This is a genomic window from Streptomyces sp. NPDC101219 (assembly GCF_044767675.1).
Classification (GTDB): domain Bacteria; phylum Actinomycetota; class Actinomycetes; order Streptomycetales; family Streptomycetaceae; genus Streptomyces.
Window position 1 is genome coordinate 272,683 of record NZ_JBIWOK010000008.1, and the last position, 54,484, is coordinate 327,166.

General features: G+C 72.4%; 54 protein-coding genes, 3 tRNA genes and 1 pseudogene (1 of these 58 cut by a window edge). 35 read left to right on the plus strand and 23 right to left on the minus strand.

From position 1 onward, the window contains the following. Positions 1-105 precede the first annotated feature (105 nt). Complete coding sequence (locus tag ACIRPP_RS18435; protein ID WP_403643641.1) at positions 106-852, minus strand: YcnI family protein; 747 nt, start codon at positions 850-852, stop codon at positions 106-108. A 270-nt stretch (positions 853-1,122) separates the two neighbouring features. Further along, a complete protein-coding gene (locus tag ACIRPP_RS18440; protein ID WP_403643644.1) occupies positions 1,123-1,953 on the minus strand; it encodes a hypothetical protein in 831 nt (276 codons plus the stop codon). Between the two features lie 220 nt (positions 1,954-2,173). Here ACIRPP_RS18440 and ACIRPP_RS18445 point away from each other — a divergent pair, with 220 nt between their 5' ends. After that, complete coding sequence (locus ACIRPP_RS18445; RefSeq protein WP_403643647.1) at positions 2,174-2,638, plus strand: ATP-binding protein; 465 nt, start codon at positions 2,174-2,176, stop codon at positions 2,636-2,638. Between the two features lie 145 nt (positions 2,639-2,783). Here ACIRPP_RS18445 and ACIRPP_RS18450 read toward each other — a convergent pair whose 3' ends face one another. Next, positions 2,784-4,256, minus strand: a complete 1,473-nt coding sequence (locus ACIRPP_RS18450) for an aminopeptidase P family protein (protein ID WP_403643649.1) — start codon at positions 4,254-4,256, stop codon at positions 2,784-2,786. Between the two features lie 124 nt (positions 4,257-4,380). Beyond that, positions 4,381-5,895 (minus strand): PP2C family protein-serine/threonine phosphatase, encoded by a 1,515-nt coding sequence (locus tag ACIRPP_RS18455; RefSeq protein ID WP_403643652.1) that lies wholly within the window; start codon positions 5,893-5,895, stop codon positions 4,381-4,383. 500 nt (positions 5,896-6,395) lie between these two features. On the opposite strand from ACIRPP_RS18455, the gene ACIRPP_RS18460 reads away from it, so the two are divergent. Both ACIRPP_RS18460 and ACIRPP_RS18465 read left to right on the plus strand, forming a co-directional pair. Next, positions 6,396-7,061 carry a bifunctional DNA primase/polymerase gene (locus tag ACIRPP_RS18460; RefSeq protein WP_403643654.1) on the plus strand — a complete coding sequence of 222 codons (666 nt, stop codon included), beginning with the start codon at positions 6,396-6,398 and terminating at the stop codon, positions 7,059-7,061. Positions 7,062-7,115: 54 nt separating this feature from the next. Beyond that, the gene (locus ACIRPP_RS18465; RefSeq protein ID WP_403643657.1) at positions 7,116-7,886 is read left to right on the plus strand and encodes a hypothetical protein; all 771 of its coding nucleotides are present in this window, start codon (positions 7,116-7,118) and stop codon (positions 7,884-7,886) included. 375 nt (positions 7,887-8,261) lie between these two features. Here ACIRPP_RS18465 and ACIRPP_RS18470 read toward each other — a convergent pair whose 3' ends face one another. The 3 genes from ACIRPP_RS18470 to ACIRPP_RS18480 all read right to left on the minus strand — a co-directional run bounded on the left by ACIRPP_RS18470 (position 8,262) and on the right by ACIRPP_RS18480 (position 11,125). Next, positions 8,262-9,230 (minus strand): DUF5926 family protein, encoded by a 969-nt coding sequence (locus ACIRPP_RS18470; protein ID WP_403643660.1) that lies wholly within the window; start codon positions 9,228-9,230, stop codon positions 8,262-8,264. Positions 9,231-9,449: 219 nt separating this feature from the next. Further along, positions 9,450-10,088: an ATP-binding protein gene (locus ACIRPP_RS18475; RefSeq protein WP_403643663.1), complete on the minus strand. Its 639-nt coding sequence runs from the start codon at positions 10,086-10,088 to the stop codon at positions 9,450-9,452. A gap of 209 nt (positions 10,089-10,297) precedes the next feature. Then, positions 10,298-11,125, minus strand: coding sequence for a glycerophosphodiester phosphodiesterase (locus ACIRPP_RS18480; RefSeq protein WP_403643666.1), 828 nt, complete (start codon positions 11,123-11,125; stop codon positions 10,298-10,300). 288 nt (positions 11,126-11,413) lie between these two features. Between ACIRPP_RS18480 and ACIRPP_RS18485 the strand changes: the two genes are divergently transcribed. The 3 genes from ACIRPP_RS18485 (at position 11,414) to ACIRPP_RS18495 (ending at position 13,656) form a co-directional block, all read left to right on the plus strand. Next, positions 11,414-12,952 carry a S1C family serine protease gene (locus tag ACIRPP_RS18485; RefSeq protein WP_403643669.1) on the plus strand — a complete coding sequence of 513 codons (1,539 nt, stop codon included), beginning with the start codon at positions 11,414-11,416 and terminating at the stop codon, positions 12,950-12,952. A 64-nt stretch (positions 12,953-13,016) separates the two neighbouring features. Next, positions 13,017-13,103 (plus strand) — tRNA-Ser (locus ACIRPP_RS18490). A 154-nt stretch (positions 13,104-13,257) separates the two neighbouring features. After that, positions 13,258-13,656, plus strand: coding sequence for a pyridoxamine 5'-phosphate oxidase family protein (locus ACIRPP_RS18495; RefSeq protein WP_403643672.1), 399 nt, complete (start codon positions 13,258-13,260; stop codon positions 13,654-13,656). Positions 13,657-13,693: 37 nt separating this feature from the next. On the opposite strand, the gene ACIRPP_RS18500 is transcribed toward ACIRPP_RS18495, so the two are convergent. The 3 genes from ACIRPP_RS18500 to ACIRPP_RS18510 all read right to left on the minus strand — a co-directional run bounded on the left by ACIRPP_RS18500 (position 13,694) and on the right by ACIRPP_RS18510 (position 15,674). Further along, positions 13,694-14,248, minus strand: coding sequence for a DinB family protein (locus ACIRPP_RS18500; RefSeq protein WP_403643676.1), 555 nt, complete (start codon positions 14,246-14,248; stop codon positions 13,694-13,696). 50 nt (positions 14,249-14,298) lie between these two features. Further along, positions 14,299-14,730 (minus strand): hypothetical protein, encoded by a 432-nt coding sequence (locus tag ACIRPP_RS18505; RefSeq protein WP_403643679.1) that lies wholly within the window; start codon positions 14,728-14,730, stop codon positions 14,299-14,301. Between the two features lie 74 nt (positions 14,731-14,804). Then, positions 14,805-15,674 (minus strand): bifunctional DNA primase/polymerase, encoded by an 870-nt coding sequence (locus ACIRPP_RS18510; protein ID WP_403643682.1) that lies wholly within the window; start codon positions 15,672-15,674, stop codon positions 14,805-14,807. A gap of 362 nt (positions 15,675-16,036) precedes the next feature. Here ACIRPP_RS18510 and ACIRPP_RS18515 point away from each other — a divergent pair, with 362 nt between their 5' ends. From ACIRPP_RS18515 to ACIRPP_RS18535, 5 genes are all read left to right on the plus strand, one after another. Next, positions 16,037-16,363, plus strand: a complete 327-nt coding sequence (locus ACIRPP_RS18515; protein ID WP_403643685.1) for a hypothetical protein — start codon at positions 16,037-16,039, stop codon at positions 16,361-16,363. 262 nt (positions 16,364-16,625) lie between these two features. After that, positions 16,626-18,476 carry an OB-fold domain-containing protein gene (locus tag ACIRPP_RS18520; RefSeq protein ID WP_403643687.1) on the plus strand — a complete coding sequence of 617 codons (1,851 nt, stop codon included), beginning with the start codon at positions 16,626-16,628 and terminating at the stop codon, positions 18,474-18,476. Positions 18,477-18,601: 125 nt separating this feature from the next. Then, a complete protein-coding gene (locus tag ACIRPP_RS18525) occupies positions 18,602-19,768 on the plus strand; it encodes a lipid-transfer protein (RefSeq protein ID WP_403643690.1) in 1,167 nt (388 codons plus the stop codon). 168 nt (positions 19,769-19,936) lie between these two features. Further along, a complete protein-coding gene (locus ACIRPP_RS18530) occupies positions 19,937-20,497 on the plus strand; it encodes a SigE family RNA polymerase sigma factor (RefSeq protein ID WP_403643693.1) in 561 nt (186 codons plus the stop codon). A gap of 135 nt (positions 20,498-20,632) precedes the next feature. Continuing rightward, positions 20,633-22,276 carry a long-chain fatty acid--CoA ligase gene (locus ACIRPP_RS18535; RefSeq protein ID WP_403643971.1) on the plus strand — a complete coding sequence of 548 codons (1,644 nt, stop codon included), beginning with the start codon at positions 20,633-20,635 and terminating at the stop codon, positions 22,274-22,276. 201 nt (positions 22,277-22,477) lie between these two features. Here the strand turns inward: ACIRPP_RS18535 and ACIRPP_RS18540 are convergent, their stop codons facing one another. Next, positions 22,478-27,181: a PAS domain-containing protein gene (locus ACIRPP_RS18540; protein WP_403643696.1), complete on the minus strand. Its 4,704-nt coding sequence runs from the start codon at positions 27,179-27,181 to the stop codon at positions 22,478-22,480. Positions 27,182-27,431: 250 nt separating this feature from the next. After that, the gene (locus tag ACIRPP_RS18545) at positions 27,432-28,010 is read right to left on the minus strand and encodes an SSI family serine proteinase inhibitor (protein WP_403643699.1); all 579 of its coding nucleotides are present in this window, start codon (positions 28,008-28,010) and stop codon (positions 27,432-27,434) included. Positions 28,011-28,187: 177 nt separating this feature from the next. Here ACIRPP_RS18545 and ACIRPP_RS18550 point away from each other — a divergent pair. Further along, a tRNA-Ser gene (locus ACIRPP_RS18550) sits at positions 28,188-28,278 on the plus strand. A 216-nt stretch (positions 28,279-28,494) separates the two neighbouring features. Beyond that, a tRNA-Arg gene (locus ACIRPP_RS18555) sits at positions 28,495-28,567 on the plus strand. A gap of 122 nt (positions 28,568-28,689) precedes the next feature. Here ACIRPP_RS18555 and ACIRPP_RS18560 read toward each other — a convergent pair. Together ACIRPP_RS18560 and ACIRPP_RS18565 are read right to left on the minus strand one after the other, a co-directional pair. Continuing rightward, positions 28,690-29,154 carry a potassium channel family protein gene (locus tag ACIRPP_RS18560; RefSeq protein ID WP_403643973.1) on the minus strand — a complete coding sequence of 155 codons (465 nt, stop codon included), beginning with the start codon at positions 29,152-29,154 and terminating at the stop codon, positions 28,690-28,692. A gap of 123 nt (positions 29,155-29,277) precedes the next feature. After that, a complete protein-coding gene (locus tag ACIRPP_RS18565; protein WP_403643701.1) occupies positions 29,278-29,709 on the minus strand; it encodes a hypothetical protein in 432 nt (143 codons plus the stop codon). A gap of 259 nt (positions 29,710-29,968) precedes the next feature. On the opposite strand from ACIRPP_RS18565, the gene ACIRPP_RS18570 reads away from it, so the two are divergent. The 4 genes and pseudogenes from ACIRPP_RS18570 to ACIRPP_RS18585 form a co-directional block, all read left to right on the plus strand. After that, positions 29,969-30,859 carry a DUF2797 domain-containing protein gene (locus ACIRPP_RS18570; RefSeq protein WP_403643704.1) on the plus strand — a complete coding sequence of 297 codons (891 nt, stop codon included), beginning with the start codon at positions 29,969-29,971 and terminating at the stop codon, positions 30,857-30,859. Positions 30,860-30,910: 51 nt separating this feature from the next. Continuing rightward, positions 30,911-31,828: an amidohydrolase family protein gene (locus ACIRPP_RS18575; RefSeq protein WP_403643707.1), complete on the plus strand. Its 918-nt coding sequence runs from the start codon at positions 30,911-30,913 to the stop codon at positions 31,826-31,828. Between the two features lie 172 nt (positions 31,829-32,000). Continuing rightward, positions 32,001-32,735 carry a response regulator transcription factor gene (locus ACIRPP_RS18580; RefSeq protein ID WP_403643710.1) on the plus strand — a complete coding sequence of 245 codons (735 nt, stop codon included), beginning with the start codon at positions 32,001-32,003 and terminating at the stop codon, positions 32,733-32,735. 87 nt (positions 32,736-32,822) lie between these two features. Next, a pseudogene (locus ACIRPP_RS18585) lies at positions 32,823-32,909 on the plus strand (TetR/AcrR family transcriptional regulator); the annotation flags it as partial. A 93-nt stretch (positions 32,910-33,002) separates the two neighbouring features. Here ACIRPP_RS18585 and ACIRPP_RS18590 read toward each other — a convergent pair. Continuing rightward, positions 33,003-33,365, minus strand: coding sequence for an STAS domain-containing protein (locus ACIRPP_RS18590; protein ID WP_403643713.1), 363 nt, complete (start codon positions 33,363-33,365; stop codon positions 33,003-33,005). Between the two features lie 304 nt (positions 33,366-33,669). Here ACIRPP_RS18590 and ACIRPP_RS18595 point away from each other — a divergent pair, with 304 nt between their 5' ends. Further along, complete coding sequence (locus tag ACIRPP_RS18595; RefSeq protein WP_403643715.1) at positions 33,670-34,515, plus strand: GAF and ANTAR domain-containing protein; 846 nt, start codon at positions 33,670-33,672, stop codon at positions 34,513-34,515. 45 nt (positions 34,516-34,560) lie between these two features. After that, positions 34,561-35,262, plus strand: a complete 702-nt coding sequence (locus ACIRPP_RS18600; protein ID WP_403643718.1) for a GAF and ANTAR domain-containing protein — start codon at positions 34,561-34,563, stop codon at positions 35,260-35,262. A gap of 175 nt (positions 35,263-35,437) precedes the next feature. On the opposite strand, the gene ACIRPP_RS18605 is transcribed toward ACIRPP_RS18600, so the two are convergent. Both ACIRPP_RS18605 and ACIRPP_RS18610 read right to left on the minus strand, forming a co-directional pair. Continuing rightward, a complete protein-coding gene (locus tag ACIRPP_RS18605) occupies positions 35,438-38,140 on the minus strand; it encodes an MFS transporter (RefSeq protein WP_403643721.1) in 2,703 nt (900 codons plus the stop codon). A gap of 15 nt (positions 38,141-38,155) precedes the next feature. Further along, the gene (locus ACIRPP_RS18610; protein ID WP_403643724.1) at positions 38,156-38,671 is read right to left on the minus strand and encodes a MarR family winged helix-turn-helix transcriptional regulator; all 516 of its coding nucleotides are present in this window, start codon (positions 38,669-38,671) and stop codon (positions 38,156-38,158) included. Between the two features lie 261 nt (positions 38,672-38,932). On the opposite strand from ACIRPP_RS18610, the gene ACIRPP_RS18615 reads away from it, so the two are divergent. Continuing rightward, positions 38,933-39,127: a hypothetical protein gene (locus ACIRPP_RS18615; protein WP_081241162.1), complete on the plus strand. Its 195-nt coding sequence runs from the start codon at positions 38,933-38,935 to the stop codon at positions 39,125-39,127. 106 nt (positions 39,128-39,233) lie between these two features. Here the strand turns inward: ACIRPP_RS18615 and ACIRPP_RS18620 are convergent, their stop codons facing one another. From ACIRPP_RS18620 to ACIRPP_RS18635, 4 genes are all read right to left on the minus strand, one after another. Beyond that, a complete protein-coding gene (locus ACIRPP_RS18620; RefSeq protein ID WP_164337699.1) occupies positions 39,234-40,136 on the minus strand; it encodes an RNA polymerase sigma factor SigF in 903 nt (300 codons plus the stop codon). Between the two features lie 247 nt (positions 40,137-40,383). Beyond that, the gene (locus ACIRPP_RS18625) at positions 40,384-41,361 is read right to left on the minus strand and encodes a SigB/SigF/SigG family RNA polymerase sigma factor (protein ID WP_403643727.1); all 978 of its coding nucleotides are present in this window, start codon (positions 41,359-41,361) and stop codon (positions 40,384-40,386) included. Positions 41,362-41,550: 189 nt separating this feature from the next. Continuing rightward, the gene (locus tag ACIRPP_RS18630; RefSeq protein WP_403643730.1) at positions 41,551-41,844 is read right to left on the minus strand and encodes a Dabb family protein; all 294 of its coding nucleotides are present in this window, start codon (positions 41,842-41,844) and stop codon (positions 41,551-41,553) included. Continuing rightward, the gene (locus ACIRPP_RS18635) at positions 41,844-42,020 is read right to left on the minus strand and encodes a hypothetical protein (protein ID WP_403643732.1); all 177 of its coding nucleotides are present in this window, start codon (positions 42,018-42,020) and stop codon (positions 41,844-41,846) included. Before ACIRPP_RS18635 ends, ACIRPP_RS18630 begins: the two co-directional genes overlap by 1 nt. Positions 42,021-42,529: 509 nt before the next feature. Between ACIRPP_RS18635 and ACIRPP_RS18640 the strand changes: the two genes are divergently transcribed. Beyond that, on the plus strand, positions 42,530-42,997 hold the full coding sequence (locus ACIRPP_RS18640; RefSeq protein ID WP_403643735.1) for a GntR family transcriptional regulator: 468 nt from the start codon (positions 42,530-42,532) through the stop codon (positions 42,995-42,997). Then, entirely contained in the window at positions 42,994-43,566 is a 573-nt protein-coding gene (locus ACIRPP_RS18645) for an HD domain-containing protein (RefSeq protein ID WP_403643738.1), read from the plus strand. Before ACIRPP_RS18640 ends, ACIRPP_RS18645 begins: the two co-directional genes overlap by 4 nt. Here the strand turns inward: ACIRPP_RS18645 and ACIRPP_RS18650 are convergent. Then, entirely contained in the window at positions 43,554-44,027 is a 474-nt protein-coding gene (locus tag ACIRPP_RS18650) for an NUDIX hydrolase (protein ID WP_403643741.1), read from the minus strand. The two genes, ACIRPP_RS18645 and ACIRPP_RS18650, sit on opposite strands and share 13 nt — an antisense overlap. A 2-nt stretch (positions 44,028-44,029) precedes the next feature. After that, a complete protein-coding gene (locus ACIRPP_RS18655) occupies positions 44,030-44,746 on the minus strand; it encodes an XRE family transcriptional regulator (protein WP_403643744.1) in 717 nt (238 codons plus the stop codon). Positions 44,747-45,328: 582 nt separating this feature from the next. Here ACIRPP_RS18655 and ACIRPP_RS18660 point away from each other — a divergent pair. The 13 genes from ACIRPP_RS18660 to ACIRPP_RS18720 all read left to right on the plus strand — a co-directional run. Beyond that, positions 45,329-45,598: a DUF6284 family protein gene (locus ACIRPP_RS18660; protein WP_403643747.1), complete on the plus strand. Its 270-nt coding sequence runs from the start codon at positions 45,329-45,331 to the stop codon at positions 45,596-45,598. A 59-nt stretch (positions 45,599-45,657) separates the two neighbouring features. Next, the gene (locus tag ACIRPP_RS18665) at positions 45,658-46,692 is read left to right on the plus strand and encodes a conjugal transfer protein (RefSeq protein ID WP_403643976.1); all 1,035 of its coding nucleotides are present in this window, start codon (positions 45,658-45,660) and stop codon (positions 46,690-46,692) included. Beyond that, a complete protein-coding gene (locus tag ACIRPP_RS18670; protein ID WP_403643750.1) occupies positions 46,692-47,042 on the plus strand; it encodes an RRQRL motif-containing zinc-binding protein in 351 nt (116 codons plus the stop codon). The genes ACIRPP_RS18665 and ACIRPP_RS18670 overlap by 1 nt, the downstream gene beginning before the upstream one ends. Then, the gene (locus tag ACIRPP_RS18675) at positions 47,039-47,356 is read left to right on the plus strand and encodes a hypothetical protein (RefSeq protein WP_403643753.1); all 318 of its coding nucleotides are present in this window, start codon (positions 47,039-47,041) and stop codon (positions 47,354-47,356) included. Before ACIRPP_RS18670 ends, ACIRPP_RS18675 begins: the two co-directional genes overlap by 4 nt. 2 nt (positions 47,357-47,358) lie before the next feature. Next, positions 47,359-47,754, plus strand: coding sequence for a hypothetical protein (locus ACIRPP_RS18680; protein ID WP_403643756.1), 396 nt, complete (start codon positions 47,359-47,361; stop codon positions 47,752-47,754). Then, the gene (locus ACIRPP_RS18685) at positions 47,751-49,868 is read left to right on the plus strand and encodes an FtsK/SpoIIIE domain-containing protein (protein WP_403643759.1); all 2,118 of its coding nucleotides are present in this window, start codon (positions 47,751-47,753) and stop codon (positions 49,866-49,868) included. Before ACIRPP_RS18680 ends, ACIRPP_RS18685 begins: the two co-directional genes overlap by 4 nt. 207 nt (positions 49,869-50,075) lie before the next feature. After that, positions 50,076-50,540 (plus strand): hypothetical protein, encoded by a 465-nt coding sequence (locus tag ACIRPP_RS18690; RefSeq protein WP_403643762.1) that lies wholly within the window; start codon positions 50,076-50,078, stop codon positions 50,538-50,540. A gap of 20 nt (positions 50,541-50,560) precedes the next feature. After that, positions 50,561-50,743: a hypothetical protein gene (locus ACIRPP_RS18695; protein WP_403638108.1), complete on the plus strand. Its 183-nt coding sequence runs from the start codon at positions 50,561-50,563 to the stop codon at positions 50,741-50,743. Positions 50,744-50,832: 89 nt separating this feature from the next. Continuing rightward, a complete protein-coding gene (locus tag ACIRPP_RS18700; protein WP_403643765.1) occupies positions 50,833-51,735 on the plus strand; it encodes a bifunctional DNA primase/polymerase in 903 nt (300 codons plus the stop codon). After that, a complete protein-coding gene (locus ACIRPP_RS18705) occupies positions 51,732-52,157 on the plus strand; it encodes a hypothetical protein (protein ID WP_403643768.1) in 426 nt (141 codons plus the stop codon). The genes ACIRPP_RS18700 and ACIRPP_RS18705 overlap by 4 nt, the downstream gene beginning before the upstream one ends. After that, positions 52,154-53,395 carry a DUF3631 domain-containing protein gene (locus ACIRPP_RS18710; protein ID WP_403643771.1) on the plus strand — a complete coding sequence of 414 codons (1,242 nt, stop codon included), beginning with the start codon at positions 52,154-52,156 and terminating at the stop codon, positions 53,393-53,395. Before ACIRPP_RS18705 ends, ACIRPP_RS18710 begins: the two co-directional genes overlap by 4 nt. 141 nt (positions 53,396-53,536) lie before the next feature. Then, positions 53,537-53,767, plus strand: coding sequence for an excisionase family DNA-binding protein (locus tag ACIRPP_RS18715; RefSeq protein WP_403643774.1), 231 nt, complete (start codon positions 53,537-53,539; stop codon positions 53,765-53,767). A 16-nt stretch (positions 53,768-53,783) separates the two neighbouring features. Next, positions 53,784-54,484, plus strand: the 5' portion of a protein-coding gene (locus ACIRPP_RS18720; protein ID WP_403643777.1) for a tyrosine-type recombinase/integrase. 574 nt of this gene lie beyond the right edge of the window; 701 of the gene's 1,275 nt are visible here — the first part of the coding sequence; its start codon is at positions 53,784-53,786; its stop codon lies beyond the right edge, outside the window.

Consider the following 54,484-nt stretch of genomic DNA (forward strand, 5'->3'; position numbering starts at 1 on the left):
GGGGGGGGGGGTGGGGGGGGGGGGGGGGGGGGGGGGGGGGGGGGGGGGGGGGGGGGGCGGGGGGGGGGGCGCGCCCCCCCCCCCCCCCGCCGCGGATGGGCGGGCTCAGGCGGTGCGCCTGCGCCCGGCGAGTACGCCGTAGGCGACGCCGACGGCGCCGACCACGATGCCGACGACACCCAGCACGCGGGCCGTGGTGTCCGAGCCTGCGGAGTCGTCGGAGCCGGAGGCGGCGGACGTCTCGGAGGACGCGTTCTTCGCCGAACCGGCGTCGTCGGCGGCCTTGTCGTCCGACGCGCCGTGGTGGCCGTCACCGGACGCCTCCGACAGGGTCAGGACGGGAGCCGGGTGGTCGGGCTCGTCCTGTCCCTTCTGCGGCACCTCGATCCAGCGGACGACCTCCTTGTTGGAGTACGTCTGCAGGGCCTTGAAGACGAGGTCGTCGGCGTTCTCGGGCAGGGTGCCGACGGACACCGGGAACTTCTGGAAGAAGCCCGGCTCGATGCCGTCGCCGTCGGCGGTCCAGGTGACCTTGGTGACGGCCTCGTCGATCTTCTTGCCGTGCATCTCCAGGGGCTTGTCCAGCTTGGACTTGGTGACCTTCACGTCCCAGCCGGCGACCGGCTGGGGCATCACCGAGGCCAGCGGGTGCTCGGTCGGGAAGGTCACCTCCACCTTGGTCGTGGAGGCGTTGTCACGCTCGTTGGGCACCTTGAAGTTGACGACCGCGTAGCCGCCCTTGGCGGCCTCGCCCTCGGGCTGCACGCTGACGTGCGCGACCGCGGGGGCGGCCAGGGCGAGGACGGCGATACCGGCGACGGCGCCGGCGGTGGTGAGTCGGGAAGCCTTCATGGCAGAAGCACTCCGCTTCGTTGAGTGTTCAGACGGTGAGGGATACGCGGGCAGGGCGCGTGCCGCTCCCAGGGGAGGACGGCCCGGCGCCGTACACGCGTGAAACGGACCGCACGCGCGTGTGCCGCACGCGGACGCCCGTCCCTCACCGCGGACCGGGCACCGCGGGCCCGGCGGCCCGACGACGGGTCCGGAGGAACCGGAACCGTGGAACGGGTGACGCCCGGGACCGTTGGCGGTCGCGGAGGGGTGGATTCGGGTCGTGGCGCGTCAGACGGCGAGCGCGTACGCGGTACCGGCGGCCGGCGGGCCGCGGCGGATCACCGTGTGCTGCAGTGCGGTGGTGTGGGGCACGGGCGGCGCGAGCAGCGCGGTCCGCGGCGGACGGGGGGCCGCCTCCGGCGCCCCCGGCAGCCCCGCGCGCAGGGCCCGCACCAGGGCGAGAGCCGCCCGGAGCCCGCGTACGAGCGCGCCCTCGGCGACCCCGTGGGCCGACAGCTCGGTCAGCCGCAGCAGGGACAGGTCCCCGCGGCGCAGCAGCCAGCCCGTGGCGACCGCCGCGAGGAGGTGCACGAGCAGCATCGGCAGGGACGGCAGCAGCGACACCGAGGAGCCCGCGGCCGAGGCCATGGCGTCCCCCGGGGCGTGACCCGCGTGCGTGCCTCCCGCGCCGGGCGGGATCCGCGCGTCCGTGAGGATCTGCTGGGCCTGCGCCGGGCTGATCGCGGCGGCCGTGGTCCCGCACACCAGGCGTGCGGCCTGGGCGATCAGGGAGGCGTCGGAGGCCGCGGAGGGCCCCGCCCCGGCCGGTGCGCCGGCCGCGCCGTGCTGTCCGAGCCCGAACAGCGTGTGCAGCACGGTCTGGCAGACCGCCAGCAGGACGGTGATGCCCGGCACGGAACGCACCCGCCCGGCGAGCGGCACCGCGAGCGCGGCCGTGGCGCAGAAGCCCGCGGCGAGCGTCCACAGCGGGACGGCCTCGTGGGCGGCGAGTGTGTGACCTGCCCCGGCCAGCACGACACAGACCGCGGCGAACACCGCGGCCCGCAGGACCCGGAGGCCTCGTCCGGTGCGCGCCGTGCGCGGGTGGGGGGCAGTCATGGCGGCCTCATCATCGCACTGGCCCCAGGGCCCCCGTACGGCAGGTCCGCAAGATGCGCTACGACCGGAAGATCACCTCTGCCACGGCGCGTCCCACATACACCGATCACATCCCCGGCACACCCGCCATATGGGCGGTATCACGCCGACTCCGCGCTTACGAGTGGGTACTCAGGGCAATACGTAACGGTATGTCGAGCCGCGGCCGGGAGGCTGGAGCATGAGCATCTGGTGGTCACTCCATCTGCGGCGCGACGCTGCGAGCGTGCCCCTCGCCCGGCGCCTGCTGCTCGGCGCCATGGAGACCGCGGGCGTCGACCCCGACATCTCCTACGACCTGTCCGTCGCCCTCAGCGAGGCCTGCGCGAACGCCGTCGAGCACGGCGGGGACGGCACCAGGGACGACAGGTCGCAGGCCTACCGGGTGACCGCCTACCTCGACGGTGAGAAGTGCCGGATCGAGGTGGCCGACACGGGGCCCGGCTTTCCCGCCGCTCACGGCGGCCGCTCCCGCACCCCGGCCCGTCCGGCCCCGTCGGACGCGGAGCACGGGCGTGGCCTGTGCCTCATCCGCGAACTCGCCGACCACGTCCACATCGGCAGCACACCGGGCCGCGGCGGTGCGGTGGTGAGCTTCGACAAGATCCTGAAGTGGCGGAAGGACGCCCCGCTCGTCGCCGTGTAGCGCACGCCGACGCGCCGGCCGCCTTACTGGCTTCAACGGCCCCGGTGCGGCCCCGGCGGCCCCGGACCGGGCGGAACGCCCGCAGGAACGCGGGAACGGCCGAACACGTGTGTGTCCGGCCGTTCCTCGTGGGCCCGCCGTGCGGTCAGCCCTTCAGGCCGGCCATCCAGCGCTCGACCTCGTCCGACCGGCGGGGCAGCGCGGCGGAGAGGTTCCGGTTGCCGTCCTGGGTGACGAGGATGTCGTCCTCGATACGGACGCCGATGCCGCGGTACTCCTCGGGCACCGTGAGGTCGTCGGCCTGGAAGTACAGGCCGGGTTCGACGGTGAGCACCATGCCCGGCTCGAGGGTGCCGTCCACGTAGGTCTCGGTGCGCGCGGCGGCACAGTCGTGGACGTCCATGCCGAGCATGTGACCGGTGCCGTGCAGGGTCCAGCGGCGCTGCAGGCCCAGCTCCAGCACCCGCTCCACCGGTCCCTCGACCAGGCCCCACTCGACGAGCCGCTCGGTGAGCACGCGCTGCGCGGCGTCGTGGAAGTCCCGGTACTTGGCGCCCGGCTTCACCGCCGCGATGCCGGCCTCCTGGGCGTCGTACACGGCGTCGTAGATCTTCTTCTGCAGCTCGCTGTAGCGGCCGTTGACCGGCAGGGTGCGGGTGACGTCGGCCGTGTAGTACGTGTGCGTCTCCACGCCCGCGTCGAGCAGCAGCAGGTCGCCGGAGCGGACGGGGCCGTCGTTGCGCACCCAGTGCAGGGTGGTGGCGTGCGGGCCGGCGGCGCAGATGGAGCCGTAGCCGATGTCGTTGCCCTCCACGCGGGCGCGCAGGAAGAACGTGCCCTCGATGTAGCGCTCGGAGGTGGCCTCCGCCTTGTCGAGGACCTTCACGACGTCCTCGAAGCCCCGCACCGTGGAGTCGACGGCCTTCTGCAGCTCGCCGATCTCGAAGTCGTCCTTGACCAGCCGCATCTCGGAGAGGAAGACCCGCAGCTCCTCGTCGCGCTCGGCGGTGACCTTGTCGGTCAGCGCCGCCTCGATCCCGGCGTCGTGTCCGCGCACGACCCGGACCGGGCCGGTGGCCTCGCGCAGCGCGCCGGCCAGTTCGCGGACGTCGGAGGCGGGGATGCCGTACAGCTGCTCGGCCTCGCCGAGCGAGTGGCGGCGGCCGACCCACAGCTCGCCCTGGCCGTCCAGCCAGAACTCGCCGTTCTCCCGGTTGGAGCGCGGCAGCAGGTAGAGCGTCGCCCGGTGGCCGTCGGCGGTGGGCTCCATGACGAGGACGCCGTCCTCGGTCTGGTTGCCGGTGAGGTAGGCGTACTCGACGGAGGCGCGGAAGGCGTAGTCGGTGTCGTTGGAGCGGGTCTTGAGGTTGCCCGCGGGGACGACCAGGCGCTCGCCGGGGAAGCGGGCGGACAGCGCGGCACGCCGGGCGGCGGTCTCGGAGGCCTGCGGGATCGGCTCCAGGTCGCGCAGTTCCGTGTCGGCCCAGCCGCTGCGCATGCTGTCGGCCAGCTCGTCGGACACACCCGGGTACAGGCCGTTCTTGCGCTGCTTGACGGGCTCCTCCTCGGCGGTCTCCGGGCCGGCGGTCTCCGGGGTCTCCGGGAGCTCTTCTGCCACGGCGGTCATCCTCCTCGATACGGCACTGGACCAGCCCCCATGGTACGGCCGGGTGAAACGGTCACGGGGCGCGAGGACCTGTTACCGGGGGCGCAGAGGAGGTGCCGGGGCCGCCGCCTCGGTGCTAGTCGAAGCGGGCGGCCAGCAGCACGACGTCCTCGGGGGTGTCCGCGGGGTCGGCGCCGTCCGGCAGCACGGTGCGCAGCACGTGGTCGGCGATCGCACCGGGGTCGTTCCGCAGCGAGGCCGGCACTCCGGCCGCCGCCGCGTGCAGCCGCGCGAAGGCCCGGTCGGTGGGGTCGCCGGTGCGGTGCAGCAGCCCGTCGGTGTAGAGCAGCACGGTCTCGCCCGGCTCCGCGTGGATCTCCACGCTCGGCGCCTCCCAGCAGGCGAGCATGCCCAGGGGGGCCGACACCGACGTCTCCACGTACTGCGTGCGGCGCTCGCCCAGCAGCAGGGGCGGGCTGTGCCCGGCACCGGCGAGCGTGATTTTACGCAGGGCGGGCTCGCAGTAGCCGAACAGCGCGGTGGCGGACCGGGCCGGTTCGGTGAGGCGCAGCAGCAGCTCCAGGTCGGACAGCACGGCGACGGGGTCCTCGCCCTCCATCACGGCGTACGCGCGCAGGGACGCCCGCAGCCGGCCCATGGCGGCGACGGCGCTGGGCCCGGACCCGGTGACGGAGCCCACGGCGAGGCCGAGCGCGGCGTCCGGGAGCGGCAGCGCGTCGTACCAGTCGCCGCCGCCGCGCGCGCAGGTGCGGTGGCGGGCGGCCAGTTGGACGCCGGGGACCCGGGGCAGGCGGGCGGGAAGCAGTTCGCCGGCGATGGTGGCCATGGACGCGCGCGTGCGTTCCAGCTCCAGCAGCCGGGCGAGGTGCTCCGCGGCGTACCGGGTGTACAGGCCGACGAGGTGGCGGCGGCGCTCCTCCGGCTCGGCGGGCTCGTCGTAGAGCCACACGGCGGCCCCCAGGCGCCGGCCGGACCCGGTGGTGAGGGGCAGGGCGTAGCTCGCGGCGTAGCCGAGGCGGGCGGCGACCTCGCGGTGCCGGGGGTCCAGGCCCTTCTCAGCGAACAGGTCGGCCTCGACGACGCCGTCGTCGGTGCCCGGCAAGCCGTCCAGGATTCTGCCGTAGGGCAGGGAGCTGCGCGGCACCGTCTCGATGTGGCCGAGGTCCGCACGGCCCAGGCCGAGGCCGATGGTGGTGTCCGGGCCGAGGCCGTCGGCGGGCTCCAGGACGACCAGCCCGCGCCGGGCGCCGACCAGGGCGGCTCCCGCGCGCAGCAGTTCCTGGAGCGCCTCGTCGAGCGTGGCCGTGCGCACCAGGCGCTCGGTGAGCTCGTGGAGGGTCGTGAGGTCCGAGACCCAGCCCGCGAGGCGGTCCTGCAGCAGTGCGCCCGGTGGGGACGGAGGGTTTTGCGGGACGCCCGGGGAGGTACTCGTCGAAACGGACGCGACAGTGTGTGCGGGCGCGGGAACCGTTGAATCGATTCCGGCCACTTTCGGAGGGTGCGGGGCGTTCATGGTGTCCGGCTTTCCGACCGGTACGTACTGCTCAAAAGCATCGCAAACCCCCATGTCATTCTGCGTCGCCGGCAGTGTCTCCACATGTACACGCACTCGTAAGGAGATGTCCAGCATTGTCCTGCTGGGATTCCTGGTGTCCGTGGGGCTGGAGAGGAAATCCCCACCCGCCCCTTGCCGAGAGAAGGAATTGGCTTGAAACTGCCTCAAGGGGAGGCTTATTGCGGTCGACTGGGCTTGCTCGACGGAGCGTCACAGCGGTCGTGTTGGGTACGTACTCGGTGAAGGCCAGGGGTGGTTGGGAATCACTCGGGAACCTGGGGACGGACCCGAGCGTCTTAACCACCGACGACCGTGCCCCATCCTCCCGTGGCGGAGGCGAAGAGAAATACGCGCGACGGAAAACGCCAGACTTCGCCACCCCCACGCCGTGCCCACGCCCTTGATGAACGCAGTATGGGTGGAACGGCCGCGGAGGCAGCCCATGCTCGGCCCGGAGGGGGATCCCCCTGCCCGGAGCAGGGGTGTGATGCGCCAACAGGTACGCACAGTGAAGTGATCGACACATGTTGTGACCACGGTGTTGCCAGGCGTGCAACGGAAAGGAACGAGCGCTCATGCGCGAGATCCTCGGAAGGCGTCGCAGGCTCCTGTCCCGGCGAGGCGACGGAGCGTCTGAGCTGATCGGCGCGGCCCTGACCTTCGCCACTCAATGGAAGTGGCCGGTGCTCCCGGGTGCGGCGGCGGACCCGGGCAGCAGGTCCCGCTGCGCCTGCCCGGACCCGGAATGCACGGTGCCGGGGGCCCATCCCTTCGACCCCGGTCTCCTCGCGGCCACCACCGACGCGCGCATGGTGCGCTGGTGGTGGGGCAACCGGCCGACCGCTCCGGTGGTCCTGGCCACCGGCGGCCACGCTCCCTGCGCGGTCTCCCTGCCCGCGGAACCGGCCGCCCGAGCCCTCGAGGCCCTGGACCGGCTCGGCATGCGCCTCGGCCCGGTCGTCGCCTCTCCCACCCGCTGGTCGATCCTGGTGAAGCCGTACTCCCTGGAGCAGCTCGGCGAACTGCTCTACGCGAAGGACCACGTCCCCGGCTCCCTCCGCTTCCACGGCGAGGGCGGATACCTCGCCCTCCCGCCGTCCGGCACCGGCCAGGGCGACATCACCTGGGAGCGCGCCCCACTGCCCGGCTCGGCCTCCCCGTGGCTGCCCGACGTCGAGGCCGTGGTGGACGCCGTGGTCGACACCCTCACTCGTACGGGTGTGAGCGCGCCCGAGCTGTAGGCGTCCCGGCGCGGCGCCCACCGCGGCGGCCCGGGAGCGTTATGTTGCGGAACCATGCCGCGTCATGCCGGGGGGCGTGCCAGGGACCCCCGAACAGCCCGTCTGCTCGCCCTCGTCGGCGCCGCGACGGCCTGCGTGGTCGCGCTGCCGCTGGCGGCGGAGTCCGGGGGATCACCGAGCCCGTTGGGCGCGGTGGGTGCGCTGGGTTCCGCGCGGGAGGCGGGACGTACGGGGCCCACGCCCCTCGGCGGCCCGCCGGGGGCGGAACGCGCCGAACAGCCCGGGGACACGCGGGGTGAGCGGTTCGGCACCGCGACCGGACCCGCGGCCGCCGGCGACCCGGCCGGGCGGAGCGGGGCGACGGACCGGAACGCCGAGGCGCCGGCCGGGGATCAGGTGGGGGACGGCCGGACCGGGGTTCCCGAAGGGGCACCCGGCGCGTCCGACGAACTGCCCGGCCCGCCCCCGTCAACCGGCCTGCTCCCGGCGCCGATTCTGCGCTGCGGGCCCGAACTCTCCTCCCCCGACGGCATCGAGGCCCAGACCTGCGTCGTCCTGGCGGGCGAGGAGGTCTGGGGGCGCACCTACTACCGCAACGCCACCGGTACGGCGCCGTCCGCCGTGCTCAGCCTCATGGCGCCCGGCGGCCGCAGCGTGCGCGTCCACTGCGCGGTGGAGTCCGGGGACGAACCGGCGGTCTGCGAGACGCCCCGCCGGCCGAGGCGGGGGCGCCTCGCCGACCACGAGGCGATCGTGGAATTCGCGGCCCGGTCCGGGCACGGACCGCTGCTGCTGCGTGCCGGAAGCAACCCGCCCGGCGCCTGAATCAGCCCTGGCCGGGGGCGGCACGACGCTGTCAGGAGCCCCGCGTCGGCCGAATTCACCCGACAACTCCGCTGCGGAAACAGCCGGTTGGCATATGAACGCGTTCCGTGAACGACTCACGACACGAAAGACCCGGTTGCTGGCGACGGGGGATGCACCAGCAACCGGGCTACTGGAACGGTAACAAGAGATCGGCGGTTCGCAAATTCGATCTCAGTCTTTTCAGGTCACCGACTTGCTTGTGCGAGCCGGGAGTTGCGCATGGAACCGGTGTTTCCACCGGGGCGGCTGTGCTGACCGGTCGGTCAGCACAGCCGTATCGGCCGACGTCTGCGCCCCGTATCGGCCGATGTCCGCGATCGGCCGACGTCCGCGTCAGCTGAGCGTGACCTGGCGGTTGGTCAGACCGCCACGCGCCCGTCGTTCGTCGGCGGTCAGCGGAGCCTCGGTGGCGAGCGCGGCGGCGAGCCGCTCGGCGAACTCGGCCGCCGGCTTCTCCACGTCGTCGGCGCCGACCTCGCTCGGCAGGTCCCAGACCGGCACGGTCAGGCCGTGGGCGCGGAAGGAACCGACCAGGCGGGTGCCTTCGCCCAGGGAGGAGCGGCCCGCCGCGTGCAGCCGCGCCAGAGCGTCCAGAAGCTGCTCCTCCGGGTGCGGCATGACCCACCGCAGGTGGTTCTTCTCCGGCGTCTCGCACCAGTAGGCCGCGTCCACGCCCGCCAGCTTCACGGTGGGGATGGCGGCGGCGTTGGCGCGTTCCAACGAGGCGGTCACCTCCGGGGTGGCGTTCTCCGAGTCGGGCACCCAGAACTCGAAACCGCTGTGCACGACCGGCTCGAACGCGGCCTCGGGGTCGAGGAGGTCCTGGAGCCGGGGACCGCCGGCCGGGGCACGCCGGCCCTGCACCGGCTGGCCCGGGGCCGCGTCGAGGGCCCGCTGGAGGGTGTCGGCGAGGTCGCGGCTGATGTCGCCGGAGGAGGTGTCGTTCTGCAGGCCGATCAGCACGGAGCCGTCGTCACGGCGCAGCGCCGGCCAGGCCATCGGCAGCACCGTGGCCAGGGTGACCGACGGGACGCCCTCGGGCAGTCCGTCCTTGAGCGTGAGCGCGGCGGTGGCCGCCGGCACCAGCTCCCGCAGCGCCACCCAGTCGCACTCACCCGCCAGGCCCTCGAAGGGACGGTGCACCAACTCGGTCACGGCGTGCGCGGCGGCCCGTCCGTGGCAGGCCTTGTAGCGGCGGCCACTGCCGCAGGGGCAGGGCTCCCGCGCACCGACGACCGGGATCTCCCCGTCCGTGAGCTGCGGGCGCTTGGCCGCCTTCGTCTGGGGGCGCTTCTTGGCCATCGTGGCTGTCTCCCGGTTACGGCTCGTCTCGTACGGCGCGAGCCTAGCCGTTCAGCCGGCGCGGGCCGGTATCCGTGGACGGGCGGCGGGAGTCCGGTGGACGGTCCCGGGAGGTCGCCGCCCGGGCGGGGGCGGTGGTGTCTGCCGGCGGTGGCGGTGCGGGCAGGGGCGGTGGTGTCCGTCGGCGTGGCGGTGCGGCCGGAGCCGTCGTCCCGCCGCTCAGTCGAGGTCGTCGAAGGCTTCCGCGAAGCCCAGCCCCGGCATCTCGGCCACGGAGGGGGCCGTCATCCGCGCGGCGAAGTCGGCCCGGCGGTGCCGGGCGGCCGGGTCGCGGACCGTGTCGTGCAGGACCACCCACACGGTGACCTCGCCGGGGACCTCGTTGCGTACGCCCCAGTCGTCGGCCAGCGCGGTGATGATGTTCAGCCCCCGGCCGCCGCGCGCGGTCACCGACGGGGTGGCCGGTGCCGGGCGGGTCGGGCCGCCGCCGTCCGTGACCTCGACGACCAGCCGGCCGCAGGGATCCATGCGCCAGGCGGCCCGTACGTCGCCGTCGCCCGCGAGGGCGTCGCCGAGGGGCCTGCCGTGCTTGCACGCGTTGCTCAACAGCTCGGAAAGGATCAGTACGGCGTCGTCGACGACCGAGTCAGCGACCCCGCCCGCGCGCAGCTGCGCACGCATGCGGTGCCTCGCTTCCCCCACGCCCGCAGGGCCGTGGGGAACGGCCATGCACGACGACGCGGGCACCTCCTGTGCCACCACCAACGCCACCCCCGAGACCTCCTTTGCCCCACGCCACGGTGTGGATGCCCCATTGGCCTGAACCGGAAACCGGCCGATCCCTGTGCGGTGACGCACTCGAAACGAGTGAACACGCACCGAACGCGCCGGAGCACTCCCCGTCATCATGTGGCTGGATTTCTTCGGTGTGGCCGAGACGTGAGGATGCTCCGGAGGCATGCGCGCGGTCAAGAGGTGCGCGTGATGTCGGTCCTTCTGTGACGTATCGGTTCGGACACCGCGCCGTGCGGTGGACGAGGTGCGCAGGTGGTGACGGTTGTGCGGGTTCAGCGCCCGAGCTGGTCGAGCACCGCGCGCGGGCGGTTGGTGATGATCGCGTCCACCCCGAGGCCGACGCACAGGTCCACGTCGTCGGGCTCGTTGACGGTCCACGTGTGCACCTGGTGACCGGACTGTTTCAGCCGTTCGATGTACGTGGGATGACTGCGCAGGATCCGGATCGAGGGGCCCGCGATGTCGACGCCCACCGGCAGCCGTCCGTCGCGCAGCCGGGGCGAGACGAACTGCATGAGGTACACCGTGGGCAGCGTCGGGGACGCGGCACGCACGCGGTGCAGCGACCGCGCGGAGAAGCTCATCACGCGGACCGGGGAGTCCGCCGGGTCGGCCGGGGCGTCCAGCCCGAACCGCTTCAGCAGGAACAGCAGCCGTTCCTCCACCTGGCCCGCCCACCGGGTGGGGTGCTTGGTCTCGATGGCGAGTTCCACGCGCCGTCCCGCGTCCGCGACCAGTTCCAGCAGCCGCTCGAGGGTGAGGACGGAGGTGGCCTCCCGGTCCTCGGGGCGGTGCTCCCAGTCCGGCTCCTCGGTGCGTCCGGCGAAGGAGTCGCGGTTCTTCCAGGAGCCGAAGTCCAGGGCGGCGAGATCGGAGAGCTCCAGGGCCGACACGGCACCGCGGCCATTGGACGTACGGTTGACTCGACGGTCGTGAACGCAGACCAAATGACCGTCGGCGGTCAGACGCACATCGCATTCGAGCGCGTCCGCACCATCCTCGATCGCTTTGCGATACGCGGCCAGGGTGTGTTCGGGGGCGTCCTCGGAGGCCCCGCGGTGTGCGACGACTTGGGTGAGGTGCTGGCGTGCGTGGGTCACCGCGTCATGGTGCCACCGCGCGCGGGTACACGTGTGGCCGGTGCGGAAGGAGCGGTGCGAAGGTCCGGTCGGATGCATCGGAATGGCGCGCCTTAAGTGAGTAATGCCCTATATAAAGAATGACCCCGGACCCACAGGAACGACTTACCGTGCCCTGACGGCCCGTGGGAAAAGCTGACGTCGTACAAAGAGACCCTGCCCGACCGCATTGCGCCGGGACGGTCGACGAGTGAACGAGCGTGTCCGAGTGCGACCGAGAAAAAGAGCCGTGGATCGAGGAGAGAAGCTGTGAGCACCGAGAACGAGGGCACCGCGGTCCCCCCGGCGCCGTCCGCACCGCCCACGCGGACGGATGCCCCCGCTGCTCCGGCACCTCAGGAGCGCCCGGCACCCGACCAGGGCAGCAACCCGACGACGCCCCTGCCCCCCGTCCCGCCGACCGCACCGGACCACGGCCCGTACGGGGCCTCCGCCCAGGACGCGACCGCCGCCCACGGTACGCCCGGTACGCCCGGCGCCGGCCACGGCGGCTCCCACGGCTCGCCGTCCGCCCCCGACCCCTCCTGGCCGCCGCCCCCGCCGCCCGGCACCCCGGCGCAGGGCCCCGGCGGACCCGGCGGCCCCTTCGGCCCGTACGGCGACGGCGGATCGGGCCACGGCCAGGGAGGCGGCGGCTGGGGCTCCTCGTACCAGCCCCCGGAGCCCAAGAAGAAGGGCGGCGGCGGCCGGCTGCTCGCCGCGATCGCGGCTGCGGCGCTGCTCGCGGGCGGCCTGGGTGGCGGGCTCGGCTACACGCTGGCCAAGAACAACGACGACAGCGGCTCCACCACCGTCTCCGCGTCGACCAGCGGGGGCAACGTCAAGCGCGACCCCGGCACGGTCGCGGCCGTCGCCTCCAAGGCGCTGCCGAGCACGGTCACCATCGAGGCCGAGAGCCGCAGCGGCGAGGGCGGCACCGGCACCGGCTTCGTCTTCGACACCCAGGGCCACATCGTCACCAACAACCACGTGGTGGCGGAAGCCGTCGACGGCGGAAAGGTCTCCGCGACCTTCCCGGACGGCAAGAAGTACGAGGCCGAGGTCGTCGGCCACGCGCAGGGCTACGACGTCGCCGTCATCAAGCTGGCGGACGCCCCGTCGAACCTCAAGCCGCTGCCCCTGGGCAACTCCGACGAGGTCGTCGTCGGCGACTCGACCATCGCGATCGGCGCCCCCTTCGGCCTGTCCAACACGGTGACGACGGGCATCATCAGCGCCAAGAACCGCCCGGTCGCCTCCAGCGACGGCACCGGCAGCCAGGCGTCGTACATGAGCGCCCTGCAGACCGACGCGTCCATCAACCCCGGCAACTCCGGCGGCCCGCTGCTCGATGCCCAGGGCAACGTCATCGGCATCAACTCCGCCATCCAGTCCACGAGCAACGGCGGCTTCGGCACCGGCCAGGCGGGCTCGATCGGACTGGGCTTCGCCATCCCGATCAACCAGGCCAAGTACGTCGCCCAGGAACTGATCAAGAACGGCAAGCCGGTGTACGCCAAGATCGGCGCCTCCGTCTCCCTCGAGGACACCTCGGGCGGCGCGAAGATCACCGACCAGGGCGCCGGCGGCTCCGAGGCGGTCGACCCGGGCGGCCCCGCCGACAAGGCCGGCCTCGAGCCCGGTGACGTCATCACCAAGCTGGACGACCGGGTCATCGACTCCGGCCCCACCCTGATCGGCGAGATCTGGACCCACAAGCCGGGCGACGAGGTCACCCTCACCTACAAGCGGGACGGCAAGGAGCGCACCACCGAACTCACCCTGGGCGCCCGCGTCGGCGACAGCTGACCCCACCCCGCCCGCACCGACCCGTTACCCTGGTCCCCGCGCCGCCGATCACCGGCAGGCGCGGGGAGGTGTGCCCGAGCGGCCGAAGGGAACGGTCTTGAAAACCGTCGTGGCAGCGATGTCACCGTGGGTTCAAATCCCACCGCCTCCGCGCGATGAGCAGTGAGACGGGCCCCTGTGCCGGAAGCCGGCCGGGGCCCGTTCTCGTGCCCGGACTCCATGACCGCCCGTGCCCCCGTGGTTTTCGGTCAGTCGGGCACGGAAGGGGCTGTGCCTCGCTGCTGCTGTGCAGCAGTGTTCGGAGCATGGACGTGAACGAGTTCTTGGCTCAGCCCTTGGTCGCGCGCGTGGCGACCAGCGGGCCTGACATCCGGCCGGTGTGGTTTCTCTGGGAGGACGGCGCGTTCTGGTGGCTCACCGGCTCGTACTCCCGGCTGGGGCAACTCCTCGCCGAGGACGCGCGTGTGGCGCTGGTGATCGATACGTGCGACGTGTCCGCGGGGGCGGTGTTCTCCGTGACGTGCCGAGGTGTGGCCGAGGTTGTGCCGCTCGACCGGGCCAAGGCCGTTCGAAAGCTGACCCGCTACCTCGGCCGCGAGGACGTGTGGCCCGTGCGTTTCTCCGCTCCGCTGGATGACCCTGCGACCCGGATGGTTCGGTTCGCGCCCGATCGTCCGCCTCGGCTCCGGGATCGTTCGTGGTGACAGCCGGACGGTCCCGGTTTCCCCTGGTCGTGCCCGGTTAGGACGCGGCTCGCAGCAGGCGCAGTTGGCCGATTTCCGCGACGTTCTTCATCAGCTCGGCGTTCGCCCAGGCGAGCATGTCGGCCACGGTGTGGGCCGGGTCGGACGGCCAGGGAAAGGGGGCCGTGGCGTCGAGGTCGGCGTCGGTGAGGTGGTCCAGGGCGGTCAGCCATGCGGTGCGCAGGGTGCGGAGCCGGTCCACGGTCGGGGCGCCCGCACCGGGCCAGACGACCGTGCTGCGTTCGCGGGGCTCGCGGCCCTGGAGGTGGTCGAGGGCGACGCTCCACCACCAGCCCAGGTGCCAGCTCACCCAGGCGATGGTGGGCACCGGGACGGGGTCGGGCTCGGTCTCCGCGAAGTCCGGCTCCCAGGTTCCGTCGGCCGTGGGACGCAGGGTCCAGCAGTGGGCGGCAGGTTCCCACAGGAAGTCCTCCGGTTCCAGCCGCTCCAGGTGGTACTCGAACAGGGACCAGGTGAGGTCGAACTGCCCTCGCAGCAGGTCGAGACGGGGTGTGGGGGACGGCTCGGACGGGGGTGTGGTGGTGACGTTCATGAACTGTGGTCCGGTCTTTCTGTGGGGCGGGTGGGCCTCGGCGGCGTCTGTCAGAGCTCGTCGTCCTCCGCCAGGTGCTCCCAGGGCAGCTCCCGCAGGTGGGGATCCGCGTCGCAGCCCGAGGGGAGCAGGGAGGTCGGCTGGAACCAGACGACGGTGAGGCGCGAGCGGTACAGGACGCGATCGTGGGCCGGGTCGAGGGCCGCGGAGCTGAAGGAGCCGACGCAGGTCACGGCGGGCAGGACCTCGACCGGCCCGAAGGCTCCCGGGTACTGGTCGGGATACTCGCGCGGGGGCGTGACCAGGTGGACCGGGGCGCCGGGGAAAGCTTGGCCGGCGGACCGCACCAGCCCCTTGATGCGCAGGTCGTTCAGAGGCTTGCAGGGGTAACCCTCGAGCAGCCCGCCGTACGTCGACGACAGGCGCAGTTCGGACAGGTCCACCTCGCGGCCGGACGTGAGGACTACGCGGGCGAGCGACATGGTCGGCACTCTAGAGCGGTGGTGCATCGGGGTCTTTCGATTTTCGGGCGGCCCGAGAGTGGGGCCGGGGCAGGTCAGGGGGTGTGACCGGTGAGGCGGGCCGCCGAGGCGATCGTCGCGCGGGCCTCGCGTTCGGACAGGCCGGTGCCGAGGGCCGCGCGGACGAGGGGGGCCACGAGGGCGGGTCCGATGCCGTCCTCGTATGCGCGGCAGGCGGCCCAGAACAGGCGGGTGTTCCGCTGGCCCGCGTGGGCGGCGAGGACGAACTGCACCAGGCCCTGGCCGTGCCCGCCGGCCGACGGGGGTGTGGGGTGGTGCGGCCGGGGCGGCGGCAGCAGGATCCGCAGCAGGGCGGGCGGGCAGGCGGCCGGGGGGAGGTGGGCCGTGCCGGGGGCGGCGGTGTAGGTGCCGTGGTCCGTACGGGAGCCGGGGCCCACGAGGTAGCCGCCGGCACCGCGGACGTCGATGCCCGGGGCGAGCCGGCTCGCGGAGTTGGGGACGACGACGTCGGGCGGGCCGCTCAGCCACAGGTGACGTCCGCCGCTCGGCGTCCGGACGACCACGGTGGCGGGGATGGTGAAGAGGTGTCGCAGGGCGATCTCGCGCAGCGCCGCCGAGGCGTCGGTGCCGGTCTTGGTGTCCAGGTCGATGCCGATGAGGTGGTGCGGGGGGAGGCCGCAGGCGATGCCGTAGCCGGTGGCGTGGGGCGCGGCGGCGAACATGCGGCGGATGCGGACGGGATCGGTGGAGGCGTCATGGACCCCGTGCCCGAAGCGTCCGCAGGCGCCGTGGCAACGGGTGGGGGTGGCGGGGTCGTCGCGGTGCGGGGAGCGCAGGGCCGGGAGCTTCGTCCGGGACAGGGGGATGACGGCCAGCCCGCGTTCGGCAGCTGACAGGGCGTGTGCGAGGGCCAGCGTCGTGGCCTGCCGGTCGGTGGTGGCCATGCCTCCATAGTCGTACGTACGTTCGAGAAAAGAAAGGGGGCAAAGGTGGCGACACGCCGTGGGTCCCTCGGTCGGCGGAATGCGTGCCGGAACGCTTCCCCTCATGGGGCACTTGGGGAGTCTCATACCGTTCGAGGTGAGCTGCCACTCAAGTGACGGAAAGGGGTTTATCGACATGTCATCACGCTTGCGTGCGAATGGCAGCGTACGGGGTGGTTCAGGGGGTTGCGGTGGGCAACGCTGATCATGCGACGTCGTGCACAGCAGGACCGGGGCGGTCGGCCAACCGCCCTGATCGCAGCCGTACTTCACGCACACAAGGCCGTCGGCCGGTGCGTTCCTGGTTCTGGAGGGAACTCAACATGGCAAGCATCCGTACTGCCCGCGTCATCGCCGCCGTCTCCGCCCTGCCGCTCGCGGCCGCCCTGTTCACCGGCGTCGCGACGGCGGACAACGGCGCCCTCGCGGACGACGGATCGAGCGCGACGGCGGCGAGTGCCGTGGCCGGGGTCGTCGGAAGCGGCGTGGGCGGCGACAACTTCGGCAACTCCGCGACCACACAGCAGCAGGCCGTCGGCTCCGGCGCCTCGAACCAGAGCAATACCGCTCAGGTCAACGGATCCGCCTTCACGGCGGTGAACCAGGGCAACGACAACGTGGCCGTCAGCTTCACCCCGCTGTGGTGGTGAGGTGACCGGGGCCTCTTCGGCCCCGGATGGTGTGGGGGTGTGTGCTTCGTGGGGTGCAAGGCGTCTGCGCGGCGGTACTTCGGTGCCGCCGCGCAGGCGTTCGTGGAGCTCGGGCACTTGACGCCGCAGCGCACCGGGGCTGAATCTGATGGGTAGTCAGAAACTGCCGTGGGAGATGTGGGAACCCGTGCGGCGGGCGCGGTGTACCAAAAGTGACAGGGCGCGAGGAGCGAGGCGGGCGGGACGACGACGAGGGGGTCGGATGAGCGCGGTTCAGGAGGTGGGCGAGGAGACCGGCGGGGCGCTGTGGGCACGGCTGAAGGAGTACGAGGGGCGGCCGGCCGTGTCGGGCGGGAGGGGCCGGGACCCGGTCAACGAGCCCATGATCAGGCATTGGTGCGAGGCGATGGGGGACACCAACCCGGCGTACACGGGCTCGGACGCGGTCGCGCCCCCCACCATGCTGCAGGTGTGGACGATGGGCGGACTCTCCGGCCACGACCGGGAGGAGTCCGCGGGGACGTCGGGCGGCCGGACGGCGGGGCGGGCCGGTCGCACGGACGCCTTCGACGACCTGCTCCGGCTCCTCGACGAGGCGGGTTGCACCGCGGTGGTGGCGACCGACTGCGAGCAGGAGTACGCGCGGCCCCTGCGCCCGGGCGACGAGGTCGCCTTCGACGCGGTGATCGAGTCGGTGTCCGCCCGGAAGACGACGAAGCTGGGAGCGGGGTACTTCGTCACGACCCGGATGGACGTCCGGGTCGCCGGTGACCTCGTGGGCACGCACCGCTTCCGCATCCTCAAGTACGCCCCCGCCCCCGCCCCCGCAGCCGCTGCCGCCGCTCCCCCCGACCGGACGGTGGAGCAGCCCGCCCCGAGCCGGTCCTCGTCCACGCGCCCGTCCTCGTCCACGCGCCCGTCCTCGTCCACGCGCCCGTCCTCGTCCACGCGCCCGTCCCCGGCCTCGCGCCCGCCGCTGTCACCGCCCCGGGTCCCCGAGCGACGCCCCCGGCCTGTCATCAACCGCGACAACGCCGGCTTCTGGGAAGGAGTGGCCCGGCACCGGCTGCTGATACAGCGCTGCACGGCGTGCGGCACCCTGCGATTCCCCTGGCTGCCGGGCTGCAACGCGTGTGGTTCCCCGGACTGGACGACCGTGGAAGCCACGGGCGAGGGCACCGTCCACTCCTACGTGGTCATGCACCACCCACCCTTCCCGGCCTTCGACCCGCCCTACGTGGTCGGTCTGATCCAGCTCGTGGAGGGGGTGCGGATCATCAGCAGCGTGGTGGACGTCCCGGCCAGCGAGGTGCACATCGGGATGCCGGTACGCCTGGAGTTCCGGCGCTGTGACGAGGAGTTGGTGCTGCCGGTCTTCCGGGGGGCGACGGCCACAGGAGCGGGAGCCGAACGCCAAGTGCCCCGGGGGCTCGTACGCACCCCCGAGTCCGGCGCGGGACACCTCACGGGGCCCGGCCCGGGACGTCCTGGCGGTCCTCCCACTCCCCTGCCGCCCCGCACACCCGGCGTGGGGGCCGGCCTCCCTCCGCTGGAGATACCCCTCACCCGCACATTGATCGTGGCCGGTGCGATCGCCTCCCGGGACTTCCAGGACGTGCACCACGATCCCGAGCGGGCCAGGGAGAAGGGTTCCCCCGACATCTTCATGAACATCCTCACGACCAACGGCCTGGTCGGCCGCTACGTCACCGACCACTTCGGACCGGGAACGGTGCTCCGCCGTGTGGCGATACGGCTCGGCGCACCCAACCACCCCGGCGACACCATGGTCCTGACCGGCACCGTCGAGGAGGTGAACCCGACGGAGCCGAGCATCGCCACCGATGAGCCCGCCGACGCCGGCCCCGTCCAGGATGTCCCCGACGCGGGCCCGCCCCCAGTCACCGGCACATGCACCGACTCCCCCGCCGACCCTGACCCCGACCCCGACGCCCGGGCCCGAGGCACCCGAGACCGGCGCACAACCACCCGCACCGTCAAGGTCCGGGTCGTCGGGACCAACACCCGCGGCAGACACGTCACCGGCACGGTCACGGTCGAGCTGCCGTGCTGCCGCATGGGAGGGAAGGCTGAGGGAGAAAGGCCGAGGTGACGGAGTCGTGAGGGGACCGGCGTTGAGGTGGTCGGCCCGGAGGGGACCGGCGCTGAGGGGGTCGGCATGGAGGGGACCGGCGGAGAAGGGCTCGGTGTGAAGGGGACCGGCGTGAGGAGGGCGGCGTGAGTCTGCGGACGCGGGACGCGCTCGGCGGCCGGGCGGCGATCGTGGGCATCGGGGCCACGGAATTCTCCAAGGACTCGGGGCGCAGCGAGCTGCGGCTTGCGGTGGAGGCGGTGCGGGCCGCGCTGGACGACGCGGGACTGACACCGGCGGACGTGGACGGCATGGTCACGTTCACGATGGACACCAACCCGGAGATCACGGTGGCCCAGGCCGCGGGGATGGGTGAGCTGTCCTTCTTCTCCCGCGTCCACTACGGCGGCGGCGCGGCCTGCGCCACGGTCCAGCAGGCGGTGCTGGCGGTGGCCGGCGGTGTCGCGGACGTGGTGGTCTGCTATCGGGCGTTCAACGAGCGGTCCGGACGGCGTTTCGGCTCGGGCGTGAGCCACCGGGAGCCGTCCGCGGAGGGGGTGGCGCTCGGCTGGGCGTTGCCGTTCGGGCTGCTGACACCGGCGTCGTGGGTGGCGATGGCGGCCCGCCGGTATCTGCACGCGTACGGGTTGGCTCCGGAGGCCTTCGGGCACGTGGCCGTGGTCGACCGGAAGTACGCGGCGACGAACCCAGCGGCCTACTTCCACGGCCGGCCCATCACGCTCGCCGACCATGCCGCCTCCCGCTGGATCGCCGAGCCGCTGCGGCTGCTGGACTGCTGTCAGGAGACCGACGGGGGCCAGGCCCTCGTGGTCACCTCGGTGGAGCGGGCCCGGGACCTGCCCCGTCCGCCCGCGGTCGTCGCGGCGGCCGCACAGGGGGCGGGCAGAGCGCAGGAGCAGATGACCGGCTTCTACCGCGAGGACCTGACGGGCCTGCCGGAGATGGGTGTGGTGGCGCGGCAACTCTGGCGGACCTCGGGGCTGGCACCCGGCGACATCGACGTCGGGATCCTGTACGACCACTTCACCCCGTTCGTGCTGATGCAGCTGGAGGAGTTCGGCTTCTGCGCGCCGGGTGAGGCCGCCGGCTTCGTCGCCGAGGAGCGGCTGCCGGTCAACACGCACGGGGGGCAGCTCGGGGAGGCGTACCTGCACGGCATGAACGGGCTGGCGGAGGGCGTACGCCAGATACGGGGGACGGCGGTGAACCAGATACCCGGTGCCGAACGGGTGCTGGTCACGGCCGGTACGGGCGTGCCGACCTCGGGGCTCGTCCTGACCGGCGACCGCTGACCGCCGGCCGCCGACGGCTCGTCCCCTCAGGGGTGAACCCCCAGGGACCCTGCTCGCCACGTCCACCTTCAGGAGGTGAGGCAGGCCCCGCCCATACAACCTGAGGGGGACGCGGCTTCGGGACCTGCGGGCGATCCGCCGGACGGCCGCCGCTCATAGCGTTGAGCCATGACCACACCCGTCTGCACCCGCGCTTCGAACGCCGCTGCTCCACTGGCACAGACCCTCGTGTACCCGTCGTTCTCGTCGTACATGAGGGCCCGCCAGCCGGTGCTTCTGCGGACCGCCCGGTCGCTGACCGGCAATCCGAGCGACGCGGAGGACCTGCTGCAGACCGCGCTCGCCAAGACGTACGTGGCGTGGGAACGGATCGAGGACCACCGTGCGCTCGACGGCTATGTGCGCAGAGCCCTGCTGAACACCCGGACGTCGCAGTGGCGCAAGCGCAAGGTGGACGAGTTCGCCTGCGACGAGCTGCCCGAGCCGGACCCCGTGTCCGGCGGCGACGATCCCGCCGAGCGGCAGGCGCTGCGCGACGCCATGTGGCGGGCGATCATGCGGCTGCCGGCCCGGCAGCGCGCGATGGTCGTCCTGCGGTACTACGAGGACCTCAGCGAGGTGCAGACGGCCGAGGTCCTGGGCGTGTCGGTGGGCACCGTGAAGTCGGCCGTCTCGCGGGCGCTCGGGAAGCTGCGTGACGACCCTGACCTGGGGCTTGTTCGCTTCTGAGGTGAATTGTCGCCTGCTGTGGTGTGATCGATCACCGCTCCCCTAGTGACATACCGCGTGGTATGTGCGCAGAATCAGCGCAACTCTTACCCGCGCGTAGGCAATGTCGCCCAGGAGGACTCCGTGCTGAGCACCATGCAGGACGTACCGCTGCTGATCTCGAGGATCCTGGCCCACGGATCGACGATCCACGGCACATCGCAGGTCATCACCTGGACGGGTGAGGGCGATCCGCAGCGCCGCTCCTACGCGGAGATCGGCGCCCGTGCGGCCCAGCTGGCCCACGCCCTGCGCGACGATCTCGGGGTCACCGGCGACGAACGCGTCGCGACCCTCATGTGGAACAACGCGGAGCACGTGGAAGCGTACTTCGCGATCCCGTCGATGGGTGCCGTGCTCCACACGCTCAACCTCCGCCTCCCGGCCGAGCAGCTCGCGTGGATCGTCAACCATGCCGCGGACCGGGTGGTCCTGGTCAACGGTTCGCTGATCCCGCTCCTCGCCCCGCTGCTGCCGCACCTGAAGACCGTCGAGCACGTCGTCGTCACCGGCCCCGGGGACCGGGCCGCGCTGGCCGACGCCTCCGTCCAGGTGCACGAGTACGACGACCTGATCGCCGGGAAGCCCACCGTCTACGACTGGCCCGAGCTCGACGAGCGTGCCGCCGCGGCCATGTGCTACACCTCCGGCACGACCGGGGACCCCAAGGGCGTGGTGTACAGCCACCGTTCGATCTACCTGCACTCCATGCAGGTCAACATGGCCCAGTCGATGGGCCTGACCGACGAGGACACCTCGCTCGTCGTCGTGCCGCAGTTCCATGTGAACGCCTGGGGTCTGCCGCACGCCACCTTCATGACCGGCGTCAACATGCTGATGCCGGACCGTTTCCTGCAGCCCGCCCCGCTCGCCCAGATGATCGAGAGCGTGCGGCCGACCCACGCCGCCGCGGTGCCCACCATCTGGCAGGGCCTGCTCGCCGAGCTGACCGCCAACCCCCGGGACGTGTCCGCCCTCACCCAGGTCACCATCGGCGGCTCGGCCTGTCCGCCCTCCCTGATGGAGGCGTTCGACCAGCTGGGCATGCGGGTCTGCCACGCCTGGGGCATGACGGAGACCTCCCCGCTCGGCACGGTCGCCCGCCCGCCGGCGCATGCCGTGGGCACGGACGAGGAGTTCGCGTACCGGCTGACCCAGGGCCGCTTCCCGGCCGGTGTCGAGGCCCGTCTCACCGGCCCCGGTGGCGAACGGCTCCCCTGGGACGGCGAGTCCGCGGGTGAGCTGGAGGTGCGCGGCCCGTGGATCGCCGGCGCCTACTACAACGGCCCCGGCGAGGAACCGCTGCGCCCCGCCGACAAGTTCAGCGAGGACGGCTGGCTCAAGACCGGCGACGTCGGCATCATCAGCCCCGACGGCTTCCTCACCCTGACCGACCGGGCCAAGGACGTCATCAAGTCCGGCGGCGAGTGGATCTCCTCCGTGGAGCTGGAGAACGCCCTGATGGCCCACCCGGACGTGGCCGAGGCCGCCGTGGTCGCCGTACCGGACGACAAGTGGGGGGAGCGCCCGCTGGCCACCGTCGTCCTGAAGGAAGGTTCCACCGCGGACTTCACCACCCTGCGCGCCTTCCTCCAGGAGGCGCGCGGGATCGCCAAGTGGCAGCTCCCGGAGCGCTGGACGGTGATCGAGGCGGTGCCGAAGACGAGCGTCGGCAAGTTCGACAAGAAGGTGCTGCGCAGGCAGTACGCCGACGGCTCGCTGGACGTCACCCAGATCTGAACCGGCTGAAACGCGGTCCCCGGCCCTCCGGACCACCAGGGGGAACGGGGACCGCTGTAGGACGCGCCGGGCGGGGCAGGGCCGGGGAACCGGCTGCCCCGCCCGGCGCGTCCGGCGTTCACGCCTCGGCGCCCGGGACGTGGGAGTCCTGCCCTGCCCCGCACCGCCCGCGAACCGCATGACGGTCCGCGGGCCCCGGGGTCAGTTCGTGCCGATCCGGGCGAGCAGGTCGACGATGCGGTCCTGGACCTCGGCGCTCGTGGAGCGTTCCGCGAGGAACAGCACGGTCTCGCCGGAGGCCAGCCGCGGCAGGTCCGCCTGCTCCACGGCGGCCGTGTAGACGACGAGCGGGGTGCGGGTGAGCTGCCCGTTCGCGCGCAGCCAGTCCACGATGCCCGCCTGGCGCCGGTGCACCTGCATCAGGTCCATCACCACCAGGTTGGGCCGGAACTGCCCCGCCAGCGCCACCGCGTCCGCGTCGCTCGCGGCCCGCGCGACCTGCATCCCGCGCCGTTCGAGCGTGCCGGTCAGCGCCAGCGCGATCTCCGCGTGCTCCTCGACCAGCAGCACGCGCGGCGGGTGCTGCTCGCTGTCGCGCGGTGCGAGCGCCTTCAGCAGCACGGCGGGGTCGGCACTGTAGGCGGCGTCGCGCGACGCCTGCCCGAGCCCGGCGGTGACGAGGACGGGCACCTCCGCCGCCACGGCCGCCTGCCGCAGCGACTGCAGTGCCGTACGGGTGATCGGCCCGGTCAGCGGGTCCACGAACAGGGCCGCCGGGAAGGCCGCGATCTGCGCGTCGACCTCCTCACGGGAATTCACGATCACCGGTCGGTAGCCGCGGTCGCTCAACGCCTGCTGGGTCGAGACGTCGGGCGCCGGCCACACCAGCAGCCGGCGCGGGTTGTCCAGCGGCTCCGGCGGCATCTCGTCGTCCATGGGCTGCGGCCGGGGCGGGTCGGCCACCTCGACCGCGCCGCCGGGGCCGTCCAGCGGCTCCGGTCCCTCTGCGGCGTCCGCGTCCGGTGCGCCTATCGCGTACGAGCGCCCCGCGCCCTCCGCCGCCGGCGCGAGCCGCGACTGGCCTGCCATCGAGTGCTGCGGCTGGGCCTGCTGCGCTGCCGGTGCCGGTGCGGGCGCCGACGGCCGGGCGGTGGGCGGGTCGGCCTGCGGGTGCGGGCGGGCGGTCTGCCCGCCGGTGTCGGCGGCCGCGTCGGGACGCGTCCCCAGCTTGCGGCGGCGGCCGGAACCGCCGGGCTGGTGCGGGGGCGGGGTGGCCGTCGGCAGCGGCTGCTGCACCTGGGCGGCCTGCCGGGTGAAGGGCACGCCCTGGCCGAGCGTCCGCACGCTGATGGCCCTGCCCTGCGTGGAGTTCGGGTCGACGGGGGCCGCGTTCTCCGCGGGCAGCGGCTGAGCGGCCCGCGGCACGGTCACCGTTCCCTCGGGTGCGGCCGGGACCGGCGGGACCGGCGACGGAGCCGGAGCCGGAGCGGGCGGCGCGGGGGTTCCGGCACCGGTGGTGTCACCGACGGCCGGCCATGCCTGCGGAGCAGGGGTGCCCTCCGCCGGGGTGCCCGTTCCTGGCGCGGCCTCGGCGGGCAACGGCTGGGCGGCGGGCGGCTGTTGCGGAGCCTGCTGTGGCGCCTGCACGGGGGCCTGTTGCGGTGCCTGCTGTGGCGCCTGCACGGGGGCCTGTTGCGGTGCCTGGTGGGGCGTGCCCGCGACCTGGCCGGCGTCCGGCTGCGGGAGGGGCTGACCGGCGGGCACGGGCTGGGGCTGCGCCTGCTGGACGGCCGGGGCGCCCTGCACGGGGACAGCGCCCTGCGGGGGCACCGGGGCCCCACCCTGCGGCGCGGCCGGCACGCCCTGCGGCGGTACGGGCCCGCCCGGGGCCCCCGGAGGAGCTTCCTGGACGGGCATCGGGCCGCCCTGGGCAGGCACCTGGGGCTGGGGAGCGGGCATCGGGGCGCCCTGAGGAGCAGCGGCCGCCGCGCCCGGGGCGACCGGGACCGCGTGCGGCGGCATGCCCGGCGTCTGCTGCGGCGGTACCGGCACACCCGGCGCCGCTGCCGCGTCCCCGGCGTTCTGACCTTCGGGGACGGGCTGGGGCGCGGCGGCCACCGGCATCGGCTGTCCGGCGGCGGGCACTCCCGGCACCGGGGTGCCCGGCGGGACGGCGCCCTGGGGCGCGGCACCCTGCGCCGGTACGGCCTGCGCGACCTGCCCGCCCTCGGGAGCGGCCGGCGGTGCGGCCACCCTGCGGCGGCGGCCGGTCGGGGCGCTCGTCGGGTGCGGCTGCGGCGGGGTGTGGTCGCCGGACTGGTCGAGCGGAACGGCGTCGTGGCGGCCGCCGTCGGCCGGCGCCGCCGCGGGTGCGGCCGCCGCGGCCGCACCCGTCGTCCGGGGCTGCTGCCCGCCGTGGGCGATCCGCCCGACCGCCTCGGCCTGTTGCGCGTCCGGACCGGCCACCGCCCCCGGAGCGGCCGCCTGGTCGCCCTCGGCGGGTGGCAGCGCGAACACGGTGCGCGGCGCCGCCTGCTGTGCCGCGGCCCGCTCGGTCGCGGCGGCCAGCGCGCGCCGGCGGCGCCCCGTCGGCTGCTGCTGACCGGCACCGGACGGGTCCGTCGGGCCGTCGGCCCCGGTCGCGCCCTGGTGTCCGCCGTCGGCCGCGGCGTTCGGCCCGGACGGTGCGGGGAGCGCCGGGGGGAGTGCCTGCTGGTCACCGGCGGCGCGCCGGGCGCGCCGTCCGGAGGGGGCCGGGACGCCCTGGGGCGGAACGGTGCCGCCGAGTCCGGTGTTGGCGGCGGCGGCGCCCGCCGCGTGCTCGGCGGCTGTGACGACGGCGCCCTCGGAGACTCCGGCGCCGTCACCGGTCGTGGCGACCACGGCGCCCGGGCCCGCATCCTCGGCCGGACGGCCGCGTCGGCGGCCGGTGCCGCCGGAGACGGCGCCCTCGCCGGAGGACTGCGCCGGCAGCAGGGCGGGCTCCGCGGCCGCCGCCCGCCGCCTGCGCCGGCCGGTGGGCGGTGCGGTCTGCGGGGCGGAGCCGTCGGCTCCGGCCGCCGTGGCGTTCGGGTCGTCGGCGCCCGGGACCTCGCTCTCCAGGAAGGCGTCCACGGACGCCCGTCGCGCCCGTCGCCGCCCGCCGGAGGGCCGCTGCTGGGCGGCCGTGTCGTGGCCGGTGTCCTGGGCGTCCCGCGCCGCGGCGGGCCCGGCGAGTTCCACCTCGGCGGCCGGTACGGCCCCGGCGCCGCCGCCGATCGGCACCTCCAGGACGAACGCGCTGCCGCTCATCCCGGGCACCTCGTGGGTCTGCAGCACACCGCCGTGCGCCCGCACGATGCCCCGCACGATCGGCTCGTGCACCGGGTCGCCGCCGCTGTAGGGGCCGCGGACCTCGATACGGACGACCTCGCCGCGCTGGGCCGCCGCGACCACCACGGTGTTGTCCAGGTAACCGCCCGCCGACACGGGCGTGTTGCCGGTCGCGTCGACCCCGGCCACGTCCGCGACGAGATGCGCGAGGGCGGTGGCGAGCAGGCGGGGGTCGACCTCCGCCTCGATGCGCGGCGCGTGCACGGCGAACTGCACCCGCCCGGGGCCGATGAGTTCCACCGCCCCGTCCACCCCGGCCGCGACGACGGCGTCCAGCAGCACCTTGGTGCGGGCGACCTGCTCGGCACCGATGTCGAGCCGCTGGTAGCCCAGGACGTTGTCGATGAGGGTGGTGATACGGGCGTAGCCGGCCGACAGGTGGTGCAGCACCTGGTTGGCCTCGGGCCACAACTGCCCGGCGTCGTCGGCGGCCAGGGCGGAGAGTTCGCGGCGGAGCTCGTCCAGGGGGCCGCGGAGCGACTGCCCGAGCAGGGTGAGCAGCTGGTCGTGCCGGGCGGTGAGCGCCTCGTAGCGGTCCTTCTCCCGCTCGCCGAGGGCCGCGTACCGCTCCTCGTTCGCGGCGAGTTCCTCGGCGTGCCGCTCGGTCAGCTCCTCCAGCTCGGCGACGTGGCTCTGGCGCAGGGCGGTCAGCTCGGAGGCGTGTTCCTCCGCGAGCCGCTCCAGCTCCTCCGCGTGCCGCTGCGCCTCGTCCTCCTTCTCCTGGACGAGCGCGTCGTAGGAGCGCCGGTCGGTGAAGGTCATCACCGCGCCGACGAGCTGGTCGCCGTCCCGCACGGGGGCGGTCGTCAGGTCGACCGGCAGCTTGTCGCCGTTCTTGGCGTAGAGGACCTGCCCGCGCACCCGGTGCTTGCGCCCGGAACGCAGGGTGTCGGCCAGCGGGGACTCGTCGTACGGGAAGGGGGAGCCGTCGGCACGGGAGTGCAGGACGAGGGTGTGCAGCTCGCGTCCGCCGAGGTCGCTGGCCCGGTAGCCGAGGATCTGGGCGGCAGCCGGGTTGACCAGGACGATGCGCCCGTCGGTGTCGGTGCCGACGACGCCCTCGGACGCGGCGCGCAGGATCATCTCGGTCTGCCGCTGCGAGCGCGCCAGCTCGGCCTCGGTGTCCACGGTGCCGGACAGGTCGCGGACGACGAGCATCAGCAGTTCGTCGCCGGTGTAGCCGTAGGTGTCGTAGGCCTGCTGGCCGGTCTCCAGGTTGGCGCTGGTGACCTCGACGGGGAACTCGGAGCCGTCGGTGCGGCGGGCGGTCATCCGGGTCGGCTTGGTGCGGGCCCGCGGGTCGATGTGGTCCGGCCGCCGCATGGAACCGGGGATGAGCTTGGAGTCGAACTCCGGCAGCAGATCCAGCAGTCCGCGCCCCACCAGCGCCGTGCCCGGCGTCTCGAAGGCCTCCAGGGCGATGGTGTTGGCGTTGACGACCGTCCCGTTGGCGTTGACCAGCACGAGGGCGTCGGGAAGCGCGTCGAGTATGGCTGCGAGGCGAGCAGCGCCTCGGGATGGCCTGCTGCTCACGAGACGCTTCCTCCCTGTTACCGCGACGTGCCGACCGCTCGGGCCATCTTGCCAACCTGCCCGCAGCGTGTCACGCGAGGGAGTCTAAGGGCTGGGGTTGCGGCCGCGGCGCCGGATGAGAGGGAGGTCGCACGACGAAGTGACGGCGATCCGATGTCCGGATCGCGCAGAACACGTGACGGCCTGCGGCGACACGTCCTCCGGCGCCACCGGCCCTTTACGTACCGTGCGCCCCGGTTTCCGGGCTTCGTTACGAAGGTGTCGCCGAACCCACCGCCGGCAACAGCGGGACCAGCGCGTCCCAGCGGTCGATCGCGCACCCGTTCCTCCGGTCGTACGTGGCGTCGACGGGGCGCCCGGCCCAGGTGCCGGTGACGTGTGCGGTGGCGGGGCCCCCGTACTGCATGGTGCAGATCGCGTCCCGCTGCGGCGGGGCGAAGGTGTCCTGCCCCCACCGGGTGTTCCGCTCGACGGCGGCGCAGGCCCCCTCCGGGTCGGGGTGGCTGCCGCGGCCGGGCCGGCAGGTGACCTCGTACGTCCCGTCGAGGCCCTCGCCCGCGTCGCGGACGGTGACGGTGAGGCGGTCGGTCTCCTGCGCGGACGCGGCGGGCGGTGCCGCGGACAGCGTGGCGAGTGCGGCGGCGGAGACGACGGCGGCACCGGCGGCGAACCGCCGCAGCGCGGCGCGGGCGCAGGGCAGGACGCGGGGAAGGGCGCCGGGCGGCGTGGCGGGCCCGCCCGCGCCGGCGGCCCTCGCCGGGAGCGCGGACGAGGCGGGGCCGGAAGCGGGTCCGTGCGGGACGTTGCCTTGCGTGATGACCTGCGACATGCCCTGATCAACGCGCGAGCGCGCGGGACGTTGCGCCCGACGGCGTGCCGTCCGCAACAGCTTTGCCCTGCGGCCTGCCTGCCTAGTACCGTAGGGGTCGATTGGTGGCACCCCGCGCGGCTGTGTCATCATCGGCACGCACCACCGGCTCGCGCTCGCGCGCGGAAGGTTGTGCGGGGAGGCGTCGCCTAGTCCGGTCTATGGCGCCGCACTGCTAATGCGGTTTGGGCCTTAAAGCCCATCGAGGGTTCAAATCCCTCCGCCTCCGCCCCATCGACAAGCCCCGGTCCCAGCGGCCGGGGCTTCGTCGTGACCGCCGCACCAAAGGGGCGTCTCCGCAGGCGTCTGCGCAGCTGTTTGTGCAGGTCACAACGGGTGCGGCAAACGGATTTCACATGGCGGCGGCAGTCATGTAATGTTCTTCCTGTCGCCGCGAGCGGGCCGCAGGGTCCGGGAGCGGCGAGAAAACTGAAGAAGCAGACAAGCACTCGTAGCTTAACGGATAGAGCATCTGACTACGGATCAGAAGGTTGCAGGTTCGAATCCTGCCGAGTGCACAGTTCAGAGGCTCCGGATCATTCCGGGGCCTTTGTCGTGTTTCCGGGGCGTGGCCGCGAGGCTCGCCCCCGCGCGGGCAGGTCGACCGAGGCCGGACACCGCCCGCCTCCTCCCGGCTCCCTCAGTCGTCGCTGCCCCCCGCATGCCGGCGGTGCTGGAGGTTTGCGCGGAGGTAGCGGGTCAGGGCGGTGGCCGAGGCGGTGAGGAAGATGAAGGTGTAGAGGATCTGCAGGATGGTGACCAGGCGCGCGGACTGGCCCTGCGGGGTGATGTCGCCGTAGCCGATGGTGGCGAGGGTGACGAGGGTGAAGTAGAGGCCGTCGAGGCGGGTCGTCAGGCCGTCGACCTCTCCGGGGTGCTGGGCCAGTCCCTGGTAGGCGGTGGCGAAGACCAGGACGGACAGGCAGATCAGCAGCGGGATGACCAGCCCGGGCCGGGCGTTGGGATGGTCGAGCAGGACGTGGACGACCTGTTTCAGGAGCAGGCCGGCCACCAGGGCCAGGGCGAGGCCGAAGAGGACCCAGCTCAGCACCGGGCGGCGGGGGCCGAGGCCGTCGAGGGGCAGCAGGAAGTAGGCGGTGATCATGACGGTCACGGCCACGAGCTGGAAGAGCAGCGACCAGAGCGCGCGCCGCAGCGCGTGATGCGGTGAGCGGTCGCGCTCTCTGCCGGGGCGCCGGTGCGGGGACGGTGCGGACAGTGCCGTGTCCTACGCGCCGACCTCACGGCGCGGTGCGCACAGGGCCCAGATGATGAAGCCGTCGATGACGATGAGGACGATCGACCACACCGGCGCGTGAGGCAGCCACACGAAGTTGGCGATCATGCTCAGTCCGGCGAGCGCGACACCCACCACGCGGGCCCACGTCGCCCCGCGGAGCAGGGAGATGCCGGCCAGCATCACCAGGGCTCCGAGGATCAGGTGCACCCAGCCCCAGCCCGTGAGGTTGAAGGCGTAGGCGAAGTCGTCCGTGACCACGAAGACGTCGTCGTTGGCGATGGCGGCGATGCCCTGGAAGATCGCCATGATCCCGCCGAAGGTCATCAGGACCGCGGCGGCCGCGGTCCAGCCCGTCGCCCAGGCGCTCTGTGTGTCCCACGTGCTGCGTTGGTGATGCGTTCCGCCGACGTTGGTCGCCATGTGCTCACCCTTTCGGCTCTCCCGGGTGGTCCCCGAGTGGTCCCCGAGCGGTCCGCCCCCTCATCCAGATTGGCACCACGCCGCGGTCCCGGCACCTCGGCCGCCAGGCCCGCCGTTCGCAGGGTCGGCGGTGGGGCCTGCACGGCTCGCGGCGCACCGGCTCACGGTGGCCGACGGGCGGGGTGCCGTCTGGCGCTCTGAGCGGGGTCGTCGGGCGGGCCGGGGGCGTTGTCAGTGGTGGCCCTTAGTCTCGTCAGAGATGGCACAGGCATGGAGATGCTCGGGGCTGCGCTGGTCGGCGGACGGTCCCGTGCTGGTCTGGGACGGCGGTCGGCACAGCGTGCTGACCTGGGGGAAACGGGTGGCCTTCGCGGTCGCGGAAGGGGGTGTGCGGAGCTGCGTGGGGGCGCGCGGGCACAGGTGTCCGCTGGGTGCCGCGGTACCGGCGCGGAGCACGGGGGCGCGGTGCGAGGAGTGTGCGCGGCTGGACCGGGCGCATTCCGTGGCCGCCGACACGCTCGCCGACGATCCGCGGCCGTACCGCGTCTATCTGGCGTGGTTCGGGCCCGGCATGGTCAAGGTGGGGATCACCGCGGCGGCGCGGGGTCCGGTACGGCTGCTGGAGCAGGGGGCCGTCTGCTTCAGCTGGCTGGGCACCGGTCCGCTGATGGCCGCCCGGCGTACCGAGGAGCTGCTGCGGGCGGCGCTCCGGGTGCCGGACCGCATCCCCTACGCCGACAAGCGGGCGGTACGGGCGGTGCTTCCGGCCGGTGAGGGGGAGCGGGCGGCGGAGCTCGCGGAGCTGCACGGGCAGGCGGCCGGCCTGGACGGGTGGCCGGAGTCGCTCGCCCGTGAGCCGTTCCGGCCGGTCGACCACGTCGGGATCTTCGGCCTGGCCGGGACGCCGGCCGCCGTCGGAGCGGTGGGGGAACTGGCCGCGGGAGGCGCGGTGTGCGGGGAGCTGGTGGCAGCCGCTGGGCCGGATCTGCACCTGGTGCCGGCGGAGGGGGACGGCGCGGTGGTGCTGGACACGCGGTTGCTGACCGGGTGGGGGCTGGTGCCGGGTGACGGCAGGGCGTTCGACGTGCCGGTGAGGGAGCTCAAGGGGAAGGGGAACGGGAGGACGGACCGGCAGGACGGGTTGTTCTGAGACCGCCGGGGGTGTGGACCCGGAGTGCGGTGCCGGGTGATCGTGGGCGGCATGAGCGATCACCCCACCCCCACCGCCGAGGCCGCGGACGTGCGGAGCTTCTGGGAAGGGCTCGGCCTGCCCGGACTCGTCGACGTGCACACGCACTTCATGCCGGAGCGGGTGCTGGCCAAGGTGTGGGCCTACTTCGACGCCCTCGGTCCGCTGACCGGTGGCGTCGAGTGGCCGATCACCTACCGGCAGGAGGAGCGGGAACGGGCGGCGCTGCTGGGGTCGTTCGGTGTGCGGGCCTTCACCGCGATGCTCTACCCGCACAAGCCGGGCATGGCCGCGTGGCTGAACGGCTGGGCGGTCGGCTTCGCCCGCCGCACCCCCGGCTGCCTGCACACCTCCACCCTGTTCCCCGAACCGGGGGTCGAGGAATACGTCGGGGAGGCGGTCGAGGCCGGGGCGCGGGTCTTCAAGGCACACGTGCAGGTGGGGGCGTACGACCCGGCCGACGAGGCGCTCGACGCCGCCTGGGGTCTGCTCGCCGACGCCGGGGTGCCGGTGGTGATCCACTGCGGGTCGGGGCCGGCGCCGGGCAAGTACACCGGGCCGGAGCCCATCGCCCGGGTGCTGGCCCGGCACCCCCGGCTGCGGCTGATCGTGGCGCACCTCGGGATGCCCGAGTACGAGGACTTCCTGGACCTGGCGGAGCGGTACGAGGAGGTGCGCCTGGACACCACCATGGCGTTCACCGACTTCAGTGAGCGCCTGGCACCCTTCCCCCGTCGTGCCCTGCCCCGGCTGGCCGGCCTCGGCGACCGGGTGCTGCTCGGGACGGACTTCCCCAACATCCCCTACCCCTACCTCCACCAGCTGCGGGCGCTGGAGCGGCTGGACCTCGGGGAGAGCTGGCTGCGGGCGGTCTGCCACGACAACGCGGCCCGGTTGTTCCGTCTGGGCCCGGCCGGGGGGTGGGTCTGAGTCCGGCCGGGGGGTCGGCCTGAGTCCGGCCGGGGGGCCGGGATGAGTCCGGCCGCAGATTCGGCCCCCCGTCCGGTTCGGCTGAGCGGGCGGGACCGCTTGCTCAGCTTTCTCAGCGAAAACACAGAAAGCGCAAAGGCCGCTCTCACCGGGCTCGGTCACGGTGTCCGGTATGACCACGACCACGCCCCAGGGGCGCACCGAATCGCCGACGCCGGACAGGGACCCCGTCCGCGTGCTGGTGGTGGACGACGAGCAGTCGGTCACCGCCCTGCTCTCCACGGCCCTGCGTTACGAGGGCTGGCAGATCCGCAGCGCCGCCGACGGCGAGGGCGCCGTACGGGCCGCGCGCGAGTTCCGGCCCGACGCCGTCGTCCTGGACCTGGTGCTGCCGGACATGGACGGCCCGGCCGTCCTCGGGTGGCTGCGCCGGGAACTGCCGGACGTGCCCGTGCTGTTCCTGACCGCGAAGGACGCCGCCGGGGACCGTGTCGCCGGGCTGACCGCGGGCGGGGACGACCACGTCACCAAGCCGTTCGGGGTGGAGGAGGTCGTCGCGCGGCTGCGCGGGCTGATCCGGCGTTCCGACGCGGCCGGGCGGGGACCAAAGTCCCTGCTCGTCGTCGGTGACCTCACCCTCGACGAGGACAGTCACGAGGTCACGCGGGCGGGGAGGAGCATCCACCTCACGGCGACCGAGTTCGAGCTGCTGCGCTACCTGATGCGCAATCCGCGGCGGGTGCTCAGCAAGGCGCAGATCCTCGACCGGGTCTGGTCCTACGACTTCGGCGGGCAGGCCAACGTGGTCGAGCTGTACATCTCCTACCTGCGCCGGAAGATCGACGCCGGCCGGGAACCGATGATCCACACGCGGCGCGGCGCGGGATACCTGCTCAGGCCCGCGTGACATGAGCGGGCGGGACCCGTCCCGTACCGCGCACCGCAACTCCGGACCGGACGCCGGGTGTTCCGCCCTGTACACCGTATGAGACACGAGGAGATGACGGAGCGGGACTTCGCCTTCGCCCTGGACCTGCTGGTGGCGGGCATCGAGGCGATGGTCGCCCGCAGCCGCGGCTGAACCCGCCCGGCCGGGACGGGCCTTCCCGGGGCACGGGCGGCACGTATCACGCCACCTTGATTGCCGTGTCCCCAAGCTCACGGGTCAACACACCTAGATCGACGCACCCTCCCCCATCGCCTCCGCCGCGTTGTCGTACACCGGAACGTCGCGGCGCAGCCCGGTCAGTTCCAGCAGGCGGCCGACCACGCCGCCGGGCCGGGCGACCAGGTGCAGACGGGTGCCGGGGGGCAGGGCCCGGCGCACCTCGTTGATGAGGCGGACGCCCTGGGAGTCCATGAAGCGGGTAGCCGTGAGGTCGAGGACCAGGATCCTCGGCGGGTCGGGGCGGTGCCCGGCACCGGACATGATCAGCGGCAGCAGCCCGGAGGCGTTGGAGATGTCGATCTCCGTCGGCAGCGGGAGCAGCAGGTGTTCGGGTGGTCTGGGGGACGCGGGGAGGGGAGAGGAGGACACGGCGCTCACCTGGCAGTCGTTCGTCCGGCTTTCCGTACGGCCACTTCCTGACCCGGGCACCCATTCCACCACGGCCCGGGCGGGTGCGGAAGCCGTGCTTCAGCGTTCTTGTGCGGCTTCGGGCCGCCACCCCCGTCCTCACAGCGGCCCCCTTCCCACTCCACGTCCGGTCCATGTCCGGTCCATGTCCCGCCCCAGGTCCGGGCTCACCTCGGGGCTACCGAGCGGTTAGAGTTCTCTGCGTCCTGTGCTCGCAGTCGGGAATGTGCTGCGGAGCTCTCCTGCGCACGGCTGGTGGCCGTGCATGCCGAAGAGGTTCGTGGTGACTGCGTCCCGGTTCTCTGAATTGCCCCGTTTTCCGGACGGGTTCGACCTGGCCGAAGCGCTCACCGGCGCGGCCCGGCGACTGCACGGCACCTCCACCCCGCACAGCACCCTGGACACGGCGGTCCGGCTCGCGGTGGAACTCCTGCCCGGCGCCGAGTACGCGGGGATCTGCGCCGTCGAGCGGGAGAGCGGGTGCCGTCCCCTCGCCTGGTCCGACGAGATCGTGCGGGTGGCCGAGGAACCGGCGGCCACGGGCGCGGACGCCGGCCCGGCCACAGGCACAGGCGCGGACGCCGGCCCGGCCACAGGCACAGGCACAGGCACGGGCCCGGCCACAGGCACAGGCACAGGCACGGGCCCGGGCACGGCCGAGCCGTACTGGGACCGGCTCTGGCACTCCCCGGAGGCCGGCATCGCCGACAGCACCCTGGACGAGGCCGGGGCCGCCCTGGCCGGCCTGGGCCTGCGGTCCGCGCTGTCCCAGCGGCTGCGTGCCGACCGCCGCCGGCTCACCGTGCTCACCGTCTACGCCCGCAAGCCGCACGCCTTCGACGACGGCACCCGGAGGGTGGCCCGGCTCCTCACCGCCCACGCGGGCATCGCCCTCGAATCGGCCACCGTGCGCGAACAGCTCACCGAGGCCATGCGCACCCGGGACCTCATCGGTCAGGCCACCGGCATCCTCATGGAACGCATGAGCATGGACGCGTCCGGTGCCTTCGACCGCCTGGTGCGCGCCTCGCAGCGGGAGAACACCAAGCTGCGCGACCTGGCCCGCCGCATCGTCGACGCGCACGTCACCCCCGACGGCGGCGGCCGCTGACCGGCCGAGGGCGTCAACGTCCGCCGACGGGATATCCGTACGGTCATGACCTCCGAGACACCCGACACGCTGGACCACGCGATGGCCCGCAGCAGCGGACTCGACACCCTGCTGCGCGATCTCACGGACCGTGCCGTGCAGGAGGTGCCCGGTGCCTCCGCGTGCAGCATCACGGTGCGCCGTGCCGACCGGCTGCTGACTCTCGCGGGCAGCGACGGGCTGCCGAGCGGGCTCGACCAGCGCCAGTACGAGAACGGCTCCGGCCCGTGCGTGGCCGCGGCGGAGACCGGCCGGGAGCAGTACTCCTCCGATCTGACCGTGGAGGCCCGCTGGCCCGGCTACACGCGCTACGCCCTGTCCGCGGGGGTGCGCAGCGTCCTGGCCGTGCCGTTGGAGGTGACGGACGGCCGGGGTGCCGCGCTCAACCTCTACGCCGAGCAGTCGGGAGCGCTCGCCGGGGGGCGGGAGCGGGCCCGTCGCTTCGCGGTCCGCGTGGCGGACGCGGTCACCACCGCCGTGCACCTCGAACACCGGGGGCAGTCCGCCGCGGACGTGCGCACCGCGCTGCTCTCGCGCAGCGTCATCGACCAGGCGATCGGCATCCTCATGGCCCGCGAACGGATCGACGCGGACCGCGCCCTGGAGCGACTGCGCCGCGTCTCACAGGACCGGAACGTCAAGCTCCGTGACCTGTGCGGGCAGTTGGTGGCGCGCACGGCCGAGGGGTTCTCACCCGGCAGGAAGTGATGCTCCCCGTACGGCGTGCTCGCTGCTCCGGCCCGCCCGCCATCGGCTCGAGAGGCTGGCCCGGCCGGCCGGGAGCGGGCCCGGCCGGGCGGCGCCGTTGGTCGTGGGACCGGCCCGCGGCGGGGACGCGTCTCCGCTACGGAACGCGCCCGCCCGCCCACGGGCCGGGGTGGGGTCACTCGCCCGGGTGGGCGAGCTCGATGTCGTGGCCGTCGACGCCGGTGCCGTCGACCGTCAGGGCGGTGGCCACCGGCGGGAAGCCCTCGGCGATGACGGTGTAGTCGCCGCCGTCGAGGTCGGAGAAGGCGTACGCCCCGTCGGCCCCGGTGGTCGTCGTGCCGAGCACGTTGCCCGCGGCGTCGACCAGCGTCACCCGGGCGTCGGCGAGGGGGCCGTGCGGGGCGCGGACGACGCCCCGGAGCCGGGCGCCCGGCGTCAGCACGACGTCGAGCCCGGTGGTGCCGGCGCCGCCCGCCTCGACGGGCAGGGCGCGGGGCCGGTACCCGGTCGCGTTCACGGCGACGGTCACCGTGCCGGGCACCAGGTCCGTGAGGGAGAACGTGCCGTCCGCCCCGGTGGTCCCGGTGGCCAGGACGTCCCCGCGCACGTCGGTGACGATCACCGTGGCGCCGGTCACCGGGCCGCCGTCGCCGGCGGCGCGGACCACGCCCGTCAGGCAGCCGGTGCCGCTGAGCAGGATGTCGTGGCCGACCGGCTCGCCGTGCACCACGACCGTAGACGCCTGCGGCTGGTGTCCGCCGGCGGCGGCGATCAGCACGTACGACCCGGCGCCGGGCGCGTCGACCGCGTAGGCGCCGTCGGACTGCGCCACCGACCGGCCGAGCTGACGCCCGGACAGGGAGATCAGGGTGACGGCGGCGTGCGGCACGGGCACGCCCTCGGCGCCCCGCACGAGACCGCGCACGGGGATCCCGGCGGGAGCGGCGCCCCCGGTGGTCTCGTCGGCGTCCTCGGTGCTCTCCCCGGTGGGCTCCTCGGGGCGGGCGACGGTGGCGACGGCCGTGAGCGGCCCGCCGGCGGTGTCCCGCACCGCGGCCGTGGTGTCCGCGACGGCGGTGGACCGGCCCGGCACGTCGTCGGCACGCCCCACCGGGGACGCGGCCCCGGCGATGACGGCGGACGGGACCGTAGCGCCATCCGCGGCCGGGGAGCTGGCACCGGATCCGGCACCGGAGTCGGTATCGGCGGCAGCGTCGGCCTCGGCCTCCGAGGAGGCCCGCGGACCGGCGTCCGGTGCCGTGTCCGCGGTGTCGGACGAGGCCTCGGCCGCCTGGGCCAGGGCGCCCGTCGTACGCAGCGGGACCTCCTTGATGAAGAGGGTCACCAGCAGGGCGAGGAACGCGACCGGGGCGACGTACAGGAAGATGTCGGCGATGCCGTGCCCGTAGGCGCTCTCCAGCCAGGTGCGGATGGCGGGCGGCAGCAGGTCCATGTCGGGGATGGCGCCGCTGCCCGCGGACTCGGCGGCCGCCGCCCGGTCCTGCGGGCTCAGGGTGCCGATGGTGTCGGTGGCGTACTGGCTGATCCGGGAGGCCATCACGGAGCCGAGCACCGAGACGCCCGCCGCCCCGCCGAGGGACCGGAAGAAGGTCACGACCGAGGAGGCGGCCCCGAGGTCGCCCGGCGCGACCTGGTTCTGCGTGCAGAGCACCAGGTTCTGCATCATCATGCCGACGCCGAGGCCCATGAGGCCCATGAACAGGGCGATGCGCCAGTACGGGGTGTCGTAGCGCATGGTGCCCATCAGGCCCAGGCCCGCCGTGAGCAGCACGCCGCCGACGACCAGCCAGCTCTTCCACCGGCCGGTGCGGGTGATGATCAGACCGGAGACGGTGGACGACACGAACAGTCCGCCGATCATCGGGATCGTCATGACGCCCGACATGGTCGGGGACTGGCCGCGCGCCAGCTGGAAGTACTGGCTGAAGTAGACCGTGCCCGCGAACATCGCGATGCCGACGAACATCGAGGCGAGGGACGCGAGCGTGATGGTGCTGTTGCGGAACAGCCGCAGCGGGATGATCGGCTCGGCCGCCCGGGTCTCGACGAACAGGAAGACCAGGGTGAGCAGCACCGACCCGCCGACCATCGTGTACGTCTGCCAGGACAGCCAGGCGTACTTGTCGTCGGCGAAGGTGACCCAGACGAGCAGCAGGCAGACGGCGGCGGTGACGAAGAACGCGCCGGCCCAGTCGACCTTGACCCGGCGCTTGACCACCGGCAGGTTCAGCGTCTTCTGCAGGACGAGCAGGGCGATGACCGCGAAGGGCACGCCGACGTAGAGGCACCAGCGCCAGCCGAGCCAGCTGGTGTCCGTGATGACGCCGCCGAGCAGCGGTCCGCCGACGGTCGCAACGGCGAAGGTGGCGCCCAGGTAGCCGGAGTAGCGGCCGCGCTCACGCGGGGAGATCATCGCGGCCATGATGATCTGGGCGAGGGCGGACAGTCCGCCGGCGCCCAGGCCCTGGATGACGCGGGCCGTGATCAGGGTGCCCGGGTTGTGCGCCAGGCCGGCCACCACGGACCCGATGACGAAGACCACGAGGGCCATCTGGACCAGGGCCTTCTTGCTGATCAGGTCGGCCAGCTTGCCCCAGAGCGGGGTGGACGCGGTCATCGCCAGCAGGGAGGCGGTGACGACCCAGCTGTAGGCGCTCTGGCCGCCGCCGAGGTCGGCGACGATCTCGGGCAGGGCGTTGGTGACGATGGTGGAGGACAGGATCGCTGCGAACATGCCGAGCAGCAGGCCCGACAGTGCCTCCATGATCTGTCGGTGGGTCATCGGAGCTCGGCTTTCGGAGGAGCCTCCCCCGTGCTTGGCATGAGCCCGCACACCGGATGGTGTGGTCGTTGCCATGGACGTCCTTCTTCTTTATGCGCGTGCGGGTGTACGGGTGGTCCGTTCGGGGCCGGGAGGGGCCGGCCGGGGGAGGGGCGACGCCGCCGGGCGGGAGCCGGTGCGGCAGTCGTCGAAGCTGTCCCGGAGGCGGGCCATGAGGTGGGCGAGCAGGGTGACGTCGTCGTCGGACCAGTCGGAGAGGCGTTCGGCGAGCAGACGCGTGGTGTGCCGGAACAGCTCGTCGAGCCGCTCGCGGCCCTCAGGGGTCAGGCGCAGGATGCGGGAGCGCCGGTCGGCGGGGTCGGGCAGCCGCTGGAGCCAGCCGCGGTCGGCCGCCTGGGCGACGTGGCGGCTGGTCACGGACATGTCCACGGCCAGCAGCTCCGCCATCCTGCTGATGTGCATGTCGCCGTGCCGGCCGAGCAGGGCCAGCACGGCGGCGGACCCGCTGGGGCATTCGGCGGAGGTCAGCCGCCGCATCTCGCGCTTCACCGCGCCGAAGGCGCTGAACTGCCTGACCAGCTCCTCGTACTGGGCCTGCGCGGCCACGCCACCCCCCTTTCGTTGCTTAGAGCAACCACCATGCAGGTCGATGATTGCTGCAGGCAAATAAAAACCGGGGGGTCGGCCCCAAAACTTGGCAAAGGCATGTATTGCGCAGTAAACGCGCAGGTCAGCGCAGTGGGAGCCGGGAGGAGCCCCAGGGGGCGTGCCGGAAGGGGCTCCGGGAGCCGAAAGGTCCCCGTGACGGCCGTTCGGGCGGCGCCCCCGCTTGGGGTGGTCGTACCGGATTCGCTAGGGTCTCGGGCCATGGCTAACACCCAGGGCCCCCAGGGCAACCACGACCCCGCCGGCAGCACCCAGATGTTCCGTGCCTTCGTCGACGAGGCCCCCCAGGGCCGGCAGGCCGCCGCGTCGAGCGGTGGGCCCCGTATCGGCCTCATCGTCGGTGTCGTCGTCGCCGTGGCGATCGTCGCGGCGGTGGCCTGGCTGGCGCTGAAGTAACCCGGACGCGCGGCGGCCGCCGTCGCGCCCGTGAGGGGCGCACCGGCGGCCACGGAACCGTGCGGTCCGTCCGACGGAACACGACGTTCCGTCAGATGCGCGTCGCTCAGTCGGAGATGAGGCCCTCCCGCAGCTGGGCCAGGGTCCGGGTGAGCAGGCGCGAGACGTGCATCTGGGAGATGCCGACCTCCTCGCCGATCTGTGACTGGGTCATGTTGGCGAAGAACCGCAGCATGATGATGCGGCGTTCGCGCGGCGGCAGCTTGGCGAGCAGCGGCTTGAGCGACTCCCGGTACTCCACGCCCTCCAGCGCCGTGTCCTCGTAGCCGAGGCGGTCCGCGAGCGAGCCCTCGCCGCCGTCGTCCTCGGGGGCCGGGGAGTCCAGCGACGACGCCGTGTACGCGTTGCCGACCGCGAGGCCGTCGACGACGTCCTCCTCGGACACGCCCAGAACGGCGGCGAGTTCGGGCACCGTCGGCGAGCGGTCCAGCTTCTGGGAGAGTTCGTCGCTGGCCTTGGTCAGCGCGAGGCGCAGCTCCTGCAGCCGGCGCGGCACCCGCACCGACCACGACGTGTCGCGGAAGAACCGCTTGATCTCGCCGACCACGGTCGGCATCGCGAACGTCGGGAACTCCACGCCCCGTTCGCAGTCGAAACGGTCGATCGCCTTGATCAGGCCGATGGTGCCGACCTGGACGATGTCCTCCATCGGCTCGTTGCGCGAGCGGAAGCGCGCCGCGGCGTACCGCACGAGCGGGAGGTTCAGTTCGATCAGGGTGTCCCGGACGTAGGCGCGCTCGGGGCTGTTCTCGTCGAGCGCGGCGAGCCGCAGGAACAGGGAGCGGGACAGGGTGCGGGTGTCGATGGCCGCCGGGTCCGGCAGGCCGGGCGCCGGCTCGGCCGGAAGGGCCGGTACGTCATCGATGGGGCCGAGTGCGTCGAGGGCACGGGGAGCAGAGTCGCCCTCCGTGGGCGTGAGCACCTTCGAGCTGCCCTGTTCTACGGACATGCCACCCCCTTTGGGTCGCGGGACGGTCGCGGCCGGCGCTCCCCGAGTCGAGGAACGCAGCCTTCACCTGAATACCGGCGCCGGAGCTCCGGCAAACGCTCTTCCCGCAGAATGTCACATGTCGGCAACGCTCTGAAGTGACATGTCGACATCCGAGATGTGAAACGGCCCTGGAAACACGGGGTCTGACGGGGTATCGGCCGCGAAGGGCGCAGATGGGTACTGATGAGCGATTCGCTCGTGCGGGTTACGCGTCGATCCTGTTTGCGGAACGCAGCCGCTGGAAGCTACGCGCCAGTAGCCGGGAGACGTGCATCTGGGAGACGCCGAGTTCCGCGCTGATCTGGGACTGGGTCAGATTGCTGTAGTAGCGCAGCAGCAGGATGCGCTGCTCGCGCTCCGGCAGCTGGACCAGGAGGTGGCGGACGAGGTCGCGGTGCTCCACGCCGTCCAGTGCGGGGTCCTCGTAGCCGAGCCGGTCGAGCAGGCCCGGCAGCCCGTCGCCCTCCTGCGCGGCCTCCAGCGAGGTGGCGTGGTACGACCGTCCCGCCTCGATGCAGGAGAGCACCTCCTCCTCGGTGATGCGCAGCCGTTCCGCGATCTCGGCGGTCGACGGGGACCGCCCGAAGGCGGTGGTCAGGTCCTCGGTCGCGCTGGTGACCTGCACCCACAGCTCGTGCAGCCGGCGCGGTACGTGCACCGTGCGGACGTTGTCGCGGAAGTACCGCTTGATCTCGCCGACGACGGTCGGCATCGCGAACGTCGGGAACTGCACGCCCCGTTCCGGGTCGAACCGGTCGATGGCGTTGATGAGCCCGATGGTGCCGACCTGGACGACGTCCTCCATCGGCTCGTTGCGGGAGCGGAAGCGGGCGGCGGCGTAGCGCACCAGGGGCAGGTTGGCCTCGATGAGCGCGGCGCGCACCCGGGTGTGCTCGGGTGTGCCCGGCTCCAGGTCCTTGAGCTGGGCGAACAGCACCTGTGTCAGTGCCCGGGTGTCGGCGCCGCGGCGCTTGGCCGGGCTGGGCTCGGGTTCCGGTTCCCGCTCACGGGTCTCCGCGACGGTGGCCGGGGGCCGGGAGCCGTCCGGGGGCTGCGTGCCGGCGGGCGGCTGCGCGCCCGACGAGGACGGGGTGGCCGGTGCCGGGACGGGGTCCGGGGAGCGGGCCGGAGCCGGAGCCTGGGCGGACACCTGGTCCTGGGGCGGCGCAGTACTGGCCGACACGGTCAACGCCACCTCTTCATCGGTCAAACGTCCGTCAACTCATCCGTCAAAAGCGGTCATAGCATCACAAGACAGACTCACTGTGTGCAAGCACCCGCATCTTCCGTGTTGAGGGAGAGACAGCACCTCGGACGCACGAAAGCCCTCCGCCGTCATGGCGGAGGGCTCCGGGCGGACCGGGGGGCGGTCTCAGAACTCGTAGTCGGCGATCACCCACGTGGCGAACTCGCGCCACAGCGCGACGCCCGCCTCATGGTCCGGGTGCGTCAGGTACCGCTGCAGCGCGTCCGCGTCGTCGAAGGCCGAGTTGATGGCGAAGTCGTACGCGATCGGCCGGTCGGTGATGTTCCAGGCGCACTCCCAGAAGCGCACCTCGGGGATGCTGTCGCCGAGCGCGCGGAACGCCTCGACGCCCTCCACCACCTTCGGGTCGTCGCGCCGCACGCCCTCGTCCAGCCGGAAGAGCACCAGATGACGGATCATCACTTGCCTCCGTTGGCGAGCCAGGTCATGAAGTCGCCGATCGCGGAGGCCGCCTCCGATATGCCCTCGAAGCCGACCTGGACGTAGTCGGCCGCCTTCTCCGGATCCGTGATGATCACATACACCGCGAAGGCCACCAGCGCGTAGATGGCGGCCTTCTTCGCGTTCACCGCCATCGCGGCCCTCCCCAGTCCCTGTGATGTGCCGGTGTCACACGTGCCGAGCGGGCCCATGATCGCACGAAGGGTCCCTTCTGACGACGCTGCGGTGACGTCGCCGAACCCGCCGCCCGTTGGCCCGCCCGCATCCGCAGGGACGGGCAGAGACGTGCAAGGGTCTCGGGGGCAAGACGAAGGGCCCGGTCCAGTGGACCGGGCCCTTCGTCTACCAGCGGTAGCGGTGGGATTTGAACCCACGGTGACTTGCGCCACACTCGCTTTCGAGGTCTGTTCCTGTTGATCAGGCGCTCGCTCGCGGGGTCCGCCGCCGTTCACCACAGTTCCCCTGACCGGGGCGCTCACGGTGCGTGAACGGCGATGAACGCCGACGTACGGAGGTGAACTGAGACGGAAACTGAGACGGAGGGAACGGGCCGCCGATGGCTCCGGGCTCATGCTGTCGCCCTGGTGAAGGGCCGTGGGAGTCTTGACCGCAGACGACGACGGCAGACGGAGAGGGAGAGCGAGTGTCGCAGCAGACCAGCCCTCGGGGGACCTTTGTGAAGATCGCGGACGCCGTGAAGGCTGAGATCGTGGCAGAGCCTGAGATGACGGAGCTGCCGACTCTGGCGACGCTCATGGAGCGGTACGGGGTCTCCCGTGGCGTGGTGCTCCGGGCTTTCAACGTGCTCAGGGAAGAAGGGGTGGCTGAACCCGTGCCCGGCGGCCGGTGGCGCGTGATCAAAGAGGGGGAAAGCGTCGACCGCCGGCCACTGGCTGAGCGGCTTGCCGAGGTGATTACGACGGACGGTATTGCCGTTGGGGAGTCGTTCCCCAGCACCTCGGCACTCGCCACCCGATTCGGAGTCTCCCGGCCGACCGTGGCGAAGGCGCTGGACAAGCTCGAAGCCGCGGGGCTGCTGTCAGCGACGCGCCAAGGAAAACAGCGCACTGTGCTGACGGTGCCGAACAAAGAGGAGGGGTCCAAGCTGTGAGCGCATCGGGACTGACGGAGTGGGCGTACCCCCTCGCAGAGTCACTGCTGGCCGAACCGCTGCCACGCCGGTGGAAGCACTCGCTCGGAGTGGCCGAGCGAGCGAAGACGATCGCTCTCATCCTCGGGGAAGATGCCGAGCTGCTGGAGGCCGCGGCGGTACTCCATGACATCGGGTACTCGCCGGACCTTGCGAAGACCGGCTTCCATCCGCTGGACGGTGCCCGGTACCTGAGGGACCACACCGAAGCCGACGTGCGGGTGATCCGGCTGGTGGCCCACCACTCCTGTGCATGGATGGAAGCGGAGGCACGGGGACTGCGCGATGAGCTGGAGAGTGAGTTTCCCCGCGAGCGTCCGCACCTCGCGGATGCTCTCTGCTACTGCGACATGAACACCACACCGGACGGCACCCCCACCAACCCGGTGGACCGCGTGAACGAGATCGCCGGACGGTACGGGCCGGAGAGCCTGATCGGCACGTTCATCCGTCGCGCCGAACCGGAGATCCTGGCCAGTACCGCCCGTGTGCTGGAGCGGGTCGCCGCCGCGAAGCGTCAGCCGATGTAGGGGGCGACGCGCCTTTCGTCCATGGCGTGCTCGATGCGCAGGCGCATCGTCGGGTGGATGTCGAGTTCCGACAGATCCTCCGGGGTAACCCAGCGGACCTGTGTCGTCTCGCTGCTCGTACGCAGGTCACCACCGACCGGCCGCGCGCGGAAGCAGATGCTGAACTGCTGCCGCGCCTCGCCGTCGTCGTAGAGCATCACGTGTCCGGGGTCGGTGTAGATCCCGGACACGTCGACGACTTCGGCCTTGATTCCGGTCTCTTCCCACACTTCCCGCACGACCGTGTCACTGATGGACTCGCCCACGTCGTGCCCGCCGCCGGGGAGCGCCCACCGGCCGTTGTCGGACCGCTGGATCACCAGCACTTCGCCCGCGTCGTTCTGAACGAACGCGACGACGGACGGCACGACGGAGTTGGCCGGCGGGGCGTCAGGGTCGTGCAGGTAGTCGATGCGTCCCATGGTCAGGCTCCCGTGAGGTCGTGTTCAGTCACCTGGCGCGCGCCTCCCCAGGTCTGTTCGATGCTATTTGCGTAGGTGTCGAAGAGGCCCCCGCCCGGCAGTCGCCGGAGGTGAAGGACTGGCGCCAGGTACGCACCGATGCCGTATACGTGGGTGTTCACCAGCATCTCGTCATCGGCTCGGAACAGCGAGTTGTAGAGCGTCGCGTCATGTAGCCGGAACCCGATGTCGGGATGACTGGCGAACAGCGGGCGGTAGTTCATCAGTGCGTTCCGGATCTTGCCGTCCATGATCTGGTGACCCTCGTCTATGCCGCGCTGCCTGACCGCTGCACAGCTCGGGTCCCCGAGCAGGATGCGCACCTGGGCGTTCGCCTGCACCTTGGTTTTGAGCAGGTCATGGAACAGCGGGTCTTCCGATAGCCACAGTCCGGAGTAGACGAGAACGTCTATGTGCGACTGGGCCCGCTCATAGATTTCGCGCCACAGGCCGGCGGGCACCATGTGCCGGTGCGGGTAGATGGTGACGATCTCAGCCTTGCTCAGGTCGGAGGCGCTTTCGGCCGTGCGGGAGTCTTCCCACAGCGTCGTCACGTCGACTTTGAGCAGTGACGCCGTCGCGTACTGATGCCGCCGGTACGGGATTTTCCCTTGGGTGATCCAGCGTTCGACGGTCTTCGGGTTGACCTCGATCGCGGCCGCCAGGTCCTGCACGGTCATGCCCTGAGCTAAGAGAGCAGACCTTAAGCGCTCGTTGGACATCTCAACCCCCGGTGGGACGTCTAGGGACTTCCTGACGGTAGCCAGATCGCCCCAAGGTGTCCACGCGCGGGGTGAACAACGCCCCTCACCTGCACCGATCCTGATGGTGCGCCAAGAAGTCCCGGCGTGAGACACGGAGAATCCGTCGGCCAGCTTGACGAAACCCGATGCGGTACCTGTAATAGAGGTACTGCATCGGACTTCGGGGCGATCGCGGTTCTCAGCGACACCTGAGTGGCCTTCTTCGGGCTGCTCCTATGCCGCCCGGAGGGCTCTGGAAGGGGCTCGAAGGAAGCGCCGGTTCTTTGACAACTGCATAGGTGGGCCCCGCCTCCCCGAGTCGAAAAGGCGGATCGCGTGGCTACGTCGCGCATCGGCCTCTCCGCGGCCTGTTCGCTGCGGCCGGTTGCCTCCGCTGCTCGTCTCGTACGAACAGCGCTGAGGGGAGCCGGATCTACCGACTTCAACGGCGTGAGCCCCCGGTGCGGGAACACCGGGGGCTCTGTTCGGGCCGTTCCTCGCTGGAAGGAACCACGACCCATGGACCACATCGTCACTGTTCAGGACGCTGTTACCGCGTTCGCTGACTTCATGGAGCCGACGAACACGGAGCTGGACGCGATCGAGCGGGAGATGCCCGTCGTCCTGGCGGACGTCGACCTGTTGGACGCGCACATCATCACGCTGGACCGCACGCCGACCGAGCTGGACGCCCGCAGGATCCGCCGGGCCCGCCGCCGCGCCCTGGCGGCCCGCGTCGCGCTGCTGAACCGGGCGGCCGGTGTGAGCGTGCCCGGGGGTGCCGCGTGAGCGCCGACCGGGCCCTGACCCGCGCTCAGGTGGGTGTGCTGTCGGCGGCGTTCGTGCCGATGCTCGCTACCGGGGTGTTCGGTGGGATCGGCACCTACAGCAACATCGGTGACTCCTACGGCAAGGGCACCGCCCTCGGGGCCCTTGCCGCCGGTGAGGGCGCGACGGCGGTGCTTGCGCTGGTGCTGCTGGGGCTGACCATGCTCGGGCAGTCGTCCCCGCGGATCGTCCGCGTCGGCCTGTGGGTGCTGCCGGCCGCTGCCGCGGTGATGGGTGCGATGGCGGCGCCCGATTTGGGCCGCATGGTCATCTACGCGCTGACCCCGATGGGCATGTCCGTCTCGGCCGAGGGCATGGCGTTCCTGGCCCGCCGGATCGTGGTGCACACCGACGGCCGGGACGCGGAGCACGAACGGCGCACGGCCGATCTGGTGCAGGCGCTCGCCTACCACCGCGCCCGCGCCACCCACCACCCCAGCGACCGGGTCAGGACGTGGTCGGAGCGTAAGTCGTGGCGTCTGGCCCGCAAGGTCGGCGTCGGCGACACCGCGCTCGGATCGAGGCTGCTGGACGTGCAGCGCGACCGGGTCACGGCCGGTGCGGATGCCGCGCTCGCCTCGATGTTCGGCACCACCATCCCCGACCCCACCCCTCCCGCGAATGCGGAGGAATCCACCAAGACCACAAGGAAACGGTCTACGGCTGACCTGCCCGAATCGACCCCGGACCCGGTCGTAACACTCACCCGGCTGACCATGCCGGAACCGGTCGCGGTCGACCTGGGCAAGTCGATTCCCCCGCTCAAGCCGACACCGGCGATCCCCGCCCCGACAGACACGCCCCGGCGGGCGGTTGCGGCGGAGTCGACCCCGCCGCGTCGGGCGACCGGTCGACTCCCCGAGGTGGCCCGATCACCCCGCCCCAAGCGCACCTGGGACCAGCTGCTCGCCGAGGCACGAGCGGCGACCGCCGGACTGCCGGACGCGAAGGTGACCGGTGAGGGCATCCGCCGCGCCGTGCGCACGTCACCGGCGAGCGCCCGCAAGCTGCGGGACACCCTGCTCGCCGAACGCACCACGGCTGAGGCGGCGTGATGGGGGCGCTGCCGGTGTTCCGGTGGCGCTACGCCCCGGACGGCTACGCCACCCGCCGACAGCTCCGCGCCCAAGGGCTACGCCCCGGCGGTCAGGAGGTGGCCGCGCAGTTGGAGCGGCCCCGCCGTCGGCGGGGGCCGCTGGTCGCCTACCTCTACCGCGTCGACCTCGCCAAGCCGGTCCGCCCGATGACGCCGGCCCGCCGGGCGGCGCTTGCCAAGGCCAACGCCGCCCGGCGCCTGTGCCCGTCCTGCGGGCGTGATGCCGGATACGTCATCCCCACCTCGCTGGGCACCTGCGTGCCCTGCGCCTACCCCGACCCGAACGGGCCGGAAGGGAGCACCCGATGAGCAACGCCGACCTGCGCCGCATCGACCGCGAGATCCGGGCCACAACGAAGAAGCTCGAAGCGGTCCGCCGGGGGGAGTTGTGGCCGCTGAACAGCCACGAGCGCCGGGCGATGCTCCGCGCCGCCGCCGGGGGCGCCTACCGCACCCTGCGGGGCCGCAGCACCGGCCGCGCCGAGACACAGATCGAATCCACCGGCACCGCCGCCGAAATGCGGCTCACCGCCGAACTCAACGCCCTGCACGGCGAGCGGCAGCGGCTCATCACCGAGGCCGCCCGCGCCAAGGCTGCCAAGAAGTCCTCCGGCTGGTGGTGACCATGCAGCACGCCACCCGGCGGTGCCCCGCCGCTCACCCTGATGACCCGACCCTGTGCGCCGGTCCGGTCGCCGTGACCGTGCTGGACGCCTCAAACGCGGGAGCACAGGGCTGCGAGCACCACGCTGCCCGGCTGCTGGCCTCCCTGGACGGGGGCCGCGTCTACGCGCTGCCCGACGCCCCTACCGGGGCCGCGATCCGCGTGTTCACCACCGCCGACACCCTGCGCCCCTTCTGCTGGGTCGACGGACCACGCACGCAACCGTCCCAGTTCAGCCGTGCCGAGAACCGCACCCCCACAGCCGCTGACTCCCGACCGGTGGCCGCCCGCGAGGCGGCCACCGCACCTCTCGCCTTCCCGCCCCGGCAGGGGCAGTCAGGAGACGTTCCGTCATGAGCGACAACGTCGTTCACCTGCACAAGCACACCGACCCCCCGCCCGCCGACACCCCGGCCGTGACCACACTGACCGTCGTTCCGGACGCCCCGCCCGCGCGGCCGGTGCCGGTGTGGGTGCGCTCCGGCCGCGCCGTCCGCACCGCTGTCACGCACGAGCGGACCCGGGCCGCGGGTCGCGCGGTGGTCCGGCACGGCCTCTACACCGTCAACGGCGGCAGGATCGCCGCCCATCGTGCGTGGGACGGCCGCACCGGCTCCCGCTACGAGCGGATGATCCGGGCGGCGGAGGCCGCGGGGAACCTGGAAGCGGCCCAGGAGTGGGAGGAGCGGTTGCAGCGCTTCCGGGCCGCCCGCCATCACCGCCGCATGGACCTGCTCCACTCCCCGGTAGACGCGGCCAAGGGAGTCGCCGTTGGCGCCGGCATGAGCGTCGGTGTCCTGGTCGCCCTCGGGGTCGCCCTTGCCATCAGCACCGGCAACGTCACCGACGTGGTCACGCCGTTGTCAGCGACCATCGACTTCATCGCCTTACTCATCCGCATCGTGCAGGTGGTGTGGGGGCCGCTGCTCACGGTGGGCCCGCTGCTCGCGCTGCTCGCCCTGTGGTCCGTCGGCCGCAAGCAGCACGCCGCCCCACAGTGGGCCCTTCCGGTGAATGTCCGTACGGGGGAGGGGGAGCCGATCACCCCGTCCATCGTCGTCAAGGCCCTCCGAGACCTCGGCATCCCCGCCCTGGCCCGCGCCATCAAGGAGATGGGCGACGCCGGCGCCTCCATGCTCGGGCCGATCACCATCGCCGGATGCGGCGTGGAAGTCGACGTCACCCTGCCCTCGGGGGTGTCGACGAACGAGGTGCAGGGCAAGCGGCGGAAGCTGGCGGAGAACCTCACGAGGCACGAGCACGAGGTGTTCATCACCATCCCCCAGGCCGCCCGCACCGTCAGGTTGTGGGTCGCAGACTCGGGGGCGCTGGATGAGCCGATCGGTCCGTCCCCGCTGGTCACGGACGAGACGATGACCGCCGACTACGCCAAGGGCAAGGCGCCGTGGGGGCAGGACCTGCGCGGGGATGCCGCCGCCCTGTCGCTGTATCAGCGGCACCTGCTCATCACCGGCCTGTCCAACCAGGGCAAGACCGTCGCCCTGCGCTCGCTGGCGCTGTGGCTGTCGCTGGACCGGTCGGTGCAGTTCCTCATGGGCGACCTCAAGGGCGTCGGGGACTGGGCCATGTTCGACGGCCTCGCCACCACCCTGGTCCAGGGGCCGACCGATGAGCACGTCATCCAGGTGACCGAGATGGTGGAAGGGGCGGTGGTGGAGATGAACCGCCGCATTCAGGCACCTCCCGGCACCACGTTCCCGCCGCTGATCGTGCTGGTCGACGAGGCGCAGGTGGCGTTCATGTGTCCGGCCAAGGACGAAGAGAAGCGCCCGTACGGCGGTAGCAGGGCCAACAGCCGGTACTTCATGGCCGTCCGCAAGATTCACAACCAGGGCCGTGCGGTGAACGTGCTGATGTGGCAGGGCACCCAGGACCCGACGAACGAGAACCTGCCCAAGCTCGTGCGTGAGGGCGCCCACACCCGCGCCTCGCTGGCCCTCGGTACCGAGTCCCAGGCACGCATGGCGTTGGGGGACAAGGCCGTGGACGGCGGCGCGGCGCCGAACCTGCTGCGTCCCGGGCTGGACCGGGGCACGCTTGTCGTCGCCTCCGACGGGATCAGCATCCCGGCGGGGCAGTCGTCCATCACGGTGCGCACGCACTACATCGACGACGACAACGCGAAGGCCATCACCGACCGGGCCAAGGCCCTGCGCGACGGCGTCACCACCCTCCACGCCATCGAGCACACCGAGGAGCACGACCCGCTCGCGGACATCGCCGCCGTCATCGGCGACGCCCCCCGGGTGCGCACCAAGGACGTCCTCGCCCGGCTCGCCACGAAGAACGCGGACGCCTACGGCGGCTGGTCGTTCCTCGACCTCAAGCGCGTCCTCGACGACGCGGGCGCCTCGCCCTACAAGTCCGATGGCGTCATGTGCGTGGCCCGCGACCGCGTCGCCCGCGCCCTCACCAACCGCGACACCGAAGGTTCCGCTTCCGCCGAATGACGGCAGGGAGCCGACCGTGTGCGGGTCAGGGAGACAGGGAGAACTCCCTATCCGCCTCCCTGACCTGCCTCCCTGGCTCTGACCTGCACGAATGATCGTTCAGGGAGTCAGGGAGGCGCCCCAGGTCAGACCCTTGAACCCCCCTCTACACGGCACCCCCGAGGGGGTGTCTCCGCCTCCCTGACCAACGCTTGGAAGGGATTCCGCATGTACCTCGAACCTGCCCGCCACGCGCCCGCCGAACGGGCGTTACCGGTCCACTCCCCGACCCCGATCACACCGTCCGTCGTCCAGCCCGCGCCGGTCGTTCCGGTGCAGCCGGGGCACGTGCCGGCGGTTGCGAGCATCGTCCTGCCGGACGGACGTGTCGTGACTGGCTACGCCATCGAGCACCCGCAGCCCGCGCCGGTCACGGCGCCGCCGCCCGTCTCCCGTGCGGCGGTGAACGTCGCCCTCGGAGGCGTCGGGTTCCTCGCGGTGTGCGGCGGGCTGCTGCTGCTCACCTCGTTCATCGCCGCCCTGACCGCGTTCATCGGTCAGCTCATCATCCTGGCCGCCGTCATCTTCGGCGGCTGGATCGCCGTCCAGGTCCTCAGTACGAGCAGCGGCGGCAGCGGCACGACGGTGAACATCCGCCGGGCCACGTTCAAGCGCAACCACTTCCACGGCTGACCAAGTACAAGGAGAAGTCCGTGTTCGACATCCGCATCATCTGCGACCCGGCCGACGAACCGGAGATCACGCAGGCACTGACGGCCGCGTTCGACTGCGACCCCATCGAGCGCCGCCCGGCCCGCGACGGCTACCGCGTCCGCCTCTACACCAAGGCGTTCCACCCCGACCCGCTGACCCCGGACAACAGCACCAACGCCTAGCTACGCCAAGGACGGCCCCCGCATCTCGCCAAAGAACCGGGGCCGCCCTTGCCAACCAGAACCCAATCGAGGAACTGGAGACCTCCAGCATGACCCAAGACACCCGTTCCGCGCTGCTGTCCGCGGCGCTGGACGCAGCCGAACGCGGCTGGTACGTCTTCCCGTTACGGCCCGGCACCAAGCGGCCCGCCCTGCACGGCGAAAAGACCTGCACTCGCACCGGCCCGTGCGCGGCCGGGCATCGCAAGTGGGAGCAGCGCGCCACGACCGACCCCGACCGCATCCGGGCCGCCTGGTCGCAGGCCGCGTTCAACGTCGGCATCGCCACCGGCCCCTCCGGGCTGGTCGTGGTCGACCTGGACACCCCAGGGCACAAGGGCAATGCGGACGCGCCATGCGGCGCGACGACCTTTGGGGCGCTCTGCGAGCGCGCCGGGCACGCCGTCCCCGACTCCTACCGTGTGCGGACCGCGAGCGGCGGGACGCACCTGTACTTCACCGCACCGCCGGGCGTGCGGCTGCCCAACACCGCCGGGACCATCGCCGCATCGGTCGACACCCGCGCGTCGGGTGGCTACGTCGTCGCAGCGGGCAGCATTGTCCCCGCCGGGCGGTACGGGGCGCTGAATGATGCTGTGGCCGCTCCGCTCCCCGGATGGCTGCTCGGCATCCTCCGTCCGGCTCTCGTCCGTTCTGCGGGGCCGTTGCGGCTGCCCGCGGTGAGCGGGAGCCGGGCTGCTGTGGCTGCGCTGGATGCCGAATGCGCCTCCGTGGCCGCTGCCCCGGAGGGGCTGCGCAACAGCACGCTGAACCGCAGCGCCTTCAAGGTGGGCCGTTTCGTGGCATGGGGCGACCTCCCCCGGCAGGTGGCAGAGGACGCCTTCCAAGCGGCAGGCGAGGCGGCGGGACTCACCGCGGCCGAGTGCCGCACCACCATCCGCAGCGCCCTCAACAGCAGCGCACGCACCGCCCGACCGAGGGAGGCGGCATGACCACCGAACCCCGCCCCCGCTTGGAAGGCCAACCCCACCCGGCCACCGGCCCTCACGCCGCCGAACCGAGCAGCACCGGGCCCGTCGTGGGCGAACCGAAAGGCGCCGCCCGTAAGGGCGTCGTCACTGCCCTTCGCTCGAACCGGTCCCCCGCCGACGGAGCGCACCCGAGTGCCGACCCGACCCCGCAGCGGCCCGGCATCCGCATCTACGCACCGCCCGTCTACCGGCACCACCAGGACGGGGCGCGCTGGTCCACCCGGCACAGCGGCATTCCCACCGCCGCCTACGCCTGCCCCTGCGGACAGACCAGCACGGCCCGCGGACAGGACGCCGTGGCCGAGCTGGTCACCGAGTACACCGCCCATCACTCCGCCTGCACCCGAACCCCCGCCGCACTGGACTGGAGGAACGCCGCATGAGCCGCACGCCGATCGACGGGGCCGCACTGCTGGACGAGGTGGAAGCCTTCCACCGACGCTTCAACGTCTTCCCCACCGAGGCCGCGTTCGTCGCCGTCGCCCTGTGGGACGCACACGCCCACCTACTCGACTGCTTCGACTCCACCCCCCGCATCGCGTTCCTCTCCCCCGAACCGGGGTCCGGGAAATCCCGCGCGCTGGAGATCGTGGAAACCCTCGTGCCGCAGCCGATGGTGGCAGTGAACGCCTCCCCGGCCGCGCTATTCCGGGCCGTGTCCGGCACCGAGGGGCGGCCGACGATCCTCTTCGACGAGATCGACACCGTGTTCGGCCCCAAGGCCGGGGAGAACGAGGAACTGCGCGGCTTCCTGAACGCCGGACACCGGCGCTCGGGTGTCACCTACCGGTGCGTCGGGGACGGCTCGAACCAGAGCGTGCAGCCCTTCCCGTCCTACTGCGCGGTCGCGGTCGCCGGACTCGGCTCACTGCCGGACACGATCCTGACCCGCTCCGTCATCATCCGCATGCGGCGCCGGGCACCGAACGAGCGGGTGCAGCCGTACCGGCAGCGCATCCACGAGAAGGAAGGGCACGCCTTGCGGGACCGGCTCGCCCGCTGGGCCGACCAGGTGCGCGAGCCGCTGACCGGGGCGTGGCCGGAGATGCCGGAGGGTGTCACCGACCGGCCGGCCGACGTGTGGGAGCCGCTGCTCGCCGTCGCGGACGCCGCCGGGGGCGACTGGCCCGGCCGGGCCCGCGCCGCCTGCCTTGAGCTGGTCACCGCCGCCGCGCAGGACGACGAATCCTCGCTCGGTATCCGGCTGCTGACCGACCTGCGCGACACCGTGTTCTGCGGCATCGACCGCATGCCCACCGCCGCGATCATCGAGTGCCTGACCGCGATGGACGACGCCCCGTGGGTCGACATGGGCGGCAAGCCGCTCACCCCGCGCGGGCTCGGGCGCCTGCTCAGCGGCTACATGACGTCGGCCAACCGGCCCGTCAAGGCCCGGCCGATCCGCACCCCCGGCGGCACCGTCCCGCGCGGCTACTACGCCGAAGACCTGGCCGACGCCTGGGCCCGCTACTGCCCCCCACCCCCCGGAAACTCCGCTACATCCGCTACATCTGCTACAGCCCAGGTCAATGGGGGTGAATCCGTAGCAGAAGAACTCCCCAGCATCCGCTACACGACCGCCGAAACCGCTACGTCGGGCCCGGCCGCCGCCGCCCCGTAGCAGCAGCCATCTGCTACATCCCGCCCATCTGCTACACGAAACAGGCCCCTGACCTGCGGTGTAGCAGATGTAGCGGATGTAGCACTTCTGACCGGAGGGGGCAGGGGCGCCGTTCCCTGCCCCCGGCAAGGAGTCCATCGCATGGAATCGCCCGAAGTCGATGCGTTCGATGACCCCACGCTGGCCCTCCTCACCGTCGAAGAGGCTGCCCGGCGGCTCCGTATCGGCCGGACCCTTTGCTTCCGACTGGTCGGCTCCGGAGAGCTGGAGTCCGTCGCCGTCGGCCGCCTCCGCAGGGTTCCGCCCGCCGCACTGCACGACTACGTCACCCGGCTCCGTGAGGTCAATCGGCCAACCGCGGCTACCGCCTGAGAGGACGACCACGACCGTGGAAGAGAAGAACAAGCGCACCCGTCAGCCCAACGGACGATCCTCGATCTATCTCGGCAAGGATGGGAAGTGGCACGGCCGCGTGACGGTCGGCATCCGGGACGACGGTAAGCCGGACCGGCGCCACGTCGAGCGGAAGACCCGTGCCGAGGTCGCCGAAGCCGTTCGGGAACTGGAACGGCAGCGCGACGCCAGGACCGTACGCAAGCCGGGCAAGCCCTGGACGGTCAAGGCGTGGCTCACGCACTGGATCGAGAACATTGCTCCGCTCGGGGTGAACGAGAACACGATGGTGGGATACGGCGCGGCCGTTCGGAAGCACCTCATTCCGGGGCTCGGGGCCCATCGTCTCGACAGACTCAAGCCTGAGCACATCGAGACGTTCTACGCCGCGATGCAGGCCAAGGGCAGCAAGCCCGCGACCGCTCACCAGGCGCACCGGACCTTCCGGACCGCGCTGAACGAGGCGGTCCGGCGCGGGCACCTCGGGCAGAACCCCGTACGGCTCGCCAGGGCACCGCGCGTACGGGAGGAGGAGATCGAGCCGTACAGCGTCGAAGAGGTCCGTAGGCTGCTGCGCGCCGCCGACAAGCGCCGGAACTCAGCGCGATGGGCCATCGCGCTCTCGCTCGGTCTCCGCCAGGGCGAGGCGCTCGGTCTCAAGTGGACCGATGTCGACCTGGACAGAGGAGTGCTGAT

What these genes read in the sequence shown, in the direction of transcription:
- ACIRPP_RS18505 (WP_403643679.1), bottom strand. Translation starts at nt 14,730, where the DNA reads ATGTCGCTCGCCCGCGTAGTCCTCACGTCCGGCCGCGAGGTGGACCTG.
- ACIRPP_RS18615 (WP_081241162.1), top strand. Translation starts at nt 38,933, where the DNA reads ATGGCTAACACCCAGGGCCCCCAGGGCAACCACGACCCCGCCGGCAGC.
- ACIRPP_RS18545 (WP_403643699.1), bottom strand. Translation starts at nt 28,010, where the DNA reads ATGTCGCAGGTCATCACGCAAGGCAACGTCCCGCACGGACCCGCTTCC.
- ACIRPP_RS18460 (WP_403643654.1), top strand. Translation starts at nt 6,396, where the DNA reads ATGCGCGAGATCCTCGGAAGGCGTCGCAGGCTCCTGTCCCGGCGAGGC.
- ACIRPP_RS18530 (WP_403643693.1), top strand. Translation starts at nt 19,937, where the DNA reads ATGACCACACCCGTCTGCACCCGCGCTTCGAACGCCGCTGCTCCACTG.
- ACIRPP_RS18620 (WP_164337699.1), bottom strand. Translation starts at nt 40,136, where the DNA reads ATGTCCGTAGAACAGGGCAGCTCGAAGGTGCTCACGCCCACGGAGGGC.
- ACIRPP_RS18705 (WP_403643768.1), top strand. Translation starts at nt 51,732, where the DNA reads ATGACCACCGAACCCCGCCCCCGCTTGGAAGGCCAACCCCACCCGGCC.
- ACIRPP_RS18520 (WP_403643687.1), top strand. Translation starts at nt 16,626, where the DNA reads ATGAGCGCGGTTCAGGAGGTGGGCGAGGAGACCGGCGGGGCGCTGTGG.
- ACIRPP_RS18665 (WP_403643976.1), top strand. Translation starts at nt 45,658, where the DNA reads ATGCTCGCTACCGGGGTGTTCGGTGGGATCGGCACCTACAGCAACATC.
- ACIRPP_RS18570 (WP_403643704.1), top strand. Translation starts at nt 29,969, where the DNA reads ATGGCACAGGCATGGAGATGCTCGGGGCTGCGCTGGTCGGCGGACGGT.
- ACIRPP_RS18470 (WP_403643660.1), bottom strand. Translation starts at nt 9,230, where the DNA reads ATGGCCAAGAAGCGCCCCCAGACGAAGGCGGCCAAGCGCCCGCAGCTC.
- ACIRPP_RS18575 (WP_403643707.1), top strand. Translation starts at nt 30,911, where the DNA reads ATGAGCGATCACCCCACCCCCACCGCCGAGGCCGCGGACGTGCGGAGC.
- ACIRPP_RS18630 (WP_403643730.1), bottom strand. Translation starts at nt 41,844, where the DNA reads ATGATCCGTCATCTGGTGCTCTTCCGGCTGGACGAGGGCGTGCGGCGC.
- ACIRPP_RS18700 (WP_403643765.1), top strand. Translation starts at nt 50,833, where the DNA reads ATGACCCAAGACACCCGTTCCGCGCTGCTGTCCGCGGCGCTGGACGCA.
- ACIRPP_RS18500 (WP_403643676.1), bottom strand. Translation starts at nt 14,248, where the DNA reads ATGAACGTCACCACCACACCCCCGTCCGAGCCGTCCCCCACACCCCGT.
- ACIRPP_RS18465 (WP_403643657.1), top strand. Translation starts at nt 7,116, where the DNA reads ATGCCGCGTCATGCCGGGGGGCGTGCCAGGGACCCCCGAACAGCCCGT.
- ACIRPP_RS18635 (WP_403643732.1), bottom strand. Translation starts at nt 42,020, where the DNA reads ATGGCGGTGAACGCGAAGAAGGCCGCCATCTACGCGCTGGTGGCCTTC.
- ACIRPP_RS18655 (WP_403643744.1), bottom strand. Translation starts at nt 44,746, where the DNA reads ATGACCGTGCAGGACCTGGCGGCCGCGATCGAGGTCAACCCGAAGACC.
- ACIRPP_RS18650 (WP_403643741.1), bottom strand. Translation starts at nt 44,027, where the DNA reads ATGGGACGCATCGACTACCTGCACGACCCTGACGCCCCGCCGGCCAAC.
- ACIRPP_RS18675 (WP_403643753.1), top strand. Translation starts at nt 47,039, where the DNA reads ATGAGCAACGCCGACCTGCGCCGCATCGACCGCGAGATCCGGGCCACA.
- ACIRPP_RS18680 (WP_403643756.1), top strand. Translation starts at nt 47,359, where the DNA reads ATGCAGCACGCCACCCGGCGGTGCCCCGCCGCTCACCCTGATGACCCG.
- ACIRPP_RS18605 (WP_403643721.1), bottom strand. Translation starts at nt 38,140, where the DNA reads ATGGCAACGACCACACCATCCGGTGTGCGGGCTCATGCCAAGCACGGG.
- ACIRPP_RS18455 (WP_403643652.1), bottom strand. Translation starts at nt 5,895, where the DNA reads ATGCTGGACATCTCCTTACGAGTGCGTGTACATGTGGAGACACTGCCG.
- ACIRPP_RS18595 (WP_403643715.1), top strand. Translation starts at nt 33,670, where the DNA reads ATGCCGAAGAGGTTCGTGGTGACTGCGTCCCGGTTCTCTGAATTGCCC.
- ACIRPP_RS18435 (WP_403643641.1), bottom strand. Translation starts at nt 852, where the DNA reads ATGAAGGCTTCCCGACTCACCACCGCCGGCGCCGTCGCCGGTATCGCC.
- ACIRPP_RS18565 (WP_403643701.1), bottom strand. Translation starts at nt 29,709, where the DNA reads ATGGCGACCAACGTCGGCGGAACGCATCACCAACGCAGCACGTGGGAC.
- ACIRPP_RS18600 (WP_403643718.1), top strand. Translation starts at nt 34,561, where the DNA reads ATGACCTCCGAGACACCCGACACGCTGGACCACGCGATGGCCCGCAGC.
- ACIRPP_RS18495 (WP_403643672.1), top strand. Translation starts at nt 13,258, where the DNA reads ATGGACGTGAACGAGTTCTTGGCTCAGCCCTTGGTCGCGCGCGTGGCG.
- ACIRPP_RS18440 (WP_403643644.1), bottom strand. Translation starts at nt 1,953, where the DNA reads ATGACTGCCCCCCACCCGCGCACGGCGCGCACCGGACGAGGCCTCCGG.
- ACIRPP_RS18670 (WP_403643750.1), top strand. Translation starts at nt 46,692, where the DNA reads ATGGGGGCGCTGCCGGTGTTCCGGTGGCGCTACGCCCCGGACGGCTAC.
- ACIRPP_RS18710 (WP_403643771.1), top strand. Translation starts at nt 52,154, where the DNA reads ATGAGCCGCACGCCGATCGACGGGGCCGCACTGCTGGACGAGGTGGAA.
- ACIRPP_RS18715 (WP_403643774.1), top strand. Translation starts at nt 53,537, where the DNA reads ATGGAATCGCCCGAAGTCGATGCGTTCGATGACCCCACGCTGGCCCTC.
- ACIRPP_RS18515 (WP_403643685.1), top strand. Translation starts at nt 16,037, where the DNA reads ATGGCAAGCATCCGTACTGCCCGCGTCATCGCCGCCGTCTCCGCCCTG.
- ACIRPP_RS18690 (WP_403643762.1), top strand. Translation starts at nt 50,076, where the DNA reads ATGTACCTCGAACCTGCCCGCCACGCGCCCGCCGAACGGGCGTTACCG.
- ACIRPP_RS18685 (WP_403643759.1), top strand. Translation starts at nt 47,751, where the DNA reads ATGAGCGACAACGTCGTTCACCTGCACAAGCACACCGACCCCCCGCCC.
- ACIRPP_RS18660 (WP_403643747.1), top strand. Translation starts at nt 45,329, where the DNA reads ATGGACCACATCGTCACTGTTCAGGACGCTGTTACCGCGTTCGCTGAC.
- ACIRPP_RS18445 (WP_403643647.1), top strand. Translation starts at nt 2,174, where the DNA reads ATGAGCATCTGGTGGTCACTCCATCTGCGGCGCGACGCTGCGAGCGTG.
- ACIRPP_RS18580 (WP_403643710.1), top strand. Translation starts at nt 32,001, where the DNA reads ATGACCACGACCACGCCCCAGGGGCGCACCGAATCGCCGACGCCGGAC.
- ACIRPP_RS18535 (WP_403643971.1), top strand. Translation starts at nt 20,633, where the DNA reads ATGCAGGACGTACCGCTGCTGATCTCGAGGATCCTGGCCCACGGATCG.
- ACIRPP_RS18560 (WP_403643973.1), bottom strand. Translation starts at nt 29,154, where the DNA reads ATGATCACCGCCTACTTCCTGCTGCCCCTCGACGGCCTCGGCCCCCGC.
- ACIRPP_RS18510 (WP_403643682.1), bottom strand. Translation starts at nt 15,674, where the DNA reads ATGGCCACCACCGACCGGCAGGCCACGACGCTGGCCCTCGCACACGCC.